General features: G+C 62.6%; 55 protein-coding genes and 3 tRNA genes (2 of these 58 running past the window's edge). 43 read left to right on the top strand and 15 right to left on the bottom strand.

Going from position 1 to position 56,244, the window contains the following annotated elements; translation table 11 throughout:
* Nucleotides 1-217, top strand: the 3' portion of a protein-coding gene (locus tag E0H22_RS12680) for a COX15/CtaA family protein (RefSeq protein WP_233025979.1). 875 nt of this gene lie to the left of the window's left edge; the window shows 217 of its 1,092 coding nt (coding positions 876-1,092); the start codon falls outside the window, past its left edge; its stop codon occupies nucleotides 215-217.
* Nucleotides 218-352: 135 nt separating this feature from the next.
* On the opposite strand, the gene E0H22_RS12685 is transcribed toward E0H22_RS12680, so the two are convergent.
* From E0H22_RS12685 to E0H22_RS12695, 3 genes are all read right to left on the bottom strand, one after another.
* Nucleotides 353-1,633, bottom strand: coding sequence for an O-acetylhomoserine aminocarboxypropyltransferase (locus E0H22_RS12685; protein WP_233025980.1), 1,281 nt, complete (start codon nucleotides 1,631-1,633; stop codon nucleotides 353-355).
* A 149-nt stretch (nucleotides 1,634-1,782) separates the two neighbouring features.
* The gene (locus E0H22_RS12690) at nucleotides 1,783-2,379 is read right to left on the bottom strand and encodes a CoA-binding protein (protein ID WP_233025981.1); all 597 of its coding nucleotides are present in this window, start codon (nucleotides 2,377-2,379) and stop codon (nucleotides 1,783-1,785) included.
* 142 nt (nucleotides 2,380-2,521) lie between these two features.
* Nucleotides 2,522-3,343 (bottom strand): enoyl-CoA hydratase, encoded by an 822-nt coding sequence (locus E0H22_RS12695; protein WP_233025982.1) that lies wholly within the window; start codon nucleotides 3,341-3,343, stop codon nucleotides 2,522-2,524.
* A gap of 86 nt (nucleotides 3,344-3,429) precedes the next feature.
* Between E0H22_RS12695 and E0H22_RS12700 the strand changes: the two genes are divergently transcribed.
* The 6 genes from E0H22_RS12700 to E0H22_RS12725 all read left to right on the top strand — a co-directional run bounded on the left by E0H22_RS12700 (nucleotide 3,430) and on the right by E0H22_RS12725 (nucleotide 7,079).
* Entirely contained in the window at nucleotides 3,430-3,861 is a 432-nt protein-coding gene (locus E0H22_RS12700) for a PaaI family thioesterase (RefSeq protein ID WP_233025983.1), read from the top strand.
* 164 nt (nucleotides 3,862-4,025) lie between these two features.
* A complete protein-coding gene (gene rplM, locus E0H22_RS12705; protein ID WP_233025984.1) occupies nucleotides 4,026-4,490 on the top strand; it encodes a 50S ribosomal protein L13 in 465 nt (154 codons plus the stop codon).
* Between the two features lie 2 nt (nucleotides 4,491-4,492).
* Nucleotides 4,493-4,969, top strand: coding sequence for a 30S ribosomal protein S9 (gene rpsI, locus E0H22_RS12710; protein ID WP_233025985.1), 477 nt, complete (start codon nucleotides 4,493-4,495; stop codon nucleotides 4,967-4,969).
* Between the two features lie 218 nt (nucleotides 4,970-5,187).
* Entirely contained in the window at nucleotides 5,188-6,432 is a 1,245-nt protein-coding gene (locus E0H22_RS12715) for a GGDEF domain-containing protein (RefSeq protein ID WP_233025986.1), read from the top strand.
* A gap of 34 nt (nucleotides 6,433-6,466) precedes the next feature.
* Entirely contained in the window at nucleotides 6,467-6,712 is a 246-nt protein-coding gene (locus tag E0H22_RS12720; RefSeq protein WP_233025987.1) for a hypothetical protein, read from the top strand.
* A 70-nt stretch (nucleotides 6,713-6,782) separates the two neighbouring features.
* Entirely contained in the window at nucleotides 6,783-7,079 is a 297-nt protein-coding gene (locus tag E0H22_RS12725; protein ID WP_233025988.1) for an antibiotic biosynthesis monooxygenase family protein, read from the top strand.
* Nucleotides 7,080-7,188: 109 nt separating this feature from the next.
* Here E0H22_RS12725 and E0H22_RS12730 read toward each other — a convergent pair whose 3' ends face one another.
* The 3 genes from E0H22_RS12730 to E0H22_RS12740 form a co-directional block, all read right to left on the bottom strand.
* A complete protein-coding gene (locus tag E0H22_RS12730; protein WP_233025989.1) occupies nucleotides 7,189-8,352 on the bottom strand; it encodes an AI-2E family transporter in 1,164 nt (387 codons plus the stop codon).
* A 183-nt stretch (nucleotides 8,353-8,535) separates the two neighbouring features.
* On the bottom strand, nucleotides 8,536-9,945 hold the full coding sequence (gene glnA / locus E0H22_RS12735; protein ID WP_233025990.1) for a type I glutamate--ammonia ligase: 1,410 nt from the start codon (nucleotides 9,943-9,945) through the stop codon (nucleotides 8,536-8,538).
* 339 nt (nucleotides 9,946-10,284) lie between these two features.
* Nucleotides 10,285-10,623 carry a P-II family nitrogen regulator gene (locus E0H22_RS12740; protein ID WP_143573288.1) on the bottom strand — a complete coding sequence of 113 codons (339 nt, stop codon included), beginning with the start codon at nucleotides 10,621-10,623 and terminating at the stop codon, nucleotides 10,285-10,287.
* A 434-nt stretch (nucleotides 10,624-11,057) separates the two neighbouring features.
* On the opposite strand from E0H22_RS12740, the gene E0H22_RS12745 reads away from it, so the two are divergent.
* Nucleotides 11,058-12,554: an NAD(P)H-hydrate dehydratase gene (locus E0H22_RS12745; protein WP_233025991.1), complete on the top strand. Its 1,497-nt coding sequence runs from the start codon at nucleotides 11,058-11,060 to the stop codon at nucleotides 12,552-12,554.
* A gap of 2 nt (nucleotides 12,555-12,556) precedes the next feature.
* Here the strand turns inward: E0H22_RS12745 and E0H22_RS12750 are convergent, their stop codons facing one another.
* Nucleotides 12,557-13,873: a multicopper oxidase family protein gene (locus E0H22_RS12750; protein ID WP_233025992.1), complete on the bottom strand. Its 1,317-nt coding sequence runs from the start codon at nucleotides 13,871-13,873 to the stop codon at nucleotides 12,557-12,559.
* 150 nt (nucleotides 13,874-14,023) lie between these two features.
* On the opposite strand from E0H22_RS12750, the gene E0H22_RS12755 reads away from it, so the two are divergent.
* The 7 genes from E0H22_RS12755 (at nucleotide 14,024) to E0H22_RS12785 (ending at nucleotide 21,793) form a co-directional block, all read left to right on the top strand.
* Nucleotides 14,024-14,108, top strand: a tRNA-Leu gene (locus E0H22_RS12755).
* Between the two features lie 172 nt (nucleotides 14,109-14,280).
* Complete coding sequence (gene tig / locus E0H22_RS12760; protein WP_233025993.1) at nucleotides 14,281-15,636, top strand: trigger factor; 1,356 nt, start codon at nucleotides 14,281-14,283, stop codon at nucleotides 15,634-15,636.
* A 402-nt stretch (nucleotides 15,637-16,038) separates the two neighbouring features.
* On the top strand, nucleotides 16,039-16,674 hold the full coding sequence (locus E0H22_RS12765) for an ATP-dependent Clp protease proteolytic subunit (protein ID WP_233025994.1): 636 nt from the start codon (nucleotides 16,039-16,041) through the stop codon (nucleotides 16,672-16,674).
* A 448-nt stretch (nucleotides 16,675-17,122) separates the two neighbouring features.
* Nucleotides 17,123-18,397, top strand: coding sequence for an ATP-dependent Clp protease ATP-binding subunit ClpX (gene clpX, locus E0H22_RS12770; protein WP_211908820.1), 1,275 nt, complete (start codon nucleotides 17,123-17,125; stop codon nucleotides 18,395-18,397).
* 424 nt (nucleotides 18,398-18,821) lie between these two features.
* Complete coding sequence (lon, locus tag E0H22_RS12775; protein ID WP_233025995.1) at nucleotides 18,822-21,245, top strand: endopeptidase La; 2,424 nt, start codon at nucleotides 18,822-18,824, stop codon at nucleotides 21,243-21,245.
* Between the two features lie 149 nt (nucleotides 21,246-21,394).
* Complete coding sequence (locus E0H22_RS12780) at nucleotides 21,395-21,652, top strand: hypothetical protein (RefSeq protein WP_233025996.1); 258 nt, start codon at nucleotides 21,395-21,397, stop codon at nucleotides 21,650-21,652.
* Nucleotides 21,653-21,716: 64 nt separating this feature from the next.
* A tRNA-Val gene (locus E0H22_RS12785) sits at nucleotides 21,717-21,793 on the top strand.
* Between the two features lie 27 nt (nucleotides 21,794-21,820).
* Here E0H22_RS12785 and E0H22_RS12790 read toward each other — a convergent pair.
* The 5 genes from E0H22_RS12790 to E0H22_RS12810 form a co-directional block, all read right to left on the bottom strand.
* On the bottom strand, nucleotides 21,821-21,997 hold the full coding sequence (locus E0H22_RS12790; protein ID WP_233025997.1) for a hypothetical protein: 177 nt from the start codon (nucleotides 21,995-21,997) through the stop codon (nucleotides 21,821-21,823).
* Nucleotides 21,994-22,617 (bottom strand): acyl-homoserine-lactone synthase, encoded by a 624-nt coding sequence (locus E0H22_RS12795; protein WP_233025998.1) that lies wholly within the window; start codon nucleotides 22,615-22,617, stop codon nucleotides 21,994-21,996. The genes E0H22_RS12790 and E0H22_RS12795 overlap by 4 nt, the downstream gene beginning before the upstream one ends.
* A gap of 82 nt (nucleotides 22,618-22,699) precedes the next feature.
* The gene (locus tag E0H22_RS12800) at nucleotides 22,700-23,434 is read right to left on the bottom strand and encodes a LuxR family transcriptional regulator (protein WP_233025999.1); all 735 of its coding nucleotides are present in this window, start codon (nucleotides 23,432-23,434) and stop codon (nucleotides 22,700-22,702) included.
* 233 nt (nucleotides 23,435-23,667) lie between these two features.
* Complete coding sequence (gene pepT, locus E0H22_RS12805) at nucleotides 23,668-24,930, bottom strand: peptidase T (protein WP_233026000.1); 1,263 nt, start codon at nucleotides 24,928-24,930, stop codon at nucleotides 23,668-23,670.
* 86 nt (nucleotides 24,931-25,016) lie between these two features.
* On the bottom strand, nucleotides 25,017-25,334 hold the full coding sequence (locus tag E0H22_RS12810; protein ID WP_233026001.1) for an HU family DNA-binding protein: 318 nt from the start codon (nucleotides 25,332-25,334) through the stop codon (nucleotides 25,017-25,019).
* Nucleotides 25,335-25,577: 243 nt separating this feature from the next.
* Between E0H22_RS12810 and E0H22_RS12815 the strand changes: the two genes are divergently transcribed.
* Nucleotides 25,578-25,654: transfer RNA gene (locus E0H22_RS12815), tRNA-Asp, on the top strand.
* A gap of 145 nt (nucleotides 25,655-25,799) precedes the next feature.
* Here the strand turns inward: E0H22_RS12815 and E0H22_RS12820 are convergent.
* Nucleotides 25,800-26,036 (bottom strand): DUF3072 domain-containing protein, encoded by a 237-nt coding sequence (locus E0H22_RS12820; protein WP_233026002.1) that lies wholly within the window; start codon nucleotides 26,034-26,036, stop codon nucleotides 25,800-25,802.
* A 224-nt stretch (nucleotides 26,037-26,260) separates the two neighbouring features.
* Nucleotides 26,261-26,512, bottom strand: coding sequence for a hypothetical protein (locus tag E0H22_RS12825; protein WP_233026003.1), 252 nt, complete (start codon nucleotides 26,510-26,512; stop codon nucleotides 26,261-26,263).
* Between the two features lie 457 nt (nucleotides 26,513-26,969).
* On the opposite strand from E0H22_RS12825, the gene E0H22_RS12830 reads away from it, so the two are divergent.
* The 24 genes from E0H22_RS12830 to E0H22_RS12945 all read left to right on the top strand — a co-directional run bounded on the left by E0H22_RS12830 (nucleotide 26,970) and on the right by E0H22_RS12945 (nucleotide 50,326).
* On the top strand, nucleotides 26,970-27,335 hold the full coding sequence (locus E0H22_RS12830; protein WP_233026004.1) for an NADH-quinone oxidoreductase subunit A: 366 nt from the start codon (nucleotides 26,970-26,972) through the stop codon (nucleotides 27,333-27,335).
* Nucleotides 27,326-27,913 carry a NuoB/complex I 20 kDa subunit family protein gene (locus tag E0H22_RS12835; RefSeq protein ID WP_233026005.1) on the top strand — a complete coding sequence of 196 codons (588 nt, stop codon included), beginning with the start codon at nucleotides 27,326-27,328 and terminating at the stop codon, nucleotides 27,911-27,913. Before E0H22_RS12830 ends, E0H22_RS12835 begins: the two co-directional genes overlap by 10 nt.
* A 40-nt stretch (nucleotides 27,914-27,953) precedes the next feature.
* Nucleotides 27,954-28,565 carry an NADH-quinone oxidoreductase subunit C gene (locus E0H22_RS12840; protein ID WP_233026006.1) on the top strand — a complete coding sequence of 204 codons (612 nt, stop codon included), beginning with the start codon at nucleotides 27,954-27,956 and terminating at the stop codon, nucleotides 28,563-28,565.
* Nucleotides 28,565-29,758, top strand: coding sequence for an NADH-quinone oxidoreductase subunit D (locus tag E0H22_RS12845; protein WP_233026007.1), 1,194 nt, complete (start codon nucleotides 28,565-28,567; stop codon nucleotides 29,756-29,758). The genes E0H22_RS12840 and E0H22_RS12845 overlap by 1 nt, the downstream gene beginning before the upstream one ends.
* The gene (locus E0H22_RS12850) at nucleotides 29,755-30,720 is read left to right on the top strand and encodes an FkbM family methyltransferase (protein ID WP_233026008.1); all 966 of its coding nucleotides are present in this window, start codon (nucleotides 29,755-29,757) and stop codon (nucleotides 30,718-30,720) included. The genes E0H22_RS12845 and E0H22_RS12850 overlap by 4 nt, the downstream gene beginning before the upstream one ends.
* A gap of 11 nt (nucleotides 30,721-30,731) precedes the next feature.
* Nucleotides 30,732-31,520: an NADH-quinone oxidoreductase subunit NuoE gene (gene nuoE, locus E0H22_RS12855; protein WP_233026009.1), complete on the top strand. Its 789-nt coding sequence runs from the start codon at nucleotides 30,732-30,734 to the stop codon at nucleotides 31,518-31,520.
* On the top strand, nucleotides 31,517-31,732 hold the full coding sequence (locus E0H22_RS12860) for a hypothetical protein (protein ID WP_233026010.1): 216 nt from the start codon (nucleotides 31,517-31,519) through the stop codon (nucleotides 31,730-31,732). The genes nuoE and E0H22_RS12860 overlap by 4 nt, the downstream gene beginning before the upstream one ends.
* Nucleotides 31,733-31,743: 11 nt before the next feature.
* Nucleotides 31,744-33,069: an NADH-quinone oxidoreductase subunit NuoF gene (gene nuoF, locus E0H22_RS12865; protein WP_233026011.1), complete on the top strand. Its 1,326-nt coding sequence runs from the start codon at nucleotides 31,744-31,746 to the stop codon at nucleotides 33,067-33,069.
* Between the two features lie 5 nt (nucleotides 33,070-33,074).
* Nucleotides 33,075-35,120 (top strand): NADH-quinone oxidoreductase subunit NuoG, encoded by a 2,046-nt coding sequence (gene nuoG, locus E0H22_RS12870; protein ID WP_233026012.1) that lies wholly within the window; start codon nucleotides 33,075-33,077, stop codon nucleotides 35,118-35,120.
* A gap of 4 nt (nucleotides 35,121-35,124) precedes the next feature.
* A complete protein-coding gene (gene nuoH, locus E0H22_RS12875) occupies nucleotides 35,125-36,150 on the top strand; it encodes an NADH-quinone oxidoreductase subunit NuoH (RefSeq protein WP_233026013.1) in 1,026 nt (341 codons plus the stop codon).
* Nucleotides 36,151-36,157: 7 nt separating this feature from the next.
* Nucleotides 36,158-36,646, top strand: coding sequence for an NADH-quinone oxidoreductase subunit NuoI (nuoI, locus tag E0H22_RS12880; protein WP_211908800.1), 489 nt, complete (start codon nucleotides 36,158-36,160; stop codon nucleotides 36,644-36,646).
* 9 nt (nucleotides 36,647-36,655) lie between these two features.
* Entirely contained in the window at nucleotides 36,656-37,294 is a 639-nt protein-coding gene (locus tag E0H22_RS12885; protein ID WP_233026014.1) for an NADH-quinone oxidoreductase subunit J, read from the top strand.
* Entirely contained in the window at nucleotides 37,291-37,599 is a 309-nt protein-coding gene (gene nuoK / locus E0H22_RS12890) for an NADH-quinone oxidoreductase subunit NuoK (RefSeq protein WP_068730883.1), read from the top strand. Before E0H22_RS12885 ends, nuoK begins: the two co-directional genes overlap by 4 nt.
* Nucleotides 37,600-37,606: 7 nt before the next feature.
* Nucleotides 37,607-39,694: an NADH-quinone oxidoreductase subunit L gene (gene nuoL / locus E0H22_RS12895; protein ID WP_233026015.1), complete on the top strand. Its 2,088-nt coding sequence runs from the start codon at nucleotides 37,607-37,609 to the stop codon at nucleotides 39,692-39,694.
* The gene (locus E0H22_RS12900; RefSeq protein ID WP_233026016.1) at nucleotides 39,694-41,217 is read left to right on the top strand and encodes an NADH-quinone oxidoreductase subunit M; all 1,524 of its coding nucleotides are present in this window, start codon (nucleotides 39,694-39,696) and stop codon (nucleotides 41,215-41,217) included. Before nuoL ends, E0H22_RS12900 begins: the two co-directional genes overlap by 1 nt.
* Before the next feature lie 25 nt (nucleotides 41,218-41,242).
* Complete coding sequence (nuoN, locus tag E0H22_RS12905; RefSeq protein WP_233026017.1) at nucleotides 41,243-42,679, top strand: NADH-quinone oxidoreductase subunit NuoN; 1,437 nt, start codon at nucleotides 41,243-41,245, stop codon at nucleotides 42,677-42,679.
* A complete protein-coding gene (locus tag E0H22_RS12910; RefSeq protein WP_233026018.1) occupies nucleotides 42,679-43,494 on the top strand; it encodes a biotin--[acetyl-CoA-carboxylase] ligase in 816 nt (271 codons plus the stop codon). Before nuoN ends, E0H22_RS12910 begins: the two co-directional genes overlap by 1 nt.
* Nucleotides 43,491-45,164, top strand: coding sequence for a ribonuclease J (locus E0H22_RS12915; protein WP_233026019.1), 1,674 nt, complete (start codon nucleotides 43,491-43,493; stop codon nucleotides 45,162-45,164). Before E0H22_RS12910 ends, E0H22_RS12915 begins: the two co-directional genes overlap by 4 nt.
* Before the next feature lie 36 nt (nucleotides 45,165-45,200).
* Nucleotides 45,201-45,605 carry a methylmalonyl-CoA epimerase gene (gene mce / locus E0H22_RS12920; RefSeq protein WP_233026020.1) on the top strand — a complete coding sequence of 135 codons (405 nt, stop codon included), beginning with the start codon at nucleotides 45,201-45,203 and terminating at the stop codon, nucleotides 45,603-45,605.
* A 7-nt stretch (nucleotides 45,606-45,612) separates the two neighbouring features.
* Nucleotides 45,613-45,888 (top strand): DUF1467 family protein, encoded by a 276-nt coding sequence (locus E0H22_RS12925; protein ID WP_233026021.1) that lies wholly within the window; start codon nucleotides 45,613-45,615, stop codon nucleotides 45,886-45,888.
* 34 nt (nucleotides 45,889-45,922) lie between these two features.
* Entirely contained in the window at nucleotides 45,923-46,327 is a 405-nt protein-coding gene (locus tag E0H22_RS12930; protein WP_233026023.1) for a hypothetical protein, read from the top strand.
* Between the two features lie 614 nt (nucleotides 46,328-46,941).
* Nucleotides 46,942-48,261 (top strand): proline--tRNA ligase, encoded by a 1,320-nt coding sequence (proS, locus tag E0H22_RS12935; RefSeq protein ID WP_233026024.1) that lies wholly within the window; start codon nucleotides 46,942-46,944, stop codon nucleotides 48,259-48,261.
* 88 nt (nucleotides 48,262-48,349) lie between these two features.
* A complete protein-coding gene (locus E0H22_RS12940; RefSeq protein ID WP_233026026.1) occupies nucleotides 48,350-49,618 on the top strand; it encodes a lipoprotein-releasing ABC transporter permease subunit in 1,269 nt (422 codons plus the stop codon).
* A 9-nt stretch (nucleotides 49,619-49,627) separates the two neighbouring features.
* Complete coding sequence (locus E0H22_RS12945) at nucleotides 49,628-50,326, top strand: ABC transporter ATP-binding protein (protein ID WP_233026341.1); 699 nt, start codon at nucleotides 49,628-49,630, stop codon at nucleotides 50,324-50,326.
* Nucleotides 50,327-50,895: 569 nt separating this feature from the next.
* On the opposite strand, the gene E0H22_RS12950 is transcribed toward E0H22_RS12945, so the two are convergent.
* Entirely contained in the window at nucleotides 50,896-51,201 is a 306-nt protein-coding gene (locus tag E0H22_RS12950; protein ID WP_233026028.1) for a DUF3551 domain-containing protein, read from the bottom strand.
* 322 nt (nucleotides 51,202-51,523) lie between these two features.
* On the opposite strand from E0H22_RS12950, the gene E0H22_RS25935 reads away from it, so the two are divergent.
* The 3 genes from E0H22_RS25935 to E0H22_RS12960 all read left to right on the top strand — a co-directional run.
* Nucleotides 51,524-51,646 carry a hypothetical protein gene (locus E0H22_RS25935; protein ID WP_283818826.1) on the top strand — a complete coding sequence of 41 codons (123 nt, stop codon included), beginning with the start codon at nucleotides 51,524-51,526 and terminating at the stop codon, nucleotides 51,644-51,646.
* A gap of 452 nt (nucleotides 51,647-52,098) precedes the next feature.
* The gene (gene dnaE, locus E0H22_RS12955) at nucleotides 52,099-55,560 is read left to right on the top strand and encodes a DNA polymerase III subunit alpha (protein ID WP_233026343.1); all 3,462 of its coding nucleotides are present in this window, start codon (nucleotides 52,099-52,101) and stop codon (nucleotides 55,558-55,560) included.
* 223 nt (nucleotides 55,561-55,783) lie between these two features.
* Nucleotides 55,784-56,244, top strand: the beginning of a protein-coding gene (locus tag E0H22_RS12960; protein WP_233026030.1) for a 30S ribosomal protein S2. The gene runs 526 nt beyond the window's last position; the window shows 461 of its 987 coding nt (coding positions 1-461); the start codon lies at nucleotides 55,784-55,786; its stop codon lies off the right edge, out of view.

Here is a 56,244-nt window from a genome sequence, read left to right on the forward strand (position 1 = left end):
CAACGGCGCGCTATGGCTGGTAGCCGCGATTGCCGTGCAGGCGGTGCTTGGCATTCTCACCTTGCTGCATCAGGTGCCGATCGATCTCGCGCTGGCCCATCAGGCGGTCGCCATCGTCGTGCTGACCCTGGCGCTGTTGCAGGTGGAGCGGATGAAGGGGCGCGATGTGTCGACGGCGTCCCGGCCGCTCGATCTCGCGATCGGCAAAGCCGTCTAATTCTCTGCCCTCATCCTGAGGAGCACGCCGGTTCAGGCGTGCGTCTCGAAGGATGTGCTCCACACTCATGGTTCAAGACGCCCGCCGACTGGCGGGCTCCTCACCATGAGGGCGGAGTTGTGGTCGGACGAAGCCTCAGGCGCTCAGCGCCTGTTCGAGATCCGCAATCAGATCTTCCTTGTCCTCGATGCCCACCGACAGGCGCACCACATCCGGGCCGGCGCCGGCGAGCGACTTCTGGTCGTCGTTGAGCTGACTGTGGGTCGTCGAAGCCGGATGGATGATCAGCGAGCGGGTATCGCCGACATTGGCGAGATGCGAGAACAGCTTTACGTTCGACACCAGTTTTACGCCGGCGTCGTAGCCGCCCTTGAGGCCGAAGGTAAACACCGCGCCCGCGCCCTTCGGCGCATATTTGCGCTGCAGGCTGTGATAGCGGTCGCCGGGCAGACCGGCATAGCTGACCCAGGATACGGCCGGATTGGCCGCGAGCCACTCCGCCACCGCTTTGGCATTGTCCGAGTGTTTTTGCACGCGCAGGCCGAGGGTCTCGATGCCGGTGAGGATCAGAAACGCATTGAACGGCGACAGCGCGGGGCCGAGATCGCGCAGGCCGAGCACGCGGGCGGAGATGGCGAAGGAGAAGTTGCCGAACGTCTCTTGCAGCTTGATCCCGTTATACTCCGGGCGAGGCTCGCTCAGTACCGGAAATTTGCCGTCTTTCGACCAGTCGAAGGTGCCGGCATCGACGATGATGCCACCAATGGAATTGCCGTGGCCGCCGAGAAATTTCGTGAGCGAGTGAAGGACGATGTCGGCGCCATGGTCGATCGGGCGCACGAGATAGGGCGTGGCGAGCGTATTATCGACGATCAGGGGTACGCCGGCCTTACGGGCGACGGCAGCAATGGCTTCGATATCGGTGACAGTGCCGCCGGGATTGGCGATGGACTCGATGAAGATCGCCTTGGTGCGCTGCGTCACTGCGCGCTCGAAGCTAGCCACGTCATCGGTATCGGCCCAGACCACGTTCCAGCCGAAGTGCTTGAAGGCATGATTGAACTGGTTGATCGAACCACCATAGAGCCGGCGTGCCGCGATGAATTCGTCGCCGGGCTTGAGCAGCGAATGGAAGGTGATGAGCTGCGCCGCATGGCCGGACGCGACGGCGAGTGCCGCGGTGCCGCCTTCGAGCGCCGCGACGCGCTCTTCCAGCACGGCATTGGTGGGATTGCCGATGCGCGTATAGATATTGCCGAACGCCTGCAGGCCGAACAGCGACGCTGCATGGTCCGCATCGTTGAAGACGAATGACGTGGTTTGATAGATCGGCGTTGCGCGGGCGCCGGTGGTTGGATCGGGCTGTGCGCCGGCATGCACGGCGAGGGTGCCGAAACCTGGAATACGATCGCTCATCATCACTCCCCATCAAAGGTCGATTTGGTCGGCGCCAAACTGATCGGGCCCGGCGGCGTCGTCAAGACGAGCCGGTTCCTTGTCCGGACTTCGTAACAGTCGCACTGCAGCAGCTCATCGCAGCAAAAAGAAACTGCTGTATCCTGCGCTCAGACGATGTCGTTCTTGTCCTTGGTCTCACGTTGCGCGGCGCGATCGGCAGCAGCCGTACTGCCGCCGCCGAGGCTCTGACGATTCAATGACAGTCGCATGCCCTGGGTCGGGACCGGGGCGCGTTTGGCGCTGATGGTGCGCGAGTTGACGCCCATCCACTGGATCTCCGACGACAGCCGGCCATATTCGATCTTCGGGCAGCGGTTCATGACCACCTTGATGCCCCCCGCTTCGGCCTTGGCTGCAGCGTCGTCATTGCGGACGCCGAGTTGCATCCAGATGACCTTTGGCTTCGATGCGAGCGAGAGCGCGGCATCGACGATGGGCATCGCGTGCTCGCTGCCGCGAAACATGTCGATCATGTCGATGGGGCGATCGATGTCTTCCAGCGATTTGACGAAGGGTTTGCCGAGCAGGCTTTTGCCGACCTGGCCCGGATTGATCGGGATCATGTCGTAACCACGCTCGAGGAGATATTTGAACACGAAATAGCTCGGCCGCACATTCTGCGGCGAGGCGCCGATCATGGCGACGGTTTTGACGGTGTTGAGGATCTCGCGAATATAGGCGTCGCTGTAGTTATCGTGGTTCATTGCAATTCCATTCTCAAACTCTCTCCCTCATGGTGAGGAGCGCGTAGCGCGCGCGTCTCGAACCATGAGATGTCGGGCGACAGCGCCGGCGGCCATCCTTCGAGACGCGGCGAACATGCCGCTCCTCAGGATGAGGGCGGAGTTATTTATCTTCCCATTTCGGCTCGCGCTTCGCGATAAACGCGCCGATGCCTTCCTCGGCATCGCGCGCCATCATGTTTTCGGTCATCACCTCGGCGGCAAAGCGATAGGCCTCGGCGAGTCCCATCTCCGCCTGCCGGTAGAACGCCTCTTTGCCGATCTTGATCGTATGAGCCGATTTGCGTGCGACCTGCTGGGCGAGGGCGATGGCAGCGTCGCGCTCGGTCCCCGCAGGCACGACGCGATTGATCAGCCCGATCTCCCGCGCCCGTTCGGCTGAAATCGGCTCGCCGGTCAGCAGCATCTCCATCGCCTGCTTGCGCGGGACGTTGCGGGAGAGCGCCACCATCGGCGTCGAGCAGAACAGGCCGATATCGACACCGGGCGTGGCGAAACGGGCCTGCTCGGAGGCGATGGCGAGATCGCAACTCGCCACGAGCTGGCAGCCGGCGGCGGTGGCGATGCCCTGCACGGCAGCGACCACGGGCTTCGGCAACTGCAAGACCGCCTGCATCATCGCGCTGCAGGCGTTCATCAACTGACCGAAATAGGCGCGGCCGCGATCGGCGTCGGCGCGGCGGGCCGTCAGTTCCTTCAGGTCGTGTCCGGCCGAAAACGCAGGCCCGTTCGCGGCGATCACCACCGCGCGCACGGCCTTGTTGCCGGCGATCTCGTTCAGTGCCGCATGCATCTCGGCGATCAAACCATCGGACAGGCTGTTGCGCGCGGCGGGGCGGTTGAGCGTGAGCACGGCGACATCGCCGATCTGCTCGCGCAAGAGAATGGATGGGTGCACGTTTTCCGCGCGGGCAGGTTGAGCCATGTCTTGTCTTCCATCGGCTGGGCTTATCCGTCACCATATTGTAACAGGACGATGTCGGCGAAAAGACGTGGAGACGGGACGGGGACATGACGGACGCGAAAATGACGGTGCCGGAGCTCGAGGCGTTCTTGAAGCGCGAGTTCCCACAGGCCTTCGGCGCCGGGGATATTGCCATCGAGCACGCCGACGGCACCACCTGTCTGCTGCGCCAGACCTATGGCGAGCGCATGCTGCGGCCGGGCGGTACGGTGTCGGGTCCGACCCTGATGGCTCTGGCCGATTTCGCCATGTATGTGGTGCTGCTGTCCGCCATCGGTCCCGTGGGCCTTGCGGTCACCACCAGCCTGAACATCAATTTCCTGCGCAAGGGCCAGCCGGGACAGGATGTGCTCGCCGCCGCCAAGCTCCTGAAGCTCGGCAAGCGACTGGCGGTGGGGGAGGTGAACCTCCTGTCCGGCACAAGTCCCGACCCGATCGCTCATGTCACGTCCACCTACTCCATTCCGAATAAAGCGTGAATTCTGAGGTAATATTGCACCTTAATTATAAGATGCTGATTTCAAAGCGCTTTATGTTGCCTTACGCCATTGACGGAATCCGGACGGTTCTCTAGAACCACCCTCAATTCGGCGCCCCCGTTTGGGCGCCGATCCCTGTTTCACCCCGTTATACGGATCGTCCAATGAAAACCTTTTCGGCAAAGCCGGCTGAGGTCACGAAGAAGTGGATCGTCATCGACGCCACCGGTCTCGTGGTCGGCCGCCTCGCCACGCTGGTCGCCATGCGCCTGCGCGGCAAGCATCTCCCGACCTACACCCCGCATGTCGATTGCGGTGACAACGTCATCATCGTGAATGCCGACAAGGTGGTGTTCACCGGTCGCAAGCGCGACGACAAGATGTACTATCACCACACCGGCTTCATCGGCGGCATCAAGGAGCGTTCGGCCAAGTCGATCCTCGAAGGTCGCTTCCCGGAGCGCGTGGTCGAGAAGGCCGTCGAGCGCATGATCCCGCGTGGCCCGCTCGGCCGCGTCCAGATGGGCAACCTGCGCGTTTACGCCGGCGCCGATCATCCGCATGAAGCACAGCAGCCCGAGACGCTCGACGTCGGCGCGCTGAACCGCAAGAACAAGAGGGCCGCATAACTATGTCCGATACCATGCAGTCTCTCGACCAGCTCGCTTCGCTGAAGGTCGCCGCACCCGACGCGCCGCGTTACGAGAAGAAGGTCGACAAGCAGGGCCGCGCCTATGCCACCGGCAAGCGCAAGGACGCGGTCGCTCGCGTCTGGGTCAAGCCGGGCTCCGGCAAGGTCACCGTGAACACCCGCGACGTCGAAGTGTACTTCGCCCGCCCGGTGCTGCGCATGCTGATCCAGCAGCCGCTGGTCGCCGCAGCCCGTGCCGGTCAGTATGACGTGGTCTGCACTGTCGCCGGTGGCGGCCTGTCGGGCCAGGCTGGCGCCGTGCGTCACGGTCTGTCCAAGGCCCTGACCAACTTCGAGCCGGAGCTTCGCTCGGTGCTCAAGAAGGGCGGCTTCCTGACCCGCGACTCGCGTGTCGTTGAACGTAAGAAGTACGGCAAGGCGAAGGCCCGTCGTTCGTTCCAGTTCTCGAAGCGCTGATCGTTTCGCCAGCATTCATCCGGCAAGGGCGCCCTCGGGCGCCCTTTTTCATTTGGAGGACGGTTGGACTGTCGCGACTTTGATGCAGTTTTTCCGGAAAACTTTGCTTTGCGCTAAAACGAATTTCCAATGGGTAGATGGTTACGTTCGCGCAGGGCGCTACGCCCGTCCGGCTGATGCAAGCCGGTCATACTGCAAATGATTGCCGGTGCGCGGACATGTTGCTCGACACATCCACACTCTATCTGGTCGCAACACTTGTCGCTGCGATGCTGGGGGGAATGCTTCTCTATTTCGGACGACACGAAGACATCCCCGCGCTGAACTGGTGGGGCTCCGCGTATCTTCTGGGCAGCGTCTCCGTCGGTTTGTGGACGCTCGCCGGGCCGCTGCTCGGCGAGATGCCGACGCTGGCGTTCAACGCTTTCGGTTTCGTCGCCTGCGGCATGGTGTGGACCGCGGCACGCGTGTTCCACGGTCGCGGGCCGATCTGGAGCGGCATATGTCTCGGCGCCGCCATCTGGATCGCGGCGATTTTCATCCTGCCGGTGGACATGACGTCGTTACGCACCACCATCGGCGCCGGCATCGTCGCGCTTTACGCGGTGCTCACCGCCTATGAACTCGGACTTGAGCGCCGTAAATCGCTGCAGCATCGCTGGCCCACGGTGCTGGTGCCGCTGCTGCACGGATTTGTGCTGATGCTGCCCATCCTGCTCGGGGATTTTCTGCATGCGGATGGCGCGACGTTTGGCAACAGCATCTGGGTGGTGGCCTTTGCTGTGGAACTCGTGCTCTACGCCGTCGGGACCGTATTCCTGATCTTCGTGCTGGTGTCCGAACGCACGGTCGCCGTCCACAAGGTCGCAGCATCCTGTGATCCGCTGACTGGTCTCCTCAATCGCCGGGGATTTGCCGAAGCCACTGCACGGATGATCGAGCGCGAGGCGCAGGCACGGCGTCCGATCACCGTGATGATTTTCGATATCGATCACTTCAAATCGATCAATGACCGCTTCGGCCATCCCGCCGGAGATGAGGTGCTGAAGCTGTTTGCATCGGTGATGACCCATTCGCTGCGCATCTCCGATCTGACCGGGCGTATCGGTGGCGAAGAATTCGCTGCCATGTTGCCATGCAGTCTGGACGAGGCGATGCAGGCCGCCGAACGGGTCCGCGAGGCCTTTGCCGGTTGCGGCATCGAGGTGGACGAGGCGCCGGTGGCGACCACCGTCAGCATCGGCGTTGCAGGCGGGCCTGCCGGAACGGAGCTCGACGTGTTGCTCGCGGCCGCGGATACGGCCCTCTATCGAGCGAAACGCTCCGGGCGCAACCGTGTGCAGTCGGCCGAAGAGGAGCCGCTGTCTCTGGCGCAGGGACGCAAGGCCGCAGTGTCGGGCTCGGCGCCGAGGCCGGAGGCCCGTGCGGCCGGCGTCACCATGAAAATGGAAGCCGCGCAGTAAGGGACGGTTTACCAATCGCTTCCATGGTCATTGCATGATGACCTCGCGCGATCACACGTCGAACCCCGCCCTGATGTCGCTCGACGCTGCCGCCAGCGCCGCGCGTTCGGGCTTTGCCTGTATGTTTTCTTCGTCGGACGAATATGAGACCGCTCTGATTGCCCAGCGCCGCGCGCAGGGGCGCTACGGCACCCAGAAGGGCCGCGGGCCGTTGATCGCCTTTATCACCACCTGCACGGCGGTGATCGCCACCGTCGTGGTTTACTTCGCGAAATCCTGACGCTGTCGACGGATTGCGCTTCATGCCATCCGGGGTACATTGCCCGACCGCAAAAAAGGGGTCGGAAACAATGATCACGGAAATCGCACAAATCGACGTCAAGCCGGGTACCGAAAAGGACTTTGAGGCGGCCGTCGCCAAGGCCAAACCACTGTTCCTGCGTGCCAAGGGCGGCCTCGGCTTCGAGCTGCACAAGTCGGTCGAACTGCCGTCGCGCTATCGGCTGGTGGCGAAATGGGAAACGCTGGAGAACCACACGGTGGATTTCCGCGGCTCTTCGGATTTCGCCGAATGGCGTGCACTCGTCGGTCCCTATTTCGAAACCCCGCCTTATGTCGAGCACACCGAAACGGTGCTGACGTCGTAATTGAAACTGTGCCGTAGGGCGGATGAGCCGAAGGCGCAATCCGCCGGCCGAGTTCAAAATGGAAACTCGGCGGCGGATTACGCTTTGCTCATCCGCCCTACGGTCGGAGTCATGCCGCTGCTGCTTCGTTCTCGTCCTCGCGCAGGAAGTCGATCACCACCTTGACGATCGCCAGCACCGGCAGCGCCAGTGCGAGTCCCCACACGCCGAACACCACGCCGAGCGTGATCTGGAATGCAAACAGGGTTGCCGGCGGAATATCCAGCGCCTGCCGCTGCAGGATCGGCGTCAGGATGTAGCTCTCCAGCGCATGCACGGCCATGAACAGCACGAATGCCGACGCGCCGGCGATCCAGCCCGAGGCGAGGCTGGCCAGCACCACGATGAGGCCGCCGAGGATGGCACCGACGGTCGGAATGAAAGCAAGCAGGCCAGCCTGCACGCCGAGAATGAACGCGCTGGGAATCCCGATCAGCTTGAGCCCGATCCAGGTCACGCCGCCAACGGCCACCATGGTGATCATCTGCGCGATCAGCCAGCGCTGCAGCGTGTCGCTGATGCGATCAACGACGATTGTCACCGGCCCCCGGCGTCTTTTTGGCGTCAATCGCAGCAGACCGCTGCGATAGACGCTCGGCTGCGCCGCAAAAGCGAGGCCAAGAAACAGCACGATGAAGAAATTGCCGACGGCGCCGACCGTGCCGAGCAGGATCTTCAGTGTCTGCGTCACGATGGCGCCGCCCGATGAGGCGATCGTCCCCGCGCTCGGCAGGTTGCTGGTGCGTGGGATCGGTGCAGTGCTCGGCGTTACCGTGCCGGGGATTTCCGGCGCGGCCGTGTCCTTCGTTTCGTCCTTGGATGCATCGGACAGGATGCTGTTGAAGTCGAAGTAGCTGGTATCGACGCCGTGCTGCTCAAGATAGGTCTTCACGCTGACGACCTGCGACTTCAGTGTTCCCGACAGCGTCCTGGCCTGGCTGGCGATGGTGGCGCCGCCGAGATAAAGCAGGCCGCCCAGCATCGCGGCGAGCACCACGCAGACAAGTGCCAGCCGCAGCGGATGCGGGCCGCCCATGACACGGCCCGCGAGCTGCGTCAGCGCGTTGAGGGCGACGCCGAGCAGGATGCCGGCAAAGACCAGAAACAGCGTTGCGGAGAAGTACCAGGCGAACACGACGAAAATCGTGAAGGACACCGTGACGATGCCGCCTATGGAAATCGCCCAGGCGAGATCGCTGCGCGTTTGGACATTAGGGGCTTCGGTCACTGTCAATCCTTTGCACTCGAAACGGGCTCACTGTCCCGTCAATTGCGTCGGGGATCAAGGCATATCGCCGTTGTGATCGGAGGTGAGGGGAACTGCACGACACGAGCGGGGTGGGTGCGCCTACATCCCTCAACAAAAAAGGCGCTCCGTTGCCGGAGCGCCTTGATTGTCGCCGATCGTTCGCGCCGATCAGTACGAATAGTACATTTCGAATTCGACCGGGTGCGGGGTCATTTCGAAGCGCTCGACGTCCTGCATCTTCAATTCGATGTAAGCATCGATGAAGTCGTCGTCGAACACGCCGCCGGCCTTCAGGAACGCACGATCCTTGTCGAGGTTCTCGAGGGCTTCACGCAGCGAGCCACAAACGGTCGGGATCTGCTTCAGCTCTTCCTTCGGCAGGTCGTAGAGATCCTTGTCCATCGCCGGACCCGGATCGATCTTGTTCTTGATGCCGTCGAGGCCGGCCATCAGCATCGCCGCGAAAGCGAGATAGGGGTTCGCCATCGGGTCCGGGAAGCGGACTTCCACGCGCTTCGCCTTCGGCGAGGTCGTGAACGGGATGCGGCACGAGGCCGAGCGGTTGCGCGCGGAGTAGGCGAGCAGCACCGGCGCCTCGTAGCCCGGGACCAGACGCTTGTAGGAGTTGGTCGACGGGTTGGTGAAGGCGTTGATCGCCTTGGCGTGCTTGATGATGCCGCCGATATAGTGGAGGCAGGTTTCCGACAGGTCGGCATATTTGTTGCCGGCGAAAGTCGGCTTGCCGTCCTTCCAGATCGACTGGTGCACATGCATGCCCGAGCCGTTGTCGCCGAAGATTGGCTTTGGCATGAAGGTGGCGGTCTTGCCGTAGATATGCGCGACCTGATGGATGCAGTATTTGTAGACCTGCATCTGGTCGGCCATGTGGGTCAGCGTGTCGAACTTCATGCCGAGTTCGTGCTGGGCCGACGCCACTTCGTGGTGATGCTTCTCGACCTTGACGCCCATGCGCGCCATGGCGCCGAGCATTTCCGAGCGCATGTCCTGCAGCGAGTCCTGCGGCGGGACGGGGAAGTAGCCGCCCTTGTTGCGGACGCGGTGGCCGAGATTGCCGCTCTCATATTCGGTGTCCGAGTTCGTCGGCAGTTCCGACGAGTCGAGCTTGAAGCCGGTGTTGTAGGGCTGCGCCGAGAAGCGCACGTCGTCGAACACGAAGAATTCGGCTTCCGGACCGACGAACACGGTGTCACCCACGCCCATGGCCTTGACCTGGGCTTCCGCCTTCTTGGCGATGCCGCGCGGGTCGCGGTTATAGGGCTCGCCGGTGCCGGGATCGAGCACGTCGCAGGTGATGACCATGGTGGTCTCGGCGAAGAACGGATCGATCACCGCGGTGGCGGGATCGAGCATCAGGGTCATGTCGGACTCGTTGATCGCCTTCCAGCCGGCGATCGAGGAGCCGTCGAACATGGTGCCTTCGGCAAAGATGTCTTCGTCGATCATCGAGACGTCGAAGGTGACGTGCTGCCATTTGCCGCGCGGATCGGTGAAACGCAGATCGACGTATTTGACGTCGTTGTCCTTGATGGATTGCAGGACTTCTTTGGCGGTCGTCATGGGTTTCCCTACCTTTTTTGCGGGCTGAATTCCGGACGTAACAACGGCCTATGACGAGAGGGTCACAGGCTTATGTCTTCAACAACAAGGAGCGGCAACAAGAAGGCTGCCGAAGCAGCCTCTTGCTGACGCCGCGAGACGTCGGAGAAATCGGATAGCATCGCCCTTGGAGAGCGTCCAGTCCGGCCGGTGAGCTTGCGCGCTGAGATTGCCGACAGGTGTCCCGGACGTGATGCGGTATGACGGCGTCTGTGCCGGTCCACGCGCAGCGGCGTTGGCGGCGATGCGATCGCATCGCCTGACGCTGCAGCGCGTCCGGGACAGGTGAAGGATGCGCGCTTAAATCGCGTCGAGGCCTGACTCGCCGGTGCGGATGCGCACGGCTTCCTCGATATTGGAGACGAAGATCTTACCGTCGCCGATGCGGCCCGTCTGTGCGGCGCGGCGGATCGCGTCGATCGCCTTCTCGACGAGGTCGTCGGAGATCACGATCTCGATCTTCACCTTGGGCAGGAAGTCGACGATGTATTCGGCACCGCGATACAGTTCGGCGTGGCCTTTCTGACGGCCGAAGCCCTTGGCCTCAGTGACGGTGATGCCTTGCAGTCCCACCTCCTGAAGCGCCTCCTTCACCTCGTCGAGCTTGAAGGGTTTGATGATGGCTTCGATCTTTTTCACTGAACGTCTCCCCGGCACTTCCAAACAGGCCGAAAGTTTCTGGACTTGAAGTTGCGTCGTTCCCGCATAGGAGCCGCGGGGCGAACGCGCAGGCAATTCGATACTCACATTCGGGCGGAGTTACGCTCCCGCCCGCTGAGCGTCGACGATTTCTCGCCGATGAGAGTGGACGACCAAGTCTCTCCATCATCTGCTGGTGGAGTGTCCAGGTCCGAAGTCGGCTTCCCTCAAAGCAGGGTCCGTGCCAAAATCGCCATGCGGCTATTTTTGAAGCATTTTCAGGTTTTTACTGCAGGTTGGACCGTGCTTGGCACAAGAATACCGCACCTCACCTGTCTATCAAGTAGGCACATTGATCAAATGAAGTGCAATCTGGGTTGGCCGCGCAGGTCAATGTCGCGCTTGCCTTCATAACAGGCGATACGGATGGCGATATGGAGCTCCTGACTACCGAGGAAATGGCCCGGGCCGACGCGCTGACGATCGCCGACGGTACGCCAGGTTTTGAATTGATGCGGGCAGCCGGTCGCGCTGTCGCCGACGCGGCGAACGATCTCGCCGAGGAAGGGGCGATCCTGGTGGTTGCCGGTCGCGGCAACAATGGCGGCGACGGGTTTGTCGCGGCGGCGGAGCTGGCGGCGCAGGGACGGGACGTGTCGGTGGTCCTGCTCTGCGATCGCGCGACGTTGAAGGGCGACGCTGCGCTCGCGGCGAAAGGGTGGAAAGGCGAGGTGCTGCCCTGCGATCCCTCGCTGATCGGATCACCCGCGCTGATTATCGATGCGCTGTTCGGCGCCGGGCTCGATCGTCCGGTGAAGGGCGATCCCAAGATCATGATCGATGCGATCAATGCGTCGGGTGTCCCCGTGCTGGCGGTCGATCTGCCGAGCGGGATCAACGGCAATTCCGGCGCTGTCATGGGTGCCGCCGTTCTGGCGACCGAGACCGTGACCTTTTTCCGTCCGAAGCCCGGTCACCTGCTGCTGCCCGGTCGCAGCTATTGCGGCAAGCTGCGGGTGATCGACATCGGCATCGACGACGGTGTTCTCGACCGGATCGGGCCGAAGGCGGCCGAAAACAACCCGGACCTCTGGGAGAGCGCGTTTCCGTTGCCGCGCGTCGACGGACACAAGTTCACCAAGGGGCACGCGGTGGTCGTCTCCGGCGACATCGCCGCGACGGGCGCAGCGCGGCTCTCCGCGCGGGCGGCGCTGCGGGGCGGAGCAGGGCTCGTTACGGTGGCGTCGCCACGCGATGCGCTGGCCGTCAATGCGGCGGCGCTGACCGCGGTCATGGTGCGGCCGGTCGATACGGCGGAGGAGTTCGCTCCCCTGATCAGGGGGAAGGTGAATGCCTGCATTATCGGACCGGGCGCGGGGATTGGCGCGAAGACGCGTGGCCTCGTTGCGGCAGGTCTGGCGGCCAAACGACGGCTGGTGCTCGACGCGGATGCGCTGACCAGTTTTGCCGATGCGCCGGATCGGCTGTTCGACATGATCAAGGCTGAGCCTGAATCTGAGGTCGTTCTGACGCCGCATGAAGGCGAATTCTCGAGAATATTCAGCTCCTTGAATGAAGAACCTGAGATTCAATCGAAGCTTGAACGTGTAACGCTCGCGGCCAATCGATCAGGTGCGGTGGTCGTCCTGAAAGGGGCGGATACGGTGGTCTCGTCCCCCGATGGCCGTGCCGCCATCGCCTCCAATGCACCGCCATGGTTGGCGACGGCCGGTTCCGGGGACGTCCTGGCGGGGCTGATCGGCGCGTTTCTGGCGCAGGGCGTGCCGGCCTTCGAGGCGGCCTGCATCGGCGTCTGGATGCATGGCGAGGCCGGCAGCGAGGCCGGGCCGGGGCTGATCGCGGAAGATCTGCCGGAGGTGATGCCGGCGGTGTTCCGGCGGCTTTATGACCGGCTTGGGATTCCCTACTGAGCTCAGCCGACCTCGTACCAGCGTACAAGGCGCGGAGCCGCCCATTCGGCGACGAAGGATTCGATCAACCAGCGGCCGGGATTGCGGGCGGTGAAGGCGATGCGCTGGGTCTGGCCGGGGTCGAGGGCCAGCGTGTCGAGCCAGAACGGTTTCCAGCCATCGTCGAGCCTGTCGAGCAGCCGGAAGTGGTGGCCGTGCATCTGCAGGATGACGGGACCAGCCGCCTTGTTAGCCAGAGTGAGAACCACCGGGCGTCCGGACCTGGCCTTGAAGGCCGGTGCCGTGGATGGGCCGAGGTCGAGCGGCCTGAGCCAACCGGTATCGGATGTGCCGATGGCAAGGTCGGCGCGCGTCGCGCTCTTGAGGTCGATCTGGGCCGGCAGGTCGTTGGCCGGCAGCGCGGGAGCGGCTGCGAGCGGCGCGGCGCGCAGCGGCGGATCCTTCAGCGTCACCAGCTGGCCGATGCGGCGGATGTCCTTGCCGTCGTGGAGTAGGATCGCCGTGACGGTTCCGGCGGCTTTGACGGTGTCGAGGAAGACATCGATGCGGGTGCCGGGCGCCAGCACGACCTGGTTGTTGCGCGCCGGGAACGGTTCCGCAGGCTGGCCGTCGATGGCCATCACGCGAACGTCCTGGTCTTCAAATTTTATAGCAATGACAGATCGTTGGCAGCCATTGATGAGACGGAGCCTGAGCCGTTCATTGGTCTTGACCGGAATGTCGTGGACCGCCTTGCGGTTGGCCAGAAACATCACCGCCGCGTCCTTGGGATCGACGCCCGGCGCCAGCAGCTTGCCGTCCGGCGCGATGCGGAAATCCTCGATCAGCAGCACTTCGTCGCGATCGACCTCGAGCGGATCTGTCTCCTGCACCACCATGCTGCGGACTTGCGACGGCAATGGCGCCCCGTCACCCAGCAGCCGCATATCCACATAGGACGTGCCGGCGCTGCGCATCGTCAGCTTGAACGCATCCCGGGCGCCGGTGCCGATCGGCTTGCGGTCAAGCAGCGGCGCGATGCCCGAAACGGCATTGATGCCGCGGCAGTTGAGCACAATGGGGCCGGGGAGCTGATTGACGATCTGAACGTCGATCTCGTCGCCGCGATTGAACCGCAAGGGTCCCTTCTGGGCGCTGTGCAGGGTTCCTGCCTCGGAGCTGGTTCCGGGACGAACGATCAGCGGGCCGGATTTCGCCTGCAATTCCAGAGCGGTAACTGCCTGGGCGAAAGTCGTTTGCGGCAGCAGCGGGGCGAGCAGGGCGCTGCCGGCGCCTGCCAGCAAGGTGCGACGGGTGAGGGCAAGAGGGCTGTTCGTCATGCGGAAATTCCGACCATTTCCCGGCGCGAAAGTCCAGTTGCGGCCGGTGCGGCAAGTGGCCTCCCGCCGGCCCATTTTTTTGCTGCGAATTGTCGTCTGCGTGTTATAAGCCCGCCGCTCGCGACATCGCGGCCGGACATGATGTTTTCTGCGGGCATGGCGGAATTGGTAGACGCGCTGGATTTAGGTTCCAGTGACGAAAGTTGTGGGGGTTCGAGTCCCTCTGCCCGCACCAACAAGCGCAAACGGCGTTTGACCATGATGATTTCCGGATTCGCATCCGCGAGGGGTTTGCCTCCGCGAAGGCGGATCGGCACTACCATCGGCGCAGGCTTTCCGGTCGCGCGTCGGACCAATTTGACACTGTTCGGCCGATGGCCGGACGAAGCGGGAAGAAGATTGACGCCATGCAGGTGAATGAGACCGTCTCCGACGGATTGAAGCGCGAATTCCAGATCAGCGTTCCGGCTGCCGACATCGAAGCCAAGGTCGATGCGCGCCTCGAGGACCTGAAGGGCAAGGTCAAGCTCAACGGCTTCCGTCCGGGCAAGGTTCCGGCCGGCCATCTGAAGCGCCTCTATGGCCGCTCGGTTGCCGCCGAGACCGTGGACGAACTGATCCGCACCACCAACACCCAGATCTTCACCGAGCGTAATCTCAAGCTCGCCACCGAGCCGAAGATCACCATGCCGACCGAAGAGAAGGAAGTGGAAGACATCCTCTCCGGCAAGGCCGACCTGAAATACTCGGTGGCCGTCGAGATCGTGCCGCCGATCGAGCTCGCCGACTTCAAGAGCTTCGAAGTCGAGAAGCCGGTCGCTGAGGTCAGCGATGCCGACGTGGACGAGTCGATCAAGCGCGTCGCCGACGCCAATCGCTCGTTTAACGAAAAGGCTGACGGCGCGAAGGCCGAGTCCGGCGACCGCGTGGTCGTGAACTTCAAGGGCACCATCGACGGAACCGCTTTCGAAGGCGGCACCGGCGAGGACATTCCGGTCCAGATCGGCTCCAACACCTTCATTCCCGGCTTCGAGGATCAGCTGATCGGAATCGCCAAGGGCGAGACCCGGACGCTCAAGGTGACGTTCCCGACCAATTACGCCAGCGAGACGCTAGCCGGTAAGGCTGCGGAATTCGAAACCACCGCTACCAAGGTGGAAGCGCCCGTCGATACCGTGATCGACGACGAGTTCGCCAAGTCGCTTGGCCTCGAATCGCTCGACAAGCTGAAGGAAGCTGCGCGCGAGCGTCTGGTTGCCGAATTCGCCGGCGCGACCCGCCAGCGCGTAAAGCGTCATCTGCTCGATCGTCTCGACGAGACCCACAAGTTCGATGCTCCGCCGTCGCTGATCGACGAGGAGTTCAAGCTGATGTGGAATTCGATCCAGCAGGAGATGGCGTCCTCGGGCAAGACTTTTGCCGACGAGAACACGACGGAAGAAGCTGCCCAGGAAGAGTATCGCAAGATCGCCGACCGCCGCGTGCGTCTCGGTCTCGTGCTCTCCGAGATCGGCGAGAAGAACAAGATTTCCGTTACCGATGACGAAATCAGCCGCGCCGTGATCGAGCGTGCCCGCTCCATGCCGGGCCGCGAGAAGGAAGTCTGGGACTTCTACCGCAACAACCCGCAGGCGCTCGCTCAGCTGCGCGCACCGATCTACGAGGACAAGGTCGTCGACTTCATCCTCGAACTCGCCAAGGTCACCGAGAAGAAGGTGTCCAAGGAAGATCTGTACAAGGACGAGGACGAGAAGGCGGCCTGAGCCTTCTCTGTCCCTCATGGTGAGGAGGCGCGACGCGCCGTCTCGAACCATGAGATGTCGGAGCTCCGAGCGTCCGGCCATCCTTCGAGACGCGCGCGGTAGGCGCGCTCCTCAGGATGAGGGCGGGGGGGCTCTTTAGAACCTTCTAATCGGAACGCCGGCTGGTCCCTTCAGCCGGCGTTTTCTCATTAAGGATACCGTCCGAATCAAGCCGCGGCCGTGCTCCATCGCTTTGCGATGGCCGCCAGAATCGGCTTGAACTGAGGGGGAGGGCGACGATCTGGCCTCTGGTCTTGTTGTTGCCCGATTGGCTCATATCTGTGGGCTCTTGTCTGACTTTCCTGCATCACGGGACATTCGCGCATTCCCGCCGCTTGTCTCCTCCGAACCTCTGGGTGCTTCATGCGCGATCCGATCGAAACCTATATGAACCTCGTTCCGATGGTGGTCGAGCAGACCAACCGGGGCGAGCGGGCATACGACATCTTCTCGCGCCTGCTGAAGGAGCGCATCATCTTCGTGACCGGTCCGGTGGAAGACGGCATGTCGACGCTGATCGTCGCGCAGCTGCTGTTCCTGGAAGCGGAAAATCCGAAGAAGGAAATCTCGATGTACATCAATTCGCCGGGTGGCGTGGTGACGTCGGGCCTGGCGATTTATGATACGATGCAGTTCATCCGCCCGCCGGTCTCCACGCTGTGCACCGGTCAGGCTGCGTCGATGGGGTCGCTGCTGCTGGCCGCCGGCGAGAAGGACATGCGCTTCGCGCTGCCCAACGCCCGCGTCATGGTTCACCAGCCTTCAGGCGGTTTCCAGGGCCAGGCCACCGACATCCTGATCCATGCCAAGGAAGTCGAGAGCCTGAAGCGCCGGCTCAACGAGATTTATGTGAAGCACACCGGCCGGCCCTACGAAGACATCCACAACGCGCTCGAGCGCGATAACTTCATGACCGCCGATCAGGCGCGCGATTTCGGGTTGATCGACAAGGTGATCGACAAGCGCGCCGAGGAAGCGACGCCCGCCAAGCCCGCCTAGGCGGAACAGGTCGGCAACATCAACAATGCCGGATCGCAGGCGCGGCCCGGCATAGCCTCCACGATATGAGGCGACCGATTTCAGAATGTCCCTTATCGGTACTCTGTGCCGATGCCCGGACACGAAAGTTCCGCTTTCGTACACGCCGGGCGCCTGTTATTCGCGATTGCCCTCCGAATTGTCCGGAGCACTCGCGCGGCGCGAGCAAATCGCGTAATCGTCATAACGGGTGATCGCTGTGCCGATTAGCGAATTCTTGAACATCGGCTGCCAGCATGGTTCGCTAGTGCGGATCGATTAGTATCGCGGAGATTCGATTTGGCCGCGGATTCGAGCGGCGATTTGGAACAAGGTCTTTTTTGGTACGGGAATTGCTCTATCTACGGGATATGACCCTGGAAGGGAGCGGACCGATCGAACGAAGATCGAACGGCGGACGGAGATAGGAATGAGTAAGGTCGGTACCAGCGACTCCAAGAACACGCTGTATTGTTCGTTCTGCGGCAAGAGCCAGCATGAAGTTCGCAAACTGATCGCGGGTCCCACCGTATTCATCTGTGACGAATGCGTCGAACTGTGCATGGATATCATCCGTGAGGAGAACAAGTCCTCGCTGGTGAAGTCGCGCGACGGCATCCCGACCCCGAAGGAAATCTGCAAGGTGCTCGATGACTATGTCATCGGCCAGTTCCATGCGAAGAAGGTTCTCTCGGTCGCGGTGCATAACCACTACAAGCGCCTCAACCACCAGACCAAGCACAACGATGTCGAGCTCGCGAAGTCGAACATCCTGCTGATCGGCCCCACCGGTTCGGGCAAGACGCTGCTCGCTCAGACGCTCGCCCGCATCCTCGATGTGCCGTTCACGATGGCCGATGCGACGACGCTGACCGAAGCCGGTTATGTCGGTGAGGACGTCGAGAACATCATCCTCAAGCTGCTGCAGGCGGCCGACTACAATGTCGAGCGCGCCCAGCGCGGCATCGTCTATATCGACGAAATCGACAAGATCTCGCGCAAGTCGGACAATCCGTCGATCACCCGCGACGTGTCGGGCGAGGGCGTGCAGCAGGCACTGCTGAAGATCATGGAAGGCACCGTTGCCTCGGTGCCTCCGCAGGGCGGCCGCAAGCATCCGCAGCAGGAATTCCTGCAGGTCGACACGACGAACATCCTGTTCATCTGCGGCGGCGCGTTCGCCGGTCTTGAAAAGATCATTTCGGGCCGCGGCCGCACCACCTCGATCGGTTTCGCGGCGCAGGTGCTTGCGCCGGAAGATCGCCGCACCGGTGAAATCTTCCGTCACGTCGAGCCCGAGGATCTGCTCAAGTACGGCCTGATCCCGGAATTCGTCGGCCGTCTCCCCGTCGTCGCGACGCTGGAAGACCTCGACGAGGCCTCGCTGAAGAAGATCCTGGTCGAGCCGAAGAACGCGCTGGTGAAGCAGTATCAGCGTCTGTTCGAGATGGAGAATATCGAGCTTACCTTCGCCGACGAGGCGCTGGGTGCGGTGGCCCGCAAGGCGATCGAGCGCAAGACGGGCGCCCGTGGCCTGCGGTCGATTCTCGAAGCCATCCTGCTCGAGACCATGTTCGATCTGCCCGGTCTGGAAGGTGTCGAGGAGGTCGTCATCTCCAAGGAAGTCGTGGATGGAACGGCGCGTCCGCTCTACATCTATGCAGACCGCTCCGACCGCGCGGCGGAGACCAGCGCCAGCGCCTGATCGGGCCGCGCGAAAGATCAGTGCGAGACACGGCTGCCGGGTATCCGGCGGCCGTTTTTCGTTGCGACGGTTCTTGTCCCGGACGCGACGCGGCGCGAGTGCCGTCCCACTGAGCCGGGACCGTATCGGGTGCCGGCGTTTGCGGCGGTCCCGGTTCAGCGGATGCACCGGGACAAGTGGATGATTCCGTAAACCGCCTTTGTTCATAGGTGTTTCCGTCACTTGACACCCCCCCAAGCCATAGCCACCTAATGACGGCGGCGAACACAAAATCTCCCTCTAGATTCGCCATAACTCTCCGGACAAGTAGAGCCTTTCGGACCTTCCAAGTTCTAACGGCCGAGCAAAGACGGAAATCGCACCTTGTGGTGGTTGCGTCATTCTGCGGACCGCGTGCAAGGGGGCAAAGCAAAAGGAACAGGCCATGACGACCTCCAAGCCCCGGCCAACCATTGTTCACGGCGAGAAGCACGCTTATCCCGTGCTGCCGCTGCGCGACATCGTCGTCTTCCCGCACATGATCGTGCCGCTCTTCGTCGGCCGCGAGAAATCCATTCGCGCGCTCGAAGAGGTGATGAAGAACGACGCCCTGATCATGCTCGCGACGCAGAAGAATGCGTCGGACGATGATCCGGCACCGGACGCCATCTATGAGACCGGCACGCTCGCCAGCGTGCTCCAGCTGCTCAAGCTGCCCGACGGCACCGTGAAGGTGCTGGTGGAAGGCCTCGAGCGCGCCAAGATCGAGAAGTACTCCGATCGCACCGAATATTACGAAGCGACTGCCGTTGCGCTTGCCGATACCGACGCGAAGAGCGTCGAGGCTGAAGCGCTGGCGCGTTCGGTCGTGTCCGACTTCGAGAGCTATGTGAAGCTCAACAAGAAGATCTCGGCCGAAGTCGTCGGCGTCGTGCAGGCGATCACCGATTTCGCCAAGCTCGCCGACACCGTCGCGTCGCATCTCGCCGTCAAGATCGCGGATCGCCAGGGCATCCTGGAAACGCTGTCCGTCACCGGGCGCCTGGAAAAGGTGCTGGGCTTGATGGAGAGCGAGATCTCGGTGCTGCAGGTCGAGAAGCGTATCCGCTCGCGCGTCAAGCGCCAGATGGAGAAGACGCAGCGCGAGTATTATCTCAACGAGCAGATGAAGGCGATCCAGAAGGAACTCGGCGACGACGAAGGTCGCGACGAGCTGGCCGACATCGAAGAGAAGATCGCCAAGACCAAGCTGTCGAAGGAAGCCCGCGAGAAGGCGCAGCACGAGCTGAAGAAGCTGCGCCAGATGTCGCCGATGTCCGCGGAAGCGACCGTCGTGCGCAACTATCTCGACTGGCTGCTGTCGATTCCGTGGGGCAAGAAGTCGAAGGTCAAGAAGGACCTCTCAGCCGCGCAGGCGATGCTGGACGAGGAGCACTACGGGCTTGAGAAGGTCAAGGACCGCATCGTCGAGTACCTCGCCGTGCAGTCGCGCGCCAACAAGCTGACGGGCCCGATCCTGTGCCTCGTCGGTCCTCCCGGCGTCGGCAAGACCTCGCTCGGCAAGTCGATCGCGAAGGCGACCGGACGCGAGTTCGTGCGCGTGTCGCTCGGCGGCGTGCGCGACGAAGCGGAGATCCGCGGTCATCGCCGGACCTATATCGGTTCGATGCCCGGCAAGATCATCCAGTCGATGCGCAAGGCGAAGACCTCGAACCCGCTGTTCCTGCTGGACGAGATCGACAAGATGGGCGCCGATTTCCGCGGCGATCCGTCGTCGGCTCTGCTCGAGGTTCTCGACCCCGAACAGAACGGCACCTTCGCCGATCACTATCTCGAAGTGGACTACGATCTGTCCAACGTGATGTTCATCACCACGGCGAACACCCTGAATATTCCGGGGCCGTTGATGGACCGCATGGAGCTGATCCGGATCGCCGGCTACACCGAGACGGAAAAGGTCGAGATCGCGCGCAAGCACCTGATCCCGGCCGCGCTGGCGAAGCATGGTCTGGACACCAAGGAATGGTCGATCGACGATGACGCTCTGTTGCTCCTGATCCGCCGTTACACCCGCGAAGCGGGTGTGCGTAACCTCGAGCGCGAAATCTCCACGCTGGCCCGCAAGGCTGTGAAGGAGCTGATGCTCTCGAAGAAGAAGGTGGTGAAGGTCACCGAGAAGAATCTCGAGGAATTCCTGGGCGTGCCCAAGTATCGCTTCGGGGAAATCGAGAGCGACGATCAGGTCGGTGTGGTCACCGGTCTCGCCTGGACGGATGTCGGTGGTGAGCTGCTCACCATCGAAGGCGTCATGATGCCCGGCAAGGGCCGCATGACCGTCACCGGCAACCTGCGTGACGTGATGAAGGAATCGATCTCGGCGGCGGCATCCTATGTCCGCTCGCGCGCGATCACCTTCGGGATCGAGCCGCCGCTGTTCGAGCGACGCGACATCCACGTCCACGTGCCCGAGGGCGCGACGCCGAAGGACGGTCCGTCCGCAGGCGTGGCGATGGCCACCACGATCGTGTCTGTCCTTACGGGCATTCCGATCAAGCACGATGTCGCCATGACCGGCGAGATCACGCTGCGCGGCCGTGTGCTGCCGATCGGCGGATTGAAGGAGAAGCTGTTGGCTGCGGCCCGCGGCGGCATCAAGACGGTCTTGATCCCCGAGGACAATGCCAAGGATCTCACCGAGATCCCGGACTCGATCAAGGGCGGGCTGAACATCATCCCGGTCGCCCGGATGGACGAGGTGATCGCCAATGCGCTGGTCCGCCAGCCGGAAGCGATCGACTGGGAAGAGGATGCCAAGCTGCCGGTGAAAACCGATGGCGAGGAAGCCTCCGGCGGTCTGACGGCGCACTAAGCGTCAACCCGATAAACGACATCAGCGGCGTCCTTCGGGGCGCCGCTTTTGTTTTGAGGCCATGGCATCGCCCGATGACGTGAGCTTGATCGGGCCGTGCCTGTCGATCGGCAAGTTGCGATGCTAGGCTCGGCTATGGAAAGATTGCGATGATGAGGGCGCTCATCCTGACAACATTGATGTCGCTGGCAGCCAGCGACGCTGCGCTATGTGAGCGGCTGGACAAGCGCTTTGGCGCCGAGCGCGAGCGTGGCTACCGCGCTGAGCGTGAATTCGAGGGCAGGGATTCGGGTTTCCACAACAGGGACCGCGCCAATTTCCTCGGTGCCAAGCAACCGGAACAGCCGAATCCCGAATGGCCGCGGCAGGACCTGCAAGCGCCTGCGGCGATTGGATTGCAGCGCTGAAGGACACTCTCGGCTTGCCGTCACACGACACGGGCGCTAAATAGGCGCCAACGGCATTCGCCTTGGGCGGCTAGCTCAGCTGGTTAGAGCATCTCGTTTACACCGAGAGGGTCGGGAGTTCGAATCTCTCGCCGCCTACCATTCCCGCTCCGATACCTGTCGCGGCGGTCAGCGCTCCGTTCCTTTCGCAATCTCGATGCCCTCGTTCAGCAGCGCCATGCGCAGCAGGTTGTAGGTGGTCTCCGACCGGCATGCATTCGCCAGCTTGAGGGCGTGCAGCATGGTGACGATCAGGTCGTCAGCGTCTTTTCCGCCTTGGATCACTTTCAGATGGCACTGTTTCATCGGGCGCTGGCTCTCTGGCGCGAGGCTTTGGCCGCGCCGAACACGGTGTCGTGGATCGCCACCTTGTCCCGCACGCGGGCGTGGCATTGCTCATTGACGTGGAACAGGACGGCGATGGTCGAATCGCCGTCGATCATGGCGGGCAGGCCGAGCGGTTCGATCTCGAAACCGAAGCTCTGCAGGATCGGGATTCGCAGGGGATTGATCACCGAGGTGAAGCCCGAGAGGCCTTCCATCATCCCGTATTCCTGGATCGCGGCGAGCAGCTCGAAATAGTGCCGGCTGCGGCGCTGCGACTTGCGCATGGCGAAGCGGGTGAGTTCGAGCACGTCGTGGCGACGGATGATGGCGCCTTCGACAAGATGAGGAAACTGTTCGCTCAGCATATGCGGCAACACCGTCGGATAGAGGCGATAGCCGCCCGCCACGGTGCCGATCTCGTCCGCCGCGACAAGATAAACCGCAGCGTCGTCGTCATACTGGTCGCGCTCGTGGGTGCCGTCGATGTCGAAATCGGTCCAGCCCCGTTCGCCGACGAAAATCTCGTGGCGAAGCCGGAACTGCTTGTCGAGGAGATCGCGATGATATCCGGCGTTGCCGCTATCGATGATCTCGATCATGAGAAGTGCTCCGCGCTGCGCTGCGGGGAGGGTTCTCATGGGCGGTCCTGTCGCGAAATTCCGTCGACTGGGGATTGACAAATCAGAAAGCGATCAATCCTCGCTTGATCGCTTCGGCTACGGCCTGCGCGCGCGTATGCGCGTTGAGTTTATGCATTGCCGCTGTCACCGTCTTGTTCACGGTGTCCTCGGAGATGCTGAGGATCACGCTCGTATCCCAGGCCGTCTTGCCGGCGGCGACCCAGTTCATGACCTCGCGCTCCCTTGCGCTGAGCACAGCCGTCTTCGTCTGCTGGCGCGAGCGCAGGATGGCAAAGCGGTTGAACGCATACATGGTGACGAGTTCGATCGCCGAATTCGCTTCCGGCGTGCGATCGACGTCGCGGCCTGCCAGCGACAGTCCGGCCTGATAACCGTTCATGCCATGCACCGGCGCGCAGAGGCCGAAACGCAGATCGTAGTCGACCGCGGCGATTTCCATGATGGACCGCGCCGCGGCGTTCATCTGGTCGAGCGGGAGGTCCGACCAGGCAAACATCTCCGCCTGCCTGCGAATGCGCGGGGCAAGGGGATCGTGTGCGTAGAAATTGGAGCTGCGATACTGCTCCGCCCAGCTTTTCGGCCAAGCCTGCCATAGCACGCGATCTTCGAACGGCTGGTGGCTTCCTGCCGAGATCAGGAAACAGACATGGTCATAGCCGAATGAGGCCGCGGTTCCGTTAATGACCTCGCCGATGGCGGCGGGAGATTGCGCAGCGCCGATCCGTTCGATCGCCGAGAGCGCATCCAGAAAGTATTTGCCCCTGAATGAACTCATAAGCGCCCCTGTCTCCGATCTGTATGAATTTCCGAACTACAGACTCGCTCGCCCATGTCCCGCGCCGAAGCGCTTCGCGGGCCGTTTTGAAACAGGATAGCGACGCGTGAGTCAGACGCAATCAGTCGGAAGACGAATGTGGAAGACGCCGAATGTGATCGGACGACGCGGCAGGAATAGCAGCTGAAGGCGTCCCGCTCCGTTTCACGGTTGCGGGTTACCAGAGCGGCAGTCTAGGCTGACCGCTCTTCCCAGATCATCGCCAGATGCACGATGGTTTCCGCTGCCTTCTCCATATCCTGCACGCTGACCCATTCGGTGCGGCCATGGAAGGCGTGTTCGCCGGCGAAAATGTTCGGGCAGGGCAGGCCCATGAAAGACAAGCGCGAGCCGTCCGTGCCGCCGCGAATGCTGCCCCGGACCGGCGTCAGGCCAGCACGCCGGATCGCCTCGATGGCGTAGTCGACGCCATGCGGATGCCGGTCGATCACCTGCTTCATGTTGCGATACTGTTCGGTGATCGCGATGGATGCGGTCGAGTGTGGATAGGAGGCCAGTACGTCATTGACGATGGATTGCAGCAGGGCTTCCTTCTCCTGCAGCCCCTCCGCGGTGAAATCGCGCACGATCAGGCTGAGGGTGGCCTGCTCCAGAGAACCGGAAATGCCGGTCGGGTGCAGGAAGCCTTGCCTGCCTTCCGTGGTCTCGGGCGAGCAGGTGTCTTTCGGCAGCCGCTCGACGATCGCCGCAGCAATCTTGATGGCATGCTCCATCTTGCCCTTGGCGAAGCCCGGATGGGCGGCGACGCCGGTGATGCTGATCACCGCTGCATCGGCGGAGAAGGTCTCGTCCTCGATATGGCCGGCGGTCTCGCCATCCATCGTATAGGCGAAATCGGCTGCGAGCTTTTTCAGATCGACCTTGTCGACGCCGCGGCCGATCTCCTCGTCCGGCGTGAACAGGATCTTGATGGTGCCGTGTCTGATGTCGGGATTGGCAATCAGGAAGCGCGCGGCGTCCATGATCTCGGCGATGCCGGCCTTGTTGTCGGCGCCAAGCAGGGTTGTGCCGTCGGTGGTGACGATATCGTGGCCGATCTGGTCGGCGAGCGCCGGATTGTCCCTGACGCGAATGATTTGCGTCTTATCTGCGGGCAGCACGATGTCGCCGCCCCGATAGTTACGGACGATCTGCGGCTTCACATCGGCGCCGCTGCAATCCGGCGACGTATCCATGTGCGAACAGAAGCAGATTACAGGTACGTGCTTGTCCGACGTCGCCGGAATTGTCGCATAGACATAGCCGTGTTCGTCGAGATGCGCGTCGGCCAAGCCGAGCTCCTGCAGCTCGCGCGCGAGCAGTGCGCCGAGGTCTTTCTGCTTGGCCGTCGAGGGACAGGTGGGGGAGGCCGGGTCGGACTGGGTGTCGATCACGACATAGCGCAGGAAGCGCTCGAGGACGTCATGCGTGAAAGAGATGGCCGACGTCGCTGTCATGGGTCACTCGCCAGAAATGGTTATCCGAAAATCTGCGGAGCGACGCTCCGGGCCGTGGCCCGAAGCGCGATGGCGAAAGCTACGGATCAAACCGCGTCCTTCAGCTCCTTGGCCGGCCGGAAGGCGACCTTCTTGCTGGCCTTGATCTGGATCTCTTCACCGGTGGCCGGGTTGCGGCCGGTGCGGGCGGCGCGGGTGCGGACCTGCAGGATACCGAGACCGACGATGCGGATGCGCTCGCCGTTCTTCAGATGCTCGGTCATCTTGCCGACCATGTCGGTGAGAATCTCTTCGGCCTTCTTCTTCGACAGTTCGTGGTTTTCGGCCAGGGCAGCCGCCAGATGCTTGAGGGTGATCGTCGCGGGCGCGGGCGCCTTCGCGGGCGTGTCAGGGGTATCTGCCATGAGAGCTGGCCTTTCCATTAGTAACCGTCACAAAACCTGGGACGCCCGAGGGCTTAGACGATTCGGCGCGAAGCCGCCTATGTCGTTTTGCCCGTAAAATATGGGGTTATTTGCATTCGCTGCCTTGAAACGGCCGAACCGTGGACGGGTGGGGACGGTTCAAAAAGGTCTCGCCAAGCTGCTTGACTTCGTCATGACCTCCCTTTATGTCCAGCCTCACTGCGGGACACAGTCCACGTCCACGCGGGAGTAGCTCAGTTGGTTAGAGCGCCGCCCTGTCACGGCGGAGGCCGCGGGTTCGAGTCCCGTCTCTCGCGCCATTCCAGCCGGAATGGTGATCGTCAGCAGAAATCCTCACATCAAGATCTCTTCCGATATACCGCCTCCGACATGTCGTGCGATGCGTGCGCATCTGCGGCAACGATAGTGCGTGTCTGGATTCCCGTTATTTCCAGCGCTTCGCGCTCAGAATGAATCCGCTAGCGCGATTTCGTCGCGCAGGGCCTGAATCCGCCGCGCCGCCTCGGCGCGGGTCAGCGACGCTTCGAACTGCCGGGGCTGATAGGCCTCGATCGCCAGCGACTTCAGCGTCAATGCCTGGCTGCGTGTCATAGGTCCGGACAACCGGTCAAGCAGGGCGCCGGCATGATCGGCACTCGGGGGAGCCATCACGGGAGCGACGGAAAGTGGGGCAGGGGTCATCAAGGCCTCCGGTCGTTCGGGCAGAGAGAGAGCTCTTGCTATAAAGTTCTTGTTTTGTTCTATACTCGATATCTCCGGTCTCGCCAAGATAAATCTCCGAATCGTCCGATCCGTCGATACGGCTGCGCCGATCGCAGGACGCAGCCGTATTTTTCGTAAATGTCTTCCGCGTTACCGCAGGACCTCGGCATTACCGGCGTTCGTCACGCCGGCGCTGCCCGGTTTCATCGCATCATCTTCTGCGCATTCAGAAGGTGCATATTGCAGCCGCGCACGTCCCCGTTGGAGATCGCCGTATTCGCCATGCCGATCTCGCGATTCATCATCATCTTCTGCGGGCCGTCGGCCATGCCGGTGGCCTTGTCGTTCACTTTCATCATGTTATCGCCGCTGCACCCCATCATCAGCGGCTTGGCCGATGCGGGGGCGAGAGCAAGGACGGAAAGCGCTGCTGCCGTGATCAAGAACTTCGTCATGGGAACCCCTTGTCATTGGATAGGCCAGCACAGCACTGGCTAACAGGATACGAATTTCCTGGGATTTGGTTCGCCGTCAGAATGAATTTTTCGACGGTGCGTTGCAGCACGCTCCGGAAGGCGGCCGCACGGCCTGCTGGTTGACCGGGCTCGATGTGTCCACACGTTGGCCGGACGAAGGGCTGGGAATGATGCATTTGCCTGTGGCATTCCTTCGCTGCTCCGCGGCTTCGTTCAATCTTCTGAAACCTATCGGGAAGGTTGGGTTTTCACACGAAAAGGTGTGGCCTTGAGAGACTGCTGGCATTGCCCTGCCATAAGGCGTAACGCGCATGGCTGGATGGAAAACTGTCAACATTCCTCGTCTTGCATGGCTTGTTGCGCTGCGCTAAGGCTCAGAACCATTCCAATGTTCGAATCTGTGGCAGTTTCCGCGCCACGGGGTTAGGGATCGCCGATGAACGGCATCTTGCAGAATTATCTTCCACTTGTGGTCTTCATCGGCATCGCTTCCGTCATCGGTTTGTCGTTGCTGATCGCGCCATTCCTCGTCGCTTATCAGAGCCCGGATCCGGAAAAGCTGTCCGCGTATGAATGCGGATTCAACGCTTTTGACGATGCCCGCATGAAGTTCGATGTGCGCTTCTATCTGGTGGCGATTCTCTTCATCATTTTCGACCTCGAAGTCGCGTTCCTGTTTCCGTGGGCGGTGGCATTCGGCAAGGTGGGCATCGCCGGCTTCTGGTCGATGATCGTGTTTCTCGGCGTGCTTACCGTCGGCTTCGCCTATGAATGGAAGAAAGGCGCGCTCGAATGGGATTGAGCTCCGCAACCGCACCGGCTCCTGCGATCGCGCAGGCGCCGCGTGGCATCATCGATCCGTCCACCGGCAAGCCGGTCGGCGCGAACGATCCGTATTTCCTCGAGGTCAATGCCGAGCTGTCCGACAAGGGCTTCTTCGTCGCTGCGGCTGACGACCTGATCACCTGGGCGCGCACCGGCTCGCTGATGTGGATGACCTTCGGTCTCGCCTGCTGCGCGGTCGAGATGATGCAAGTGTCGATGCCGCGTTACGACGTGGAGCGTTTCGGCTTCGCGCCGCGTGCTTCGCCGCGCCAGTCGGATGTGATGATCGTTGCCGGCACGCTGACCAACAAGATGGCGCCGGCGCTGCGCAAGGTCTATGACCAGATGCCGGAGCCTCGCTATGTGATCTCGATGGGATCATGCGCCAATGGCGGCGGCTACTACCACTATTCCTATTCAGTGGTCCGCGGTTGTGACCGCATCGTGCCGATCGACATCTATGTGCCCGGCTGCCCGCCCACCGCAGAAGCCCTGCTCTACGGGGTGTTGCTGCTGCAGAAGAAGATCCGGCGAGTCGGCACCATCGAACGGTAATCTTGCGAACGCTAAGACTGCGAACCTTTAAGGCTATGTCATGGACGATGTGAGACTCGACACACTGGGTCAGACGATTGTCGGCGCCCTTCCTGGTGCCGCTCTCTCGCATTCGGTCGCGTACGGCCAGCTGACGATCGTCGCGGAAGCGTCGGGGATCGTCGAGGTCATGCGCTTCCTGCGTGACGATCCCGGCTGTCGTTTCGTCAATTTCACTGACGCCACCGCGGTCGACTATCCCGGCCGCGAGAAGCGTTTCGACGTCGTCTATCATCTGATGTCGCCGTTCTTGAACGTGCGTCTGCGCGTGAAGATCGCGGCATCGGAAACCACGCAGGTGCCGTCGATCATCGACGTGTTTCCTGGCGCCGACTGGTTCGAGCGCGAGGCCTATGACCTCTATGGCGTGATCTTCGTCGGCCATCCCGACATGCGTCGTCTGCTGACGGATTACGGCTTCGACGGCCATCCGCTGCGCAAGGATTTTCCGCTCACCGGTTTCGTCGAGGTTCGTTACGACGATCAGGAAAAGCGCGTGATCTATGAGCCGGTTCGGCTCAATCAGGAATTCCGCAAGTTCGACTTCCTGTCGCCATGGGAAGGCGCCGACTATCCGGTGCTGCCCGGCGACGAGAAGGCAGGGGTTAAGTGATGAACGATCAGCCCGGCGTCCGTAATTTTACGATCAACTTTGGTCCGCAGCATCCGGCGGCCCACGGTGTGTTGCGTCTGGTCCTCGAACTCGACGGTGAAATCGTCGAGCGCGTCGATCCGCATATCGGCCTGCTTCACCGCGGCACTGAGAAGCTGATCGAGCAGAAGACCTATATGCAGGCGATCCCGTATTTCGATCGCCTCGATTACGTCGCGCCGATGAATCAGGAGCACGCCTTCTGTCTCGCTGCGGAAAAGCTGCTCGGCATCGCCGTGCCGCGTCGTGGCCAACTGATCCGCGTGCTGTATTCGGAGATCGGCCGCATCCTGTCGCATCTGCTCAACGTCACCACGCAGGCGATGGACGTCGGCGCGCTGACCCCGCCGCTGTGGGGCTTCGAAGAGCGCGAGAAGCTGATGGTGTTTTATGAGCGCGCCTCGGGTTCGCGCATGCATGCCGCGTTCTTCCGCGTCGGCGGCGTGCATCAGGATCTGCCGCCCGCGCTGATCAACGACATCGACGCCTGGTGCGATGCCTTCCCGCAAGTGCTCGACGATCTCGAGACACTGCTCACCAACAACCGCATCTTCAAGCAGCGCAACGTCGATATCGGCGTGGTGAAACTGGAAGACGCCTGGAAGTGGGGCTTCTCCGGCGTGATGGTGCGCGGCTCCGGCGCGTCGTGGGATCTGCGCAAGGCGCAGCCCTATGAATGCTATGCCGAGATGGATTTCGACATTCCGATCGGCAAGAACGGCGACTGCTACGATCGCTACTGCATCCGCGTCGAGGAGATGCGGCAGTCGACGAAGATCATGAAGCAGTGCATCGCCAAACTGCGCGCGGCTGACGGGCAGGGACCTGTCGTGGTCGACGATCACAAGATTTCGCCACCGCGTCGCGGCGAGATGAAGCGCTCGATGGAAGCGCTGATCCATCACTTCAAACTCTATACCGAGGGCGTTCGCGTGCCCGAGGGCGAGGTCTATGCCGCCGTGGAAGCGCCGAAGGGCGAGTTCGGCGTGTACCTGGTCTCGGACGGCAGCAACAAGCCGTACAAGTGCAAGATCCGCGCACCGGGTTTCGCGCATCTGCAGGCGATGGATTTCCTGTGCCGCGGCCACCAGCTCGCTGACGTGTCCGCCATCCTCGGCTCCATCGACATCGTGTTCGGAGAGGTCGATCGGTGACGTTGACGCCGCCCATCCAGTTCGATCGCGTATCGGGCGTGCTCCAGGGAGTGAATCTCTGGGAGCGCACGATGTCGTGCGTGCTGGCTGCGGGGGCAAAGATGTCGGCCTCGTTCTCTCATCGCGGCTACAACATGTGCGCCAACCTGATGCGCCGGACTGTGCTGCCGGCGCGCGATCTCGTGGTGAGCCTGAATGCAGACGCGCTGTTCGCGTTCCCGTTCGGCGACGGTTACTGGAGCAAGCTGCTGGATCGCGGCTTTTCCTATGAAGACGAGCTCGAACTGCTGTTCAAGAACTCGGTCGATGTCGACTACACGCTGCTCGATTGCGGCGCGAATTATGGCTACTGGTCGGTGCTGGTGTCGAGCGCGCCGTTCGGTTCGCACAAGGCGATCGCCATCGAGCCGTCGGGGGAGAATTTCCCGAAGCTTGCCAACAACGCCCGGATCAATGGTGACCGCTTCGAGGTCATCAAGTGCGCGATCGGCTCGGCGCGCGGCACGGCACGTCTGTCCGGCACCAAGCATGAGGCCTTCAGCATCGCGGGCGATCAGAGTGCCGGCGAGGAAGTGTCTGTCATCGCGCTCGACAACCTGCTCGATGACGGCAAGCTGTCGGCGGGCGGAAAATATCTCATCAAGCTCGACGTCGAGGGCGTCGAGATCGAGGCCATCAAGGGCGGCCCGCGTCTGCTGCAAGGCGACTCGGTCATCATGTGCGAAGAGCATGGCAATGACCCCGCCCATACGGTCTCGCGCTACATTCTGGATCAGACACCGCTGTCGCTGATCGTGCATGATCCCGTCACCAACCGCTTCGAAACCGTGACCGAGCCGTCGATTCTCGACCGCATCAAGGTGTCCAAACACGTTGGCTACAATGTGTTCGGTACCTCCAGTGCGTTCTGGCTCGATCGCTTCAATCGCCTGAATGCGAGCGCGGCGCGCCGCGCTCACTGAGAGTAACCACCATGTCTGTCCGCCGTCTGGCCCCGAAAGAGCAGCAGCCCGCATCCTTCGCGTTCACGCCCGAGAATCTGGCGTGGGCAAAGAAGCAGATCGAGAAATTTCCGCCCGGCCGTCAGGCCTCCGCGGTGATCTCGATCCTGTGGCGCGCGCAGGAGCAACATGCCGGCTGGGTGTCGGAAGCTGCGATCCGCTACGTCGCCGACATGCTGGAAATGCCGTATATCCGCGTGATGGAGGTCGCGACCTTCTACACCATGTTCCAGCTGCAGCCGGTCGGCAAGAAGGCCCACATCCAGGTCTGCGGCACCACGCCCTGCATGCTGCGCGGCGCCGGCGACCTGATCGATGTCTGCAAGCATCGTATCCATCACGATCCGTTCCATCTGTCGGAAGACGGGGACTTCTCGTGGGAGGAGGTCGAGTGCCTCGGCGCCTGCGTGAATGCGCCGATGGTGATGATCTGGTCCGATACCTATGAGGATCTCACCAAGGACAGCATGAACAAGCTGATCGACGGTTTTGCCTCGGGCAATCCGCCGAAGCCGGGTCCGCAGATCGATCGCCAGCATGCGGCGCCGGAAGGTGGCGCGCGCGTGCTGAAGGATACGTCTGCGAACTACACCAAGCAGTTCGACGCTCCGCCGAAGGAGCCGGCGCTTGCCGATGCCGAGCCGAAGAAGGCGGGCGAGGCTGCCAATGTCCAGGAACGGCCTGCGCCGAAGCCGCCAGCGGCTGACGCGACCAAGGACAATCCGCCGAAGGACAAGACGCCGAAGGAGCCCAAAAAATGAAGCGGGCGCGCGCCAAAGCCATTGCATTGAAGTCGGGGGACGATGCCATGAACAAGTGGCTGTATATGTTGCTGCACACCGCGGCTGCAGCTGCGTTCATGTTCATCCTGCAGCGTTTCGTCCTGCAGTCCACGCTTGAATCGAGCTTGATCTGGGCGATGGCCTTCGGCCTTGGCGCCGCAGTGATCGCTTTCAAGCAAACCAATCGCTGATCGAGGAAGCCATGCTCGACGACAAGGATCGCATCTTCCGCAATCTGTACGGCCTCGAAGACTGGGGTCTCGATGGCGCGCGCCGCCGCGGCGGCTGGGATGGTACCAAGACCATCATCGACAAGGGGCGCGACTGGATCATCAACGAGATGAAGGCGTCGGGCCTGCGCGGCCGCGGCGGCGCCGGCTTCCCCACCGGCATGAAGTGGTCCTTCATGCCGAAGGAGAGCAAGGACGGCCGTCCGAGCTATCTGGTCGTCAATGCCGACGAGTCCGAGCCGGGTACCTGTAAAGACCGCGAGATCATGCGCCATGATCCGCATACGCTGGTCGAAGGCTGCCTGATCGCGTCTTTCGCCATGGGCGCGAATGCCTGCTACATCTATGTCCGCGGCGAATTCATCCGCGAGCGCGAGCGCCTGCAGGCGGCGATCGATCAGGCTTACGACGCCAATCTGATCGGCAAGAACAACATCCATGGCTGGCCGTTCGACCTCTATGTCGCCCATGGCGCCGGCGCTTACATTTGCGGTGAAGAAACCGCGCTGCTCGAAAGCCTCGAAGGCAAGAAGGGCCAGCCGCGGCTGAAGCCGCCGTTCCCGGCCAATGTCGGTCTCTATGGCTGCCCGACCACCGTGAACAACGTGGAGTCCATCGCGGTTGCGCCGGACATCCTGCGTCGTGGTGCGTCGTGGTTCGCCGGCATCGGCCGTCCGAACAATGTCGGCACCAAGCTTTACGGCATCTCCGGCCACGTCAACACGCCTTGCGTCGTCGAGGACGCCATGAGCATTCCGTTCAAGGAGCTCATCGAGAAGCATGGCGGCGGCATCCGCGGCGGATGGGACAATCTGCTTGCGATCATTCCCGGCGGTGCCTCGTGCCCGCTGATCCCCGCTGCGGATTGCGAAGAACTCATCATGGACTTCGACGGCACTCGCGCCGTGAAATCCTCGTTCGGCACCGCCGGCGTCATCGTCATGGACAAGTCCACCGACGTCGTCGCGGCGATTGCCCGCATCAGCTACTTCTTCAAGCATGAGAGCTGCGGCCAGTGCACGCCGTGCCGCGAAGGCACTGGCTGGATGTGGCGCGTGCTCACCCGCATGGTCGAGGGCCGCGCCCACAAGCGCGAGATCGACATGCTGCTCGAAGTCACCAAGCAGGTCGAAGGCCACACCATCTGCGCGCTCGGCGATGCCGCCGCGTGGCCGGTGCAGGGCCTGATCCGCGCCTTCCGCCCGGAGATCGAACGCCGCATCGAAGAGTTCAGCCGCAAGGCTTCGCTCGATGATCAGGGCATCCTCGATCCCGCGCATCTGGTCGCGGCGGAGTAAGGGCAATGACGAAACTGATCATCGACGGCAAAGAGATCGAGGTCCCGGCGGATTACACGCTGCTGCAGGCGTGCGAAGCGGCCGGTGCCGAGATTCCGCGCTTCTGCTATCACGAGCGCCTGTCGATCGCCGGCAATTGCCGCATGTGTCTGGTGGAAGTGAAGGGCGGACCGAAGCCGGTCGCGAGCTGTGCCTGGGGCGTGCGCGACTGCCGTCCTGGCCCGAATGGTGAGCCGCCGGAAATCTCCACGCGTTCGCCGATGGTCAAGAAGGCCCGCGAAGGCGTGATGGAATTCCTGCTCATCAACCACCCGCTGGATTGCCCGATCTGCGATCAGGGCGGCGAGTGCGATCTGCAGGATCAGGCGATGGGCTATGGTGTCGACACCAGCCGCTTCGCCGAAAACAAGCGCGCGGTCGAGGACAAGTATCTGGGCGCGCTGGTCAAGACCTCGATGACCCGCTGCATCCAGTGCACGCGCTGCGTCCGCTTCGCTGCGGAAGTCGCCGGTGCGCCGGAGATGGGCGCCATCGGACGCGGCGAGGACATGGAGATCACCTCCTTCCTCGAAACCGCGCTGACGTCCGAACTGCAGGGCAATCTCGTCGATATCTGCCCGGTGGGTGCGCTGACCTCGAAGCCTTACGCCTTCGCGGCGCGCCCGTGGGAGCTCGGCAAGACCCAGTCCATCGACGTGATGGACGCGGTCGGCTCGGCGATCCGCGTCGATACCCGTGGCCGCGAAGTGATGCGCATCCTGCCGCGCGTCAACGAGGCGGTGAACGAGGAATGGATCTCGGACAAGACCCGGCACGTCGTTGACGGTCTGCGCACCCAGCGCCTCGACCGTCCGTATCTGCGCGAGAACGGCAAGCTGCGCGCTGCAACCTGGAGCGAGGCTTTCGCCGCCGTCGCTGCGAAGGTGTCGGCGGTCGGCAACAAGGTTGCCGCCATCGCCGGCGATCTCGCCGCCGTCGAGGAGATGTTCGCCATCAAGGCGCTGCTGGCTTCACTGGGCTCCAGCAATGTCGCGACGGCTTCGACCGCTGCGTTCGACGCAAGCGCCGGCCGCGCATCCTACATCTTCAATCCAACCATTGCCGGCATCGAGCAGGCCGATGCGCTGCTGATCGTGGGCGCCAACCCGCGCAAGGAAGCGGCCGTGCTCAACGCCCGCATCCGCAAGGCCTGGCGCGGTGGCAAGCTGAAGATCGGCGTGATCGGCGAGAAGGCCGATCTGACCTATCGCTACGAGCATCTCGGCGCCGGCACCGATACGCTGGCTGATGTCGTTGCCGGCAAGCACTCGTTTGCCGACGTGCTCAAGAACGCCCAGAACCCGATCGTGCTGGTCGGCGCCGGCGTGACCTCGCGTGCGGACGGCGCCGCCGTGCTGGCGCAGGCCGCCAAGCTCGCCTCCGATGTCGGCGCCATCAAGGACGGCTGGAACGGCTTTGCGGTGCTGCACTCGGCCGCCTCGACGGTCGGTGCGCTCGATATCGGCTTCGCCGGCGGGCAGGGCGCGAAGGGTGCAGATGTCGTGTTCTCGCTCGGCGCCGATGACGTCGAGATCGCCACCGGCGCCTTCGTCGTCTACATCGGCACCCACGGTGACAAGGGTGCCCATCGCGCCGACGTGATCCTGCCGGGCTCGGCCTATACGGAAAAATCCGGTATCTTCGTGAATACCGAAGGCCGGGTGCAGATGGCGGAGCGTGCCGGCTTCCCGCCGGGCGACGCCCGCGAGGACTGGGCGATCATCCGCGCACTGTCAGACGTGCTCGGCAAGAAGCTGCCCTTCGACTCGCTGGCGCAGCTGCGCCAGGCGATCTTCAAGCAGGTGCCGCATCTCATGCGTCTCGATCAGATCGAGGCCGGCGATGCCGCAGCAATCAAGACCCTCGCAGGGAAGGGTGGCGCCGTCGACAAGGCGCCATTTAAGAGCCCGGTCGAGGATTTCTACCTCACCAACCCGATCGCGCGTGCGTCAGCCGTCATGGCGGAATGCTCCCGTCTGGCCTCGGGCCAGTTGCTGACGGCGGCGGAGTAAGACGATGGCTGAACTCTGGACTGGCACTCTCTGGCCGCTGATCATCATGATCGCACAGAGCCTTCTTGTGCTCGTATTGCTGCTGGTGGCGATCGCCTACATCCTGTTGGCTGACCGCAAGATCTGGGCGGCCGTGCAGATCCGCCGCGGTCCCAACGTGGTCGGTCCGTTCGGTCTGTTGCAGTCGTTCGCCGACCTCTTGAAGTTCGTGCTGAAGGAGCCGGTGGTTCCGTCGGGTTCGAACAAGGGCGTGTTCCTGCTGGCGCCGCTGGTGTCATGTATCCTGGCGCTTGCCGCCTGGGCCGTGATCCCGATGAATCTCGGATGGGTCATTGCCGACCTCAATGTCGGCGTGCTCTACATCTTCGCGATCTCGTCGCTGTCGATCTATGGCATCATCATGGCCGGCTGGGCGTCGAACTCGAAGTATCCCTTCCTGTCGGCGCTGCGCGCTGCCGCGCAGATGGTGTCCTACGAAGTCTCGATCGGCTTCGTGATCATCACGGTGCTGCTCTGCGTCGGTTCGCTGAACCTGACCTCGATCGTCATGGCGCAGGATTCCAAGTGGGGCATCCTCGGCTGGTACTTCATCCCGCTGTTTCCGATGTTCGTGGTGTTCTACGTCTCGGCGCTGGCTGAAACCAACCGCCCGCCGTTCGATCTCGTCGAAGCGGAATCGGAACTGGTCGCAGGCTTCATGACGGAATACGGCTCGACCCCGTATCTGCTGTTCATGCTCGGCGAATATGTCGCCATCGTTTCGATGTGCGCGCTGGCGACCATCATGTTCCTCGGCGGCTGGCTGTCGCCGATCCCGTTCGCACCGTTCACCTGGGTGCCAGGCATCATCTGGTTCGCCATCAAGGTGATGTTCATGTTCTTCCTGTTCGCGATGGCGAAGGCGATCGTGCCGCGCTACCGCTACGACCAGCTGATGCGTCTCGGCTGGAAGGTGTTTCTGCCGCTGTCGCTGGCCTACGTGATTATCGTCGCCGGCGTGCTGCAATTCGGGGGCCTGGCTCCGAAATGAGGTCGCTATGAATATCAGGGCAACAGCTCACTCGCTTCTGCTGGCAGAGTTCGCGCAAGCGTTCGTTCTCGCCATGCGGTATTTCTTCAAGCCGAAGCCGACCTTGAACTATCCGTTCGAGAAGGGGCCGATCTCGCCGCGCTTCCGCGGTGAGCATGCGCTGCGCCGTTATCCCAACGGCGAGGAGCGCTGCATCGCGTGCAAGCTGTGCGAAGCGGTCTGCCCGGCGCAGGCGATCACCATCGAGGCCGGCCCGCGCCGCAACGACGGCACCCGCCGCACGGTGCGCTACGACATCGACATGGTGAAGTGCATCTATTGCGGACTGTGCCAGGAAGCCTGTCCGGTCGACGCTATCGTCGAGGGGCCGAATTTCGAATTCGCCACCGAGACGCGCGAGGAGCTTTTCTATGACAAGGCCAAGCTGCTCGCCAACGGCGACCGCTGGGAACGCGAGATCGCCAAGTCGCTCGCGCTCGACGCACCGTACCGGTAAGGGGCAATCATGATCTTCCCCGCACTGTTCTTCTATCTGTTCGCCGGCGTTTGCGTCGCCTGCGCGGTCATGGTGATCGCGTCGCGTAATCCTGTGCATTCGGTGCTGTTCCTGATCCTCGCTTTCGTGAACGCATCGGGCCTGTTCATCCTGATGGGCGCCGAGTTCCTGGCGATGCTGCTGATCGTCGTCTATGTCGGCGCGGTCGCGGTGCTGTTCCTGTTCGTGATCATGATGCTCGATGTCGACTTCGCGCAGCTGCGTGAAGGCTTCATCCAGTATCTGCCGGTCGGCCTGCTGGTCGGCGCGATCTTCCTGGCCGAGCTGCTGCTCGTCGCCGGCGGCTGGGTGATGAATCCCAACGCCGGCAAGGCGATCACCGCGGCGATCCCGGGCAATGTCACCAACACCGAGGCGCTCGGCCTCGTGCTCTATACGACCTACATCCATTACTTCCAGCTCGCCGGTCTCGTGCTGCTGGTGGCGATGATCGGCGCCATCGTGCTGACGCTGCGCCATCGCGGCTACGTCAAGCGCCAGGACATCAACGTCCAGAACGCACGCACCAAGGCGCTCGCCATGGATGTGCGCAAGGTGCCGGTCGGGCAGGGCCTGCAGGATTCCGATTCAGGGAGCTGGATCAAATGACGATCGGTCTCGGACACTATCTCGCCGTCGCGGCGATCCTGTTCACGCTGGGTATTCTCGGCATCTTCCTGAACCGGAAGAACATCATCGTCATCCTGATGTCGATCGAACTGATCCTGCTGGCGGTCAACATCAACATGGTGGCGTTCTCGACCTTCCTCGGCGACATCGTCGGTCAGGTGTTTGCGCTGCTGGTGCTGACCGTTGCGGCCGCTGAAGCGGCGATCGGTCTCGCCGTGCTCGTCGTGTATTTCCGCAACCGCGGCTCGATCGCGGTTGAAGACGTCAATCTGATGAAGGGCTGAGCCACTCATGATCCAGGCTCTCGTATTCCTGCCGCTGATCGGTGCGCTGATCGCCGGCGCCATCGCCCTCGCGGGTGCGCATGGCCGCAACCCGAGCGGCGACGACATGGACCACGCGCACGGCCACGGCGATCATGGCCATCATGCCGATGCCCACGCGTCGCATGCGCATGACGACCATGGTCACGACGATCACGGTCATGACGATCACCATCACGTGGCCGAGCCGGCCGCGATGGGTTCGCGCGCGGCCGAGCTGATCACTGCCGGCCTGCTGGTGGTGTCGGCAGCGCTGTCCTGGATCACCTTCGCCGACGTCGCCTTCAACCATCACGACCTGCGCGTGGTGCTGCTGAGCTGGATCAACACCGGCGACCTGCAGCTGTCTTGGACGCTGCGTGTCGACACGCTGACCGCCGTGATGCTGGTCGTCGTCACCACGGTGTCGTCGCTCGTGCACATCTATTCGCTCGGCTACATGGAGGACGATCCGAACCGGCCGCGCTTCATGGCCTATCTGTCGCTCTTCACCTTCATGATGCTCATGCTGGTGACGGCCGACAACCTGTTGCAGCTGTTCTTCGGCTGGGAGGGCGTCGGTCTGGCCTCCTATCTGCTGATCGGTTTCTGGTTCAAGAAGCCGTCCGCCAACGCCGCCTCGATCAAGGCGTTCGTGGTCAACCGCGTCGGCGACTTCGGCTTCCTGCTCGGCATCTTCGCGATCTTCATGCTGCTCGGCACCACCGATTTCGACGCCATCTTCGCGGGTGCGCCGGGTCTGGCCGGCAAGACCATCAACTTCTTCGGCTGGCATGCCGACGCGCTGACGCTCGCCTGTCTGCTGCTGTTCGTCGGCGCCATGGGCAAGTCGGCGCAGTTCCTGCTGCACACCTGGCTGCCGGACGCGATGGAAGGCCCGACCCCGGTGTCGGCGCTCATCCATGCCGCCACCATGGTCACCGCGGGCGTCTTCATGGTCGCCCGTATGTCGCCGCTGTTCGAACTCGCGCCGAATGCCCAGGCCGTCGTCATGCTGGTCGGCGCCACCACGGCGTTCTTCGCGGCGACCATCGGTCTCGTGCAGAACGACATCAAGCGCATCGTCGCTTACTCGACCTGTTCGCAGCTGGGCTACATGTTCGTGGCGCTGGGAGCAGGGGCCTATTCGGTCGCCATGTTCCACCTGTTCACGCACGCCTTCTTCAAGGCGTTGCTGTTCCTGGGCTCGGGCTCGGTGATCTATGCGATGCATCACGAGCAGGACATCCGGAAGATGGGTGGCCTGTGGAACAAGATCCCGTTCACCTATGCGATGATGACCATCGGTACGCTGGCGCTGACCGGCTTCCCGTTCACCGCCGGTTATTTCTCGAAGGACGCGATCATCGAGGCCGCCTACGCTTCGCACAATCCGTTCGCCTTCTACGGCTTCCTGATGACCGTGGTCGCGGCGCTGCTGACCTCGTTCTATTCATGGCGTCTGGTGTTCAAGACTTTCCACGGCAAGCCGCACGATCAGAAGCACTACGATCACGCGCATGAACCGCCGATGTGGATGCTGTTTCCGCTGGCCGTTCTGGGCATCGGTTCGTTCGCCGCCGGCTTCCCGTTCAAGGAAGCGTTTGCCGGACATCACGTGGCCGAGTTCTTCCGCGAATCGCTGAAGATGAACCCCCACATCCTCGAAGAGATGCACCACCTGCCGACCTGGGTGCCGTATCTGCCGACGGTCATGATGGTGCTCGGCTTCCTGATCTCGTACCTGTTCTACATCCGCAAGCCATACCTGCCTGTGGAGCTGGCGAACCAGCAGCCGCTGCTCTACAAGTTCCTGCTCAACAAGTGGTACTTCGACGAGCTGTACGAAATCATCTTCGTCCGCCCGGCCAAGTGGCTCGGCCGCTTCCTCTGGAAGAAGGGCGACGGCATGGTCATCGATGGCTTCGGGCCTGACGGCGTCTCGGCGCGCGTGCTCGATGTCACCCGCGGCGTCGTCAAGGTGCAGACGGGTTATCTCTATCACTACGCCTTCGCGATGCTGATCGGCGTGGCCGGGCTCATCACCTGGTTCATCTTCGGCCTGGGGGGCCAGTAATGTCGGGCTCTGTCATGACCTGGCCGATCCTGTCGGTCACCACCTTCCTGCCGGTCGTCGGCGCCATCCTCGTCTATCTGATGGCCCGCGGCCGCGACGAGGCCGCCGATCGCAACGCCAAGTGGATCGCGCTGTGGACCACCATCGTCACCTTCGCGGTGTCGCTGATCATGGTGGCGCGCTACGACGGATCGAATGCCGGCTTCCAGTTCGTCGAAAAGGCGCCCTGGCTGGCTGCGACCATCAACTACCACATGGGCGTGGACGGCATTTCGTTCCCGTTCGTGATCCTGACCACGGCCCTGATGCCGTTCTGCATCCTGTGCAGCTGGAAGTCGGTGTCGAAGCGCGTGCCGGAATACATGATGGCGTTTCTGGTTCTGGAAACGCTGATGATCGGCACTTTCTCGGCGCTCGATCTCGTGCTGTTCTACCTGTTCTTCGAAGGCGGCCTGATCCCGATGTTCCTGATCATCGGCATCTGGGGCGGACCGCGCCGCGTCTATGCGGCCTTCAAGTTCTTTCTCTACACGTTCCTGGGCTCGGTGCTGATGCTGCTCGCCATCATGGCGCTGTACTGGCACGCAGGGACCACCGACATCCCGACACTGATGAACTCGTCGGTGCCGCGTAACCTGCAGATGTGGGCATGGCTGGCCTTCTTCGCGTCCTTCGCCGTGAAGATGCCGATGTGGCCGGTGCACACCTGGCTGCCGGATGCGCACGTGGAAGCGCCCACTGCTGGCTCAGTGGTGCTGGCTGCGATCTTGCTGAAGATGGGTGGCTACGGCTTCCTGCGCTTCTCGCTGCCGATGTTCCCCGACGCGTCGCTGTATTTCGCGCCGCTGGTGTGGACGCTCTCGGCTATCGCGATCGTCTATACGTCGCTCGTGGCGCTGATGCAGGAAGACATCAAGAAGCTGATCGCCTATTCGTCGGTCGCGCATATGGGCTACGTTACCATGGGGATCTTCGCCGGCACGACGCAGGGCGTCTCCGGCGCGGTGTTCCAGATGATCTCGCACGGCATCGTGTCGGGCGCGCTCTTCCTCTGCGTCGGCGTCGTCTATGACCGCCTGCACACCCGCGAGATCGCGGCCTATGGCGGTCTCGTCAACCGGATGCCGATCTATGCGATGCTGTTCATGGTCTTCACCATGGCCAATGTCGGTCTGCCCGGCACGTCCGGCTTCGTCGGCGAATTCCTGACGCTGCTCGGCACCTTCAAGGTCTCGATCCCGACCGCCACCGTCGCCTGCGCCGGCGTCATCCTCTCGGCTGCCTATGCGCTCTGGCTCTACCGGAAAGTCGTGTTCGGCGATCTGGTGAAGCCGTCGCTGATGAGCATGAAGGACATGACCTTCCGTGAGGGCCTGCTGCTGGTGCCGCTCGCCATCCTCACCATTCTGTTCGGAGTCTATCCGAAGCCGGTGCTCGACATGTCGGCGGCTTCGATCGATCTCGTCGTCAAGAATTATGCTGCTGCAACCTCTGCCGTGAAGGCAGCGGCGCTGCTGCACTGACCGCAGCGGACCAGGAACTCGCGCTATGACAATTACCACCGCTGGTTATTCACTGCTGCCCGTGCTGCCGGAGCTCATCCTGGCCGTTGGCGCCATGGTGCTGCTGATGATCGGCGCCTTCAACGGGCCGAAGACGACCGGGCTGATCACCGGGCTCGGCATCTGCCTGCTGGTCGTCACCGCCGTCGCCGAGCTGATGCTGCCGGCGGGCAAGCTCGTCACCTTCGGCGGCAGCTTCATCGTCGATGACTACGCGCGCTTCCTGAAGGTTCTGGCGCTGATCGCCTCCGGCGTCACGCTGCTGTTGTCGCGTGAATTCCTCGAGCACGAGAGCCGCCGCATCTTCGAATATGCGATCCTGGTTCTGCTCTCGACCATCGGCATGATGGTGCTGATCTCGGCCGGCGATCTCATCACGCTCTATCTCGGCCTCGAACTGATGAGCCTTGCGCTCTATGTCGTCGCCGCCTCGAACCGCGACAACGCGAAGTCCACCGAAGCCGGCCTGAAGTATTTCGTGCTCGGCGCGCTGTCCTCGGGCATGCTGCTCTACGGCGCCTCGATGGTCTATGGTTTCACCGGCACCGTGAACTTCGCCGGCATCGCCGCCGAGGCCAAGGTCGGCAATATCGGCCTCGTCTTCGGTCTCGTCTTCGTGCTGGCCGGCCTCTGCTTCAAGGTCTCGGCCGTGCCGTTCCACATGTGGACGCCGGACGTTTACGAAGGTGCGCCGACCCCGGTCACCGCTTTCTTCGCCTCGGCGCCGAAGGTGGCCGCGCTTGCCGTGTTCACCCGCATCGCGCTCACCGCATTCCCCGGCATCACCGTGCAGTGGCAGCAGGTGGTGGTGTTTGTGTCGCTGGCCTCCATGGTGCTCGGCTCATTTGCGGCCATCGGCCAGACCAACATCAAGCGCCTGATGGCTTACTCGTCCATCGGTCACATGGGCTTCGCGCTGGTCGGCCTCGCGGCCGGCACCCAGGAAGGCGCGCAGGGCGTGCTGATCTATATCGCCATCTATGTGGCGATGACGCTCGGTTCCTTCGCCATCATCCTGACCATGAAGCGGGGCGGCCAGCCGGTCGAGACCATCAAGGATTTCGCCGGCCTGTCGCGCACCAATCCGGTGGTGGCGTTCTTCTTCGCCATGTTCCTGTTCTCGCTGGCCGGCGTGCCGCCGCTCGCGGGCTTCTTCGGCAAGTTCTACGTCTTTATGGCGGCGATCAAGTCGGGCTTGTTCGTGCTCGCCGTGGTCGGCGTGCTCGCTTCGGTCGTGGGTGCGTTCTATTATCTCCGCATCGTCAAGACGATGTACTTTGACGAACCGGTCGGCGAACTCGATCCGATGCGTGTCGAGCTGCGCACTGTGCTGGCGGTGACCGGCGTGTTCAACATCCTGTTCTTCGTCTATCCGGCTCCGCTGGTCAGCGCGGCACAGCTGGCAGCGAAGTCGCTGTTCTAGTGGCCTTCGCGCTCGGGCCACGCGCACGGGCGGCGAGCACCAAGCTCGCCGTCTTCGATACCACCGGCTCGACCAATGACGATGCCAAGGAACACGCCCGCGCCGGTGAGCGCGGGCCGATGTGGTTTGTGACGACCGAACAGACCGCAGGGCGGGGGAGGCGACAACGTCCGTGGGTCGCCCCGCGCGGCAACCTCGCCAACAGTCTCCTCGAAGTACTCGATATCGCTCCGGCTCAGGCGGCGACGCTGGGCTTTGCGGCTGGCCTTGCGGTCGAGGCGGCGCTGCAGCGGGTCAGCCTGGAAGCGCGGCTTCGCGGACCCGGATCGGCGGGGATGGACTTTCGCCTGAAATGGCCGAATGACGTTCTTGCTGGCAGGAGCAAGATCTGCGGTATAGGGCTGGAGGCTGAACCGATGGCTACGGGCGGCCTTGCGGTCGTCGTCGGGATCGGCATCAATGTCGTTGCATCCCCCAAGGACACGCCATATCCGGCCACCTCGCTCCGCGAACTCGGTATCGACGTTGATGCCGAGGGGCTGTTCGCTGCGCTGTCAGACGCCTGGGCGGACTATCGCGCCATCTGGGACAACGGCCGCGGTTTCAGCGCCATCCGGGCGGCCTGGCTGGAACGGGCCGCAGGGCTCGGCGAGCCCGTCTCGGTACAGACAGGAAGCTCCACCATTTCAGGAATCTTCGATACGATTGACGACGCCGGTTGTCTGATCGTCGCGACTGCGGACGGCCGGCGCGTGCCGATCTCGGCGGGCGACGTTCACTTCGGCTCCGCGGCGTCGGCAAGGACTGCAGGATGACACGACCGGACGAACTCACTTTTGCGCCGCTGGGCGGCGTCGGCCAGATCGGCATGAACCTGTCGATCTACGGCCTCGGCAACCGCCATCAGCGGAGTTGGCTGGCGATCGATCTCGGCGTCTACTTTGGCGACGAAGAGCATCTCCCCGGCATCGACCTCGTGATGCCCGACATCACTTTCCTCGAGAAGCAGAAGAAGAACCTCGTCGGTCTCGTGCTGACCCACGCCCATGAGGACCACTTCGGCGCTATCATCGATCTGTGGCCGAAGCTGCAATGCCCGATCTATGCGACCAAGTTCTCGGCCTCGCTGTTCGAAGCGAAATGCGCGGCCGAGCGCGGTGCGCCGCAGATCCCGGTCACGGTCGTCGAATCCGGCGCTCGCATCACTATCGGCCCGTTCGATGTCGAGTTCATTCCGGTCGCACATTCGATTCCGGAATCTCACGCCATCGCGCTGCATACGCCGGTCGGCACCGTGCTGCACACCGGCGACTGGAAGATCGATCCGACGCCGATTATCGGCAAGCCCACCGACGAGAAGCGTCTGCGCGAACTCGGCGATGCAGGCGTGCTGGCGATCGTCGGCGATAGCACCAATGCCGTGCGGGACGGCCGCTCGCCGTCCGAGATGGAAGTCGCGGCAACGCTCACCAAGCTTGTGATGGCCGCGAAAGGCCGCGTCGCCGTCACCACCTTCGCCTCCAACGTCGCCCGAGTCCGCGCCGTCGCCGAAGCAGCGCAGGCGTCCGGCCGCGAGGTCGTGCTGGTCGGTCGTGCCATGGAGCGGGTGGTGCAGGTGGCGCGCGAATGCGGCTATCTCGATGGCCTGCCGGCGTTCCGCAATGCCGATTATTACGGTCATTTCCCGCCGGACAAGGTGCTTGCGCTCTGCACCGGCAGCCAGGGCGAAAGCCGCGCCGCGCTGGCGCGCATCGCCAACGACGATCATCCGCTCGTGACCCTCAACAAGGGTGACACCGTGATCTTCTCGTCGCGTACCATTCCCGGTAACGAGAAGGCCGTCGGCACCATCGTCAACGGTCTCGTCACCCAGGGCATCGAAGTCGTCACCGACCGCGACGCCCTCGTGCATGTCTCCGGCCATCCGCGCCGCGACGAACTCCGCGACATGATCTCATGGGTGCGTCCGGAATTGCTGATCCCGGTGCATGGCGAAGCACTGCATCTGTCCGAGCACGCCAAGCTCGCGCGTGCCTGCGGTGTACCGAAGGTGATGATCGTCAAGACCGGCGATCTCGTCGTGCTCGGTCCCGGCAATCCCGCGGTCATCGACCAATTGCCGTCGGGCCGGCTGTTCAAGGATGGCATGATCCTCGAGAACGAGAAGTCGCGCGCCGTTACCGAACGTCGCCGTCTCGGCTTTGCCGGCTGCGCGATGGTCGCGCTGGCGGTCACCGATAAGGGTGAGCTGGTCGACGATCCCGCCGTCGATCTGATTGGCATCCCCGAGAAGAACGCCGCCGGCCAGCTGCTCGATGACATCGTCTACGACGTCGTTGTCGATACGGTCGAGAACCTGCCGCGGGCCCGCAAGCGCGATCCCGATGCCATGGCGGAGTCGGTGCGGCGCGCGGTCCGCTCCACCATCGCCGAACATTGGGGTAAGAAGACCATCTGTTATGTACAGGTCCTGACGGTCGAATAAGAAAACAACGACGCAAGAACAAGACGGAGGAACATCATGCTGGGCAGGCTCAACCACGTGGCGATCGCGGTGGCCGACGCGGCGAAGGCCGCGAAGATTTACGGCACCGCCTTCGGCGCCGAGATTTCCGATCGCGTGCCGCTGCCCGAGCACGGCGTCTACACCGTGTTCGCAACGCTGCCCAATACCAAGATCGAGTTCATCGAGCCGCTCGGCGAGGCGTCGCCGATCGCAAAGTTCGTCGAGCGCAATCCCGACGGCGGCATCCATCACATCTGTTATGAAGTGCCCGATATCGTCGCGGCGCGTGACCTGCTGATCAAGGAAGGCGCCCGCGTGCTCGGCGATGGCGAGCCGAAGATCGGCGCCCATGGCAAGCCGGTGCTGTTCCTGCATCCGAAGGATTTTTCCGGCGCGCTGGTCGAGATCGAACAGTCCTGAGGGCGCGATGGCCTATACGATCTCCACATCGCTCGCCATCTATTTCGTGATCTGGTGGGTGACGCTGTTTCTCACGCTGCCCTTCGGTGTCCGCAGCCAGCAGGAAGCAGGCGAGGGCGTCGAAGGCACCGATCCCGGCGCACCCGTGATGGCGCGCATGGGGCGCAAGCTGATCTGGACGACCGTGCTGTCGGCGGTGTTCTTCGCCGCGGGCATGGCCGCGCACAATGCCGGCTGGCTCAACATCGAGCGGCTGTCGCAGCTGATGGGCATTCCGCTGTGAGGCCGCGCTCGCAGGCACCATGGAGAGCGATCGCATGAAGCGCTTCCTGCTGTTTCTGCTGCTCGGGCCGGCCGTCGGCTTTACGGCATTCGAGATCCGCGAACTCCTGAGCGGAAAGGTGATCGGCGGCTTTCCCGGCTTCATCATGGGGCTGCCATTCGCCTATTGGTTCGGTCTCATTCCCTCGCTGATCATGTGGGGCGAGGACTGGTTTCTCGAGGACAAGATGGGCCTGTGGCCGAAGGTGCTGACCTCGGCCATCACCGGCTACGTCGTCAGCATCGCCATGCTGCTGATCTGGACATCGGTACCGATCCCGCTGCCGCAGATACTGACCTTCGGCCTCGTCGGCGCGTCCCAGGGACTCGTTTGTTCGTGGCTGTCCGGCATCAAGCCGAAGCGCGATGTGGTGCGTAGGACGGATCAGCCGAAGGCGTAATCCGCCATTCTTCGCCAAACGCATTCGGCCGGCGGATGATGGCTTGCCTGATCCGCCCTGCGATTTGCGTGCAACAATTGGCCGCGTGTCGGCGGCTTGCATCGATGGTCTGGATTGGCGAAAGAGAGCGCGCTTCTCGTGAAGCATCTGCTCCAAAAAAAAGAGCAGGGCACTCGGCCCTGCTCGGAAAATTGTATGACCCTATATACCCCGATCGTTGGATTTTATCCTTGATTGGCGGGTTGACGCTGCTTGAGCGCGTCAGGGTTCCTCCCGAGACTTGGACCGTTAAGACTTGGACCGTTCCAGACGCCCCCTTGCGGACTTGTCTGAGTTTCGAGTCGTAGCTGAACTTTTTGTGTTTGTCATCAATTTCGGCATAGTCTGTTCAAAATTGAGGCATGCATAGAATTCGTTGATGTCCTGCCACTGTGGGTTGTGGCATTCTCGGCGTTTGCAGGGGTTATAACGCGGAGGTTGCGCAATGCAGCGTTTGCGGCATCCGCTGCCTCCCGCTCGACAGCCAACAGATCGAGCAGCCGCCCTTGTGTTTTGTCCGGCGATCCGGTTTCACTCGGGCCTTCTTTCTTCACTCCGATTCCTTAGGCTTCACGATGCGGCTGTCGCGCTATTTTCTTCCCATCCTCAAGGAAACGCCGAAGGAAGCGGAGATCGTCTCGCATCGCCTGATGCTGCGCGCCGGTATGATCCGCCAGGAAGCCGCCGGCATCTATGCGTGGCTGCCGCTCGGCCTGCGCGTGCTCAAGAAGATCGAGGCCATCGTACGCGAGGAGCAGAACCGCGCCGGTGCCATCGAGCTTCTGATGCCGACCCTGCAGCTCGCCGATCTCTGGCGCGAAAGCGGCCGTTATGACGCTTACGGCCCGGAGATGCTGCGCATCACCGATCGCCACAAGCGCGAGCTGCTTTACGGGCCGACCAATGAGGAAATGATCACCGAGATTTTTCGCGGTTACGTGAAATCCTACAAGAGCCTGCCGCTCAATCTCTATCACATCCAGTGGAAATTCCGCGACGAGCAGCGCCCGCGCTTCGGCGTCATGCGTGGCCGTGAATTCCTGATGAAGGACGGCTATTCCTTCGACATCGACGAAGCCGCGGCGAAGCGGTCCTACAACCAGATGTTCGTCGCCTATCTGCGCACCTTCGCCCGCATGGGCCTGAAGGCGATTCCGATGCGCGCCGAGACCGGTCCGATCGGCGGCGACCACAGCCATGAATTCATCGTGCTCGCCGAGACCGGCGAGTCCGGCGTGTTCTGCGACAGGAACGTGCTCGATCTGCCGATCCCGCCGTCCGATGTCGATTACGGCGGCGATCTCACGCCCATCATCGATCAGTGGACGTCGATCTACGCCGCGACCGAAGACGTGCACGATGCCGCCCGCTTCGAGAGCGAGGTGCCGCCCGAGCGCAGGCTGAACACCCGCGGCATCGAGGTCGGCCAGATCTTCTATTTCGGCACCAAATATTCCGACAAGATGCAGGCCACTGTCGCCGGTCCGGATGGCGCCGAGGTGCCGATCCATGGCGGCTCCTATGGCGTCGGCGTGTCGCGCCTGCTCGGCGCCATCATCGAGGCCTGCCACGACGACAACGGCATCATCTGGCCCGAGGAAGTTGCGCCGTTCCGGGCCGCCATCCTCAATCTCAAGCAGGGCTCGGCCGATACCGACGGCGCCTGCGAGGCGCTTTACAGGGAGCTCACGGCCAAGGGCGTGGACGTGCTCTACGACGACACCGACCAGCGTGCCGGCGGCAAGTTTGCTACCGCCGATCTGATTGGCGTGCCCTGGCAGATCCTCGTCGGTCCGAAGGGCCTCGCGGAAGGCAAGGTCGAGCTGAAGAAGCGCAGCGATGGTTCGCGCGAGAACATCGCGCCGGCTGAGGTCGTCGCAAAGCTGACGTCCTGACGACTTATCCACTGCATGGTCGCCGCATCCGCTGCGATGCGGCTAGAATAAGCCCGATTCGTATGGGAGTCGGGCGACGGATGATGCCATGAGCGAGCCAGTTCGAACCCCACCCTTTGCTGCCTTCGAATGGCTGCTGTCCGGACGCTATCTCCGTGCACGCCGCAAGGAGGGATTCATCTCGGTCATTGCCGGCTTCTCCTTTGTTGGCATCATGCTCGGCGTCGCCACGCTGATCATCGTGATGGCCGTCATGAACGGCTTCCGCAAGGAACTGCTCGACAAGATCCTCGGCCTTAACGGTCATATCCTCGTGCAGCCGCTCGAGCGTCCGCTCACCGACTGGAAGGAGGTGGCCGACCGCATCAACGGCGTCGATGGCATTCGCCTCGCAGCGCCCGTGGTCGACGGTCAGGCGCTTGGTTCGTCGGCGTTCGGCGCATCGGGTGTGTTCGTGCGCGGCATCCGCGCCGCCGACCTCAACAATCTCACCTCCATCGCCAAGAACATCAGGCAGGGCACCCTCGAAGGTTTCGACGAAGGGCAGGGCGTCGCCATTGGCCGCCGCCTGGCCGACCAGCTGTCGATCCATGCCGGCGACAACATCACGCTGGTGGCGCCGAAGGGCGCGGTGACACCGATGGGCACCACGCCGCGCATCAAACCCTACAAGGTCGCTGCGGTGTTCGAGATCGGCATGTCCGAATACGATTCGACCTTCGTGTTCATGCCGCTGGCCGAGGCGCAGGCCTATTTCAACCGCAACAACGATGTCACCTCCATCGAGGTCTATACGAACAATCCCGACAAGATCGACGTCTACCGCAAGGCGGTGACCGAAGCGGCAGGGCGTCCGGTCTTCCTGGTCGATTGGCGGCAGCGCAACGCGACCTTCTTCAACGCGCTGCAGGTCGAGCGCAACGTGATGTTCCTGATCCTGACCCTGATCGTGCTGGTGGCGGCGCTCAATATCGTCTCCGGCCTGATCATGCTGGTGAAGGACAAGGGGGCCGACATCGCCATCCTGCGCACCATGGGCGCCTCGCAAGGCGCGATCATGCGCGTGTTCCTGATCACGGGCGCGGCCATCGGCGTGGTCGGAACGCTGGTCGGTTTCGGCGTCGGCCTTCTGGTCTGCATGAATATCGAGGCGATCCGGCAGTTCATCTCCTGGATGACCTCGACCGAACTGTTCTCGCCGGAGCTGTATTTCCTGTCCAAATTGCCCGCGGAGATCGATGTCGGCGAAACCAGTGCAGTGGTCATCATGGCCTTGACGCTGTCCTTCCTCGCCACGCTGTATCCGTCATGGCGCGCCGCGCGGCTCGATCCGGTCGACGCGCTGCGATACGAGTGAGTGGCTGAGATGGCGCAGGGGGATGAAGATACACCGGTTCTGTATCTGCACGACATCAAGCGGCAATACACCCAGGGCGAAAGCCTGCTGACGATCCTCGACAATGCCAAGCTCGGGCTTTGGGCCGGGCAGTCGGTGGCGCTGGTGGCGCCGTCGGGCTCCGGCAAGTCGACTTTGCTGCATATCGCCGGTCTGCTGGAAAGTCCCGATGAAGGCGAGGTCTATGTCGGCGGCGTCGCGACCTCGGGCCTGTCGGATGCCGAACGCACCCAGATCCGTCGCACCGATATCGGCTTCGTCTATCAGTCGCATCGCCTGCTGCCGGAATTCACCGCGCTGGAAAATGTGATGTTGCCGCAGATGATCCGCGGGCTGAAGCGCAAGGAGACGGTGCAGCGCTCGAAGGAGATCCTCGCCTATCTGGGTCTCGGCGAGCGTGTCACCCATCGTCCCGCGGAATTGTCCGGTGGTGAGCAGCAGCGCGTCGCGATTGCCCGTGCCGTCGCCAATGCACCGCGCGTGCTGTTGGCGGACGAGCCGACCGGCAATCTTGATCCGCACACCGCCGATCACGTTTTCAACGCGCTCATGCAACTGGTGAAGGCGACGCGGGTGGCGATGCTGATCGCGACCCACAATATGGAGCTCGCCGGCCGCATGGATCGCCGGGTGTCGCTCGACAACGGCAAGGTCGTGGAGCTGCCGTAAAGCTGGCTGTGACCGTAGATCCGCCCTACGGCTCGGCGCCATTTTGTTCCCATTTTGTTCTTGACAAAATTCCCATGATCGTCCATATCCCTCCCGTCTTGTTCGCGAGGGGCGCTCTCATGAGGCGTCTTTGAGCGGGGCGAGATGCGGCGCCTGCGGGCGGGGGAGGACGTATCCCTCGCACTCGGGAGGCCTGGGGTCACCGTCCGGGCCCACTACGGGGCTCTGCCGCTTGCGGCTGGACGGGTGCGGATGACGGCTGGCGAAAGCCGGTCCGATGGCAGGGCACCTGCCAGCTTCCAGTACCCGGAAGCACGGTCCCTCGGCCAAAAACCGTCGCGGTGGCACGCCGTCAGGCGTTGCGCGGCTCAGGTTTGCCGGCGATCCGGCAGGCAGGGGCAGCGTCAGAAACCACCACTCGCGCCTGGCGGCGTGCCGCCTCCCCTCATGTCTTCGAGGGGAGACCTGCTCACACCTCGGACGCGCAAGCGCCGCGAGAATGCGGACCTGTGACCTCACGCAAAACGACCGGCAGAGCCGGCCGTTCAATCGCCTGGTCGTGCAGATGTTCAGTCGTTGCGCTGCTTCTTGCGCTTGCGCGGGGCAGGCCGCTCGTCATAGGCCGGCTGAGGCGCATAAGCGAGCGCCGGATTGGCGAAGCAGGAGAGGCCGAGACCCGACGCCGTGTTCGCGCACTGCCGGTAGTTCGCATAGCTGCAATCGTCGTCACCATACAGTGAGCGCATGCAGAAGGGGTAGCCGCTCGGCGTGTAAAAGGAGAACGGGCCGGGATTGTAACGCTGTGCCGCTGCGGACGTGACGTCGAGGGCTGTGGTGGCGCCAAGGGCCAGCAAGGCAAACAGAGCTGCACGCATCAAGGGTCTCCCTGCCGACTCGCTGCCGGCGGTCAATATCGTTGGCAGCACAAAGCCGGTCGCACGGCCATTCGTCAACTCACAAAGCAGCCGCCGCGCCCCAATGCCGCCTGGAGACATCGCCCGGCGGGCTTTTTGGCATGCAGGGCTCCTGGTTGCACAAAAGCGTGCAGCCGACCACACGCGTAAAATGCCCGTCATTCAGGTTAAGAAAGGATTAAAATGAGTGGCCGGGTAAGCTTGTAAACGGCGTTCACACAATGGCCGAGCCGGCCACGATAAGCCCGATCCGGTGGATGCAAGGGATCAGGGAGTTATCGCCATGTTCGGCGAGGGATCGATTGTGGTCTGGGTGGCGCTCGGCTTGTTCCTGGTGCCGATCATTTTCCTTGCGCTCGGCCTGCATGCCTGCAGCGAGATCAAGGATCCGAAGGATTATCACTGACCCAAAAGAGAAGCCTATCGTCGCGCGCCGATGAGGCCGAGCGTTCCGGCTCTTAACCATCTCTCCGTGCTGGTTCTGTTCTCATGCTCAGTCCCGCTTGACTCTTGGAACGGAATAAGAACATTGTTCTCCGTATGTTCCAGATGGGATCACGGAGGCTGACATGCTGAAGACCTTTGTTGAAGAAGCCGCGGCGCTGGCATCGATCGTTCTGTTCGTCGGGATGATCGCCGTTTGGGCGCAAGTCATCCCCCAGCTCTGAGGCTGGCGCGGCAGGATCGTTCGGAGCGCGGGAAAACGGGGATGCGGCCCGGGGTCGTCCGGTTTCAAATGGACAGCCGGGCGGGCCGGGGCCACGATAGCCCGGCGAGTCGGATGCTTGGCGCCGCCGCCTTTCCCGATATTTCCTGCGAAGTGCCGACATGTCCGACCCCATGAGCCCGCGTCCCGCCGTGTCCACACCCGGCTTCGTGCATCTGCACGTTCATTCGGCCTATTCGCTGCTGAAGGGCTCCATCAAGGTCGCCAAGCTCGCCGACCTCGCCAAGGCCGACCACCAGCCGGCGCTGGCGCTCACCGACATGGACAACATGTTCGGCGCGCTGGAGTTCTCCGAGAAGCTGGCCGGCTCCGGCATCCAGCCGATCGTCGGCGTCGAGCTCGCCGTCGATTTCGGCGATCAGGACCCGAACGCCCGCAACGCGCTCAACATCGTGCAGCCGCGCATGGTGTTTCTCGCCACCCGCGAGCGTGGCTATCAGAGCCTGATGCGGCTCAATTCGCGCGCTTTCCTCGAAACGCCGGTCCACCAGACCCCGCATATCAAGCTCGACTGGCTGAAGGACGAGGCCGAGTGTGTGATCGCGCTCACGGGCGGTCCGGACGGTCCGTTGTCGCAGGCGTTGATCGCCGATCAGGCCGCGCTCGCCGCGCAGCGCTGCGAGCAGCTTGCCGGACTGTTCGGCGATCGCCTCTATATCGAATTGCAGCGCCACAATATCGAGAAGGAACGCCGTGCCGAAGCGGGGTTGATCGACCTCGCTTACACCAAAGGCCTGCCGCTGGTCGCTGCGAACGAGCCGTATTTCGCAACCGCCGAAGATCACGAGGCGCATGACGCCCTGTTGTGCATCGCCGGCGGCAGGATCATCGCCGAGAGCGACCGCGAGCAACTGACGCCCGATCATCGCTTCAAGACACGCGCCGAAATGGCGGTGCTGTTCGCCGACATCCCGGAGGCCCTGGCGTCTACCGTCGAGATCGCCGAACGCTGCGCCTATCGGCCGCGCACGCGCAAACCGATCTTGCCGCGCTTCACCGTCGGCGCAGGCAGCAATGCCGAAGCGGCAGCGCAGGAGGAAACCGACGAATTGCGCCGGCAGGCCGTCGAGGGTCTGGAGCGTCGGCTCAAGGTGCATGGCCTGTCGCAGGGACGCAGTGAGGAGGACTATCGGTCGCGGCTCGATTTCGAGCTGAGCGTCATCGCCCGCATGAATTATGCCGGCTACTTCCTGATCGTGTCGGACTTCATCAAATGGGCGAAGTCGCAGGGCATTCCGGTCGGGCCGGGCCGCGGTTCGGGCGCAGGCTCGCTGGTCGCCTGGGTGCTGACCATCACCGATCTCGATCCTCTGCAATTCAACCTGCTGTTCGAGCGCTTCCTCAATCCGGAACGCGTGTCGATGCCCGACTTCGACATCGACTTCTGCCAGGACCGCCGCGGCGAGGTGATCTCCTATGTGCAGGAGCGCTACGGCCGCGATCAGGTCGCGCAGATCATCACCTTCGGGACGCTCCAGGCCCGCGGTGTGCTACGTGACGTCGGTCGCGTGCTGCAGATGCCCTACGGGCAGGTCGACAAGTTGACCAAGCTCGTCCCGCAAAATCCAGCCGCGCCGGTGACGCTCAAGCAAGCGATCGAGGACGAGCCCAAACTGCAGGCGGCGCGGGACGAAGACCCGATCGTCGCCAAGGCTTTCGACATCGCGCAGAAGCTGGAAGGTCTGACCCGCCACGCCTCGACGCATGCGGCGGGCATCGTGATCGGGGACCGGCCGTTGTCAGAGCTCGTGCCGATGTATCGCGATCCGAAATCGGATATGCCGGTCACCCAGTTCAACATGAAGTGGGTCGAGCCCGCGGGCCTCGTGAAGTTCGACTTCCTCGGCCTGAAGACGCTGACCGTGCTCGATGTCGCGTGCAAACTGCTCAAGCAGCGCGACATCCATGTCGATCTCGCCACGACGCCGATCACCGATGCGGCGAGTTACGAAATGCTGGCGCGCGGCGAAGTGGTCGGTGTGTTCCAGGTGGAAAGCGCCGGCATGCGGCGCGCGCTGGTGGATATGCGGCCCGACCGGTTCGAGGACATCATCGCGCTGGTCGCGCTGTATCGCCCGGGCCCGATGGCGAACATCCCGACCTATTGCGCGCGCAAGCATGGCGACGAGGAGCCGGAATATCTGCACCCGATCATCGAGCCGATCCTGAAGGAGACCTTCGGCGTCATCATCTATCAGGAACAGGTGATGCAGATCGCGCAGGTGATGGCGGGCTATTCGCTCGGCGACGCCGATCTGTTGCGCCGCGCCATGGGCAAGAAGATCCGCGCCGAGATGGAGAAGCAGCGCGAGATTTTTGTCGCGGGCTCGGTGAAGAACGGCGTACCGAAAGGGCAGGCCGATACGATTTTTGATCTGCTCGCGAAGTTCGCCGACTACGGCTTCAACAAGAGCCATGCAGCGGCCTATGCGCTGGTGTCGTATCACACCGCTTATATGAAGGCGCATTATCCGGTGGAGTTCATCGCCGCGTCCATGACGCTGGACATGAGCAACACGGACAAGCTCTCGGAATTCCGTGCTGAAGCGCAGCGGCTCGGCATCAAGGTCGAGGCGCCCAACATCAATCGTTCCGGCGTCGTCTTCGAGGTAGGCGAGAACACGATCTATTACGCGCTGGCGGCGCTGAAGGGCGTTGGCGCCGCTGCTGTCGAGCAGATCGTCGCGGAGCGCAACAGGAACGGGCTGTTCACCTCGCTCGCCGATTTCGCCTCACGGGTCAGTCCCAAGGCCGTCAACAAACGGATCATCGAGACGCTGGCCGCTGCCGGCGCGTTCGATACGCTCGATCCGCACCGAGCCCGCGTGCATGGCGGCGCGGACAGCATTCTTGCCGCCTGCCAGCGCGCCAACGAGGCTGCGACCTCGGGGCAGAACGACATGTTCGGCGGCGCCACCGATGCGCCCACGGTGATGCTGCCGCAGATCGACAACTGGCTTGCCGCCGAGAAGCTGCGCAAGGAATACGATGCCATCGGCTTCTTCCTGTCCGGCCATCCGCTCGACGATTACGCCACTGCATTGAAGCGGCTACGGGTGCAAAGCTGGGCTGATTTTTGCAAGGCGGTGAAGACGGGGGCGACGGCCGGCAAGGTCGCCGCAACCGTCGTGTCGCGTCAGGAACGCCGCACCAAGACCGGCAACAAGATGGGCATCATGGGCCTGTCGGACCCGACCGGCCATTTCGAGGCGATTCTGTTCTCCGAGGGCCTCGCCCAGTACCGGGACGTGCTGGAACCCGGCGCCGCAGTCCTGCTGCAGCTCGGTGCGGAACTCCAGGGAGAGGATGTTCGTGCCCGCGTCATTCATGCGGAACCGCTCGACGCGGCCGCAGCAAAGACGCAGAAGGGTCTACGGATTGTGATGAAGGACACCAAAGCATTGGATTCGTTGGAAAAACGGCTCCAGCGGCAGATCGGTCCGGGCAATGGAGGCGGTGACGTCTCGATTGTCCTACGGCTCGATCTCCAGACCGAGGTCGAATTCAAGCTCGACGGCCGATTCGTGGTGTCGCCGCAGATCGCCGGGGCGATCAAGGCCGTGACGGGCGTCGAGATGGTCGAGACCCTGTAGGGCAAGGCAGGTCAAGGATTCAATTTTGGATCGGAAGGATTGAATCCTTCATAATCAACCGGATTTCCTTGCTTATCCGCAGAATCCGGCTATAAGCCGGCCCATCTCACACGGAAGCATGGCAATTTCGCCGTCCGGTGGCACCGGGCTGCTGGCAGATTCATCTGTCCGCACAGCCCTTTGCTCACACGCTTCCGGAGGAACAAACCGGAGAACTACAACGATGGCACTACCTGAATTCACCATGCGTCAGCTCCTCGAAGCTGGCGTTCACTTCGGCCACCAGTCGCACCGCTGGAATCCGAAGATGGCCGAATATATTTTCGGCGCCCGCAACAACATCCACATCATCGACCTCGCGCAGACCGTGCCGCTGCTGCACAACGCGCTGAAGGCCGTGAGCGACACCGTCGCCAAGGGCGGTCGCATCCTGTTCGTCGGCACCAAGCGCCAGGCGCAGGACGTTGTGGCCGAAGCCGCCAAGCGCTCGGCGATGTACTTCGTGAACTCGCGCTGGCTCGGTGGCACGCTGACCAACTGGAAGACCATTTCCGGTTCGATCAAGCGCCTGCGCCATCTCGAGGAAGTTCTCAACTCGGGCGATGCCGCTCAGTACACCAAGAAGGAGCGCCTGACGCTGCAGCGCGAGCGGGACAAGCTCGACCGCTCGCTCGGCGGTATCAA

The sequence above is a fragment of the Rhodopseudomonas boonkerdii genome (assembly GCF_021184025.1).
GTDB classification, from domain to species: domain Bacteria; phylum Pseudomonadota; class Alphaproteobacteria; order Rhizobiales; family Xanthobacteraceae; genus Tardiphaga; species Tardiphaga boonkerdii.

Bases quoted from the DNA above. Each gene is read 5' to 3' on its own strand.
- E0H22_RS12685 (WP_233025980.1), bottom strand. From the start codon at position 1,633: ATGAGCGATCGTATTCCAGGTTTCGGCACCCTCGCCGTGCATGCCGGC.
- E0H22_RS12690 (WP_233025981.1), bottom strand. From the start codon at position 2,379: ATGAACCACGATAACTACAGCGACGCCTATATTCGCGAGATCCTCAAC.
- E0H22_RS12695 (WP_233025982.1), bottom strand. From the start codon at position 3,343: ATGGCTCAACCTGCCCGCGCGGAAAACGTGCACCCATCCATTCTCTTG.
- E0H22_RS12700 (WP_233025983.1), top strand. From the start codon at position 3,430: ATGACGGACGCGAAAATGACGGTGCCGGAGCTCGAGGCGTTCTTGAAG.
- rplM (WP_233025984.1), top strand. From the start codon at position 4,026: ATGAAAACCTTTTCGGCAAAGCCGGCTGAGGTCACGAAGAAGTGGATC.
- rpsI (WP_233025985.1), top strand. From the start codon at position 4,493: ATGTCCGATACCATGCAGTCTCTCGACCAGCTCGCTTCGCTGAAGGTC.
- E0H22_RS12715 (WP_233025986.1), top strand. From the start codon at position 5,188: ATGTTGCTCGACACATCCACACTCTATCTGGTCGCAACACTTGTCGCT.
- E0H22_RS12720 (WP_233025987.1), top strand. From the start codon at position 6,467: ATGATGACCTCGCGCGATCACACGTCGAACCCCGCCCTGATGTCGCTC.
- E0H22_RS12725 (WP_233025988.1), top strand. From the start codon at position 6,783: ATGATCACGGAAATCGCACAAATCGACGTCAAGCCGGGTACCGAAAAG.
- glnA (WP_233025990.1), bottom strand. From the start codon at position 9,945: ATGACGACCGCCAAAGAAGTCCTGCAATCCATCAAGGACAACGACGTC.
- E0H22_RS12745 (WP_233025991.1), top strand. From the start codon at position 11,058: ATGGAGCTCCTGACTACCGAGGAAATGGCCCGGGCCGACGCGCTGACG.
- E0H22_RS12750 (WP_233025992.1), bottom strand. From the start codon at position 13,873: ATGACGAACAGCCCTCTTGCCCTCACCCGTCGCACCTTGCTGGCAGGC.
- tig (WP_233025993.1), top strand. From the start codon at position 14,281: ATGCAGGTGAATGAGACCGTCTCCGACGGATTGAAGCGCGAATTCCAG.
- E0H22_RS12765 (WP_233025994.1), top strand. From the start codon at position 16,039: ATGCGCGATCCGATCGAAACCTATATGAACCTCGTTCCGATGGTGGTC.
- clpX (WP_211908820.1), top strand. From the start codon at position 17,123: ATGAGTAAGGTCGGTACCAGCGACTCCAAGAACACGCTGTATTGTTCG.
- lon (WP_233025995.1), top strand. From the start codon at position 18,822: ATGACGACCTCCAAGCCCCGGCCAACCATTGTTCACGGCGAGAAGCAC.
- E0H22_RS12780 (WP_233025996.1), top strand. From the start codon at position 21,395: ATGATGAGGGCGCTCATCCTGACAACATTGATGTCGCTGGCAGCCAGC.
- E0H22_RS12790 (WP_233025997.1), bottom strand. From the start codon at position 21,997: ATGAAACAGTGCCATCTGAAAGTGATCCAAGGCGGAAAAGACGCTGAC.
- E0H22_RS12795 (WP_233025998.1), bottom strand. From the start codon at position 22,617: ATGATCGAGATCATCGATAGCGGCAACGCCGGATATCATCGCGATCTC.
- E0H22_RS12800 (WP_233025999.1), bottom strand. From the start codon at position 23,434: ATGAGTTCATTCAGGGGCAAATACTTTCTGGATGCGCTCTCGGCGATC.
- pepT (WP_233026000.1), bottom strand. From the start codon at position 24,930: ATGACAGCGACGTCGGCCATCTCTTTCACGCATGACGTCCTCGAGCGC.
- E0H22_RS12810 (WP_233026001.1), bottom strand. From the start codon at position 25,334: ATGGCAGATACCCCTGACACGCCCGCGAAGGCGCCCGCGCCCGCGACG.
- E0H22_RS12820 (WP_233026002.1), bottom strand. From the start codon at position 26,036: ATGACCCCTGCCCCACTTTCCGTCGCTCCCGTGATGGCTCCCCCGAGT.
- E0H22_RS12825 (WP_233026003.1), bottom strand. From the start codon at position 26,512: ATGACGAAGTTCTTGATCACGGCAGCAGCGCTTTCCGTCCTTGCTCTC.
- E0H22_RS12830 (WP_233026004.1), top strand. From the start codon at position 26,970: ATGAACGGCATCTTGCAGAATTATCTTCCACTTGTGGTCTTCATCGGC.
- E0H22_RS12835 (WP_233026005.1), top strand. From the start codon at position 27,326: ATGGGATTGAGCTCCGCAACCGCACCGGCTCCTGCGATCGCGCAGGCG.
- E0H22_RS12840 (WP_233026006.1), top strand. From the start codon at position 27,954: ATGGACGATGTGAGACTCGACACACTGGGTCAGACGATTGTCGGCGCC.
- E0H22_RS12845 (WP_233026007.1), top strand. From the start codon at position 28,565: ATGAACGATCAGCCCGGCGTCCGTAATTTTACGATCAACTTTGGTCCG.
- nuoE (WP_233026009.1), top strand. From the start codon at position 30,732: ATGTCTGTCCGCCGTCTGGCCCCGAAAGAGCAGCAGCCCGCATCCTTC.
- E0H22_RS12860 (WP_233026010.1), top strand. From the start codon at position 31,517: ATGAAGCGGGCGCGCGCCAAAGCCATTGCATTGAAGTCGGGGGACGAT.
- nuoF (WP_233026011.1), top strand. From the start codon at position 31,744: ATGCTCGACGACAAGGATCGCATCTTCCGCAATCTGTACGGCCTCGAA.
- nuoG (WP_233026012.1), top strand. From the start codon at position 33,075: ATGACGAAACTGATCATCGACGGCAAAGAGATCGAGGTCCCGGCGGAT.
- nuoH (WP_233026013.1), top strand. From the start codon at position 35,125: ATGGCTGAACTCTGGACTGGCACTCTCTGGCCGCTGATCATCATGATC.
- nuoI (WP_211908800.1), top strand. From the start codon at position 36,158: ATGAATATCAGGGCAACAGCTCACTCGCTTCTGCTGGCAGAGTTCGCG.
- E0H22_RS12885 (WP_233026014.1), top strand. From the start codon at position 36,656: ATGATCTTCCCCGCACTGTTCTTCTATCTGTTCGCCGGCGTTTGCGTC.
- nuoK (WP_068730883.1), top strand. From the start codon at position 37,291: ATGACGATCGGTCTCGGACACTATCTCGCCGTCGCGGCGATCCTGTTC.
- nuoL (WP_233026015.1), top strand. From the start codon at position 37,607: ATGATCCAGGCTCTCGTATTCCTGCCGCTGATCGGTGCGCTGATCGCC.
- E0H22_RS12900 (WP_233026016.1), top strand. From the start codon at position 39,694: ATGTCGGGCTCTGTCATGACCTGGCCGATCCTGTCGGTCACCACCTTC.
- nuoN (WP_233026017.1), top strand. From the start codon at position 41,243: ATGACAATTACCACCGCTGGTTATTCACTGCTGCCCGTGCTGCCGGAG.
- E0H22_RS12915 (WP_233026019.1), top strand. From the start codon at position 43,491: ATGACACGACCGGACGAACTCACTTTTGCGCCGCTGGGCGGCGTCGGC.
- mce (WP_233026020.1), top strand. From the start codon at position 45,201: ATGCTGGGCAGGCTCAACCACGTGGCGATCGCGGTGGCCGACGCGGCG.
- E0H22_RS12925 (WP_233026021.1), top strand. From the start codon at position 45,613: ATGGCCTATACGATCTCCACATCGCTCGCCATCTATTTCGTGATCTGG.
- E0H22_RS12930 (WP_233026023.1), top strand. From the start codon at position 45,923: ATGAAGCGCTTCCTGCTGTTTCTGCTGCTCGGGCCGGCCGTCGGCTTT.
- proS (WP_233026024.1), top strand. From the start codon at position 46,942: ATGCGGCTGTCGCGCTATTTTCTTCCCATCCTCAAGGAAACGCCGAAG.
- E0H22_RS12940 (WP_233026026.1), top strand. From the start codon at position 48,350: ATGAGCGAGCCAGTTCGAACCCCACCCTTTGCTGCCTTCGAATGGCTG.
- E0H22_RS12945 (WP_233026341.1), top strand. From the start codon at position 49,628: ATGGCGCAGGGGGATGAAGATACACCGGTTCTGTATCTGCACGACATC.
- E0H22_RS12950 (WP_233026028.1), bottom strand. From the start codon at position 51,201: ATGCGTGCAGCTCTGTTTGCCTTGCTGGCCCTTGGCGCCACCACAGCC.
- E0H22_RS25935 (WP_283818826.1), top strand. From the start codon at position 51,524: ATGTTCGGCGAGGGATCGATTGTGGTCTGGGTGGCGCTCGGCTTGTTC.